This window comes from Thioalkalivibrio sp. ALE16 (assembly GCF_000381305.1).
GTDB lineage: Bacteria > Pseudomonadota > Gammaproteobacteria > Ectothiorhodospirales > Ectothiorhodospiraceae > Thioalkalivibrio.
This window is the reverse complement of record NZ_KB906354.1, coordinates 358,968-403,734: the sequence shown is the minus strand read 5'-3', so window position 1 is coordinate 403,734 and position 44,767 is coordinate 358,968. Positions and strand designations below refer to the sequence as shown.

The 44,767-nt window shown below is 68.2% G+C and carries 45 protein-coding genes and 1 tRNA gene (2 of these 46 only partly in view); 14 read left to right on the top strand and 32 right to left on the bottom strand.

Annotated elements, in window-relative coordinates:
• Positions 1 to 442, bottom strand: partial view of a tyrosine--tRNA ligase gene (gene tyrS / locus F627_RS0101965; RefSeq protein ID WP_018876067.1) — the 5' portion only. The gene continues 773 nt to the left of window position 1, outside the view; the window shows 442 of its 1,215 coding nt (coding positions 1–442); its start codon is at positions 440 to 442; its stop codon lies off the left edge, out of view.
• 131 nt (positions 443 to 573) lie between these two features.
• Between tyrS and F627_RS0101960 the strand changes: the two genes are divergently transcribed.
• Positions 574 to 1,722 (top strand): anhydro-N-acetylmuramic acid kinase, encoded by a 1,149-nt coding sequence (locus tag F627_RS0101960; protein ID WP_019583108.1) that lies wholly within the window; start codon positions 574 to 576, stop codon positions 1,720 to 1,722.
• Positions 1,723 to 1,778: 56 nt separating this feature from the next.
• Here F627_RS0101960 and erpA read toward each other — a convergent pair whose 3' ends face one another.
• From erpA to argC, 4 genes are read right to left on the bottom strand one after another with little or no spacing between them, the layout of a single operon-like run.
• Positions 1,779 to 2,153, bottom strand: coding sequence for an iron-sulfur cluster insertion protein ErpA (gene erpA / locus F627_RS0101955; protein WP_018865815.1), 375 nt, complete (start codon positions 2,151 to 2,153; stop codon positions 1,779 to 1,781).
• A 57-nt stretch (positions 2,154 to 2,210) separates the two neighbouring features.
• Positions 2,211 to 2,645, bottom strand: a complete 435-nt coding sequence (locus F627_RS0101950) for a polymer-forming cytoskeletal protein (RefSeq protein WP_018876065.1) — start codon at positions 2,643 to 2,645, stop codon at positions 2,211 to 2,213.
• Positions 2,642 to 3,397, bottom strand: coding sequence for a DUF6776 family protein (locus F627_RS0101945; protein WP_019583107.1), 756 nt, complete (start codon positions 3,395 to 3,397; stop codon positions 2,642 to 2,644). Before F627_RS0101945 ends, F627_RS0101950 begins: the two co-directional genes overlap by 4 nt.
• Positions 3,398 to 3,425: 28 nt before the next feature.
• A complete protein-coding gene (gene argC, locus F627_RS0101940; protein WP_019583106.1) occupies positions 3,426 to 4,481 on the bottom strand; it encodes an N-acetyl-gamma-glutamyl-phosphate reductase in 1,056 nt (351 codons plus the stop codon).
• A gap of 95 nt (positions 4,482 to 4,576) precedes the next feature.
• Here argC and F627_RS0101935 point away from each other — a divergent pair, with 95 nt between their 5' ends.
• Entirely contained in the window at positions 4,577 to 5,092 is a 516-nt protein-coding gene (locus F627_RS0101935; protein WP_018865819.1) for a peroxiredoxin, read from the top strand.
• Positions 5,093 to 5,122: 30 nt separating this feature from the next.
• Positions 5,123 to 5,638, top strand: coding sequence for a CopD family protein (locus tag F627_RS0101930; RefSeq protein WP_019583105.1), 516 nt, complete (start codon positions 5,123 to 5,125; stop codon positions 5,636 to 5,638).
• A 46-nt stretch (positions 5,639 to 5,684) separates the two neighbouring features.
• On the opposite strand, the gene ptsP is transcribed toward F627_RS0101930, so the two are convergent.
• Together ptsP and F627_RS0101920 are read right to left on the bottom strand one after the other, a co-directional pair.
• Positions 5,685 to 7,952, bottom strand: coding sequence for a phosphoenolpyruvate--protein phosphotransferase (gene ptsP, locus F627_RS0101925; RefSeq protein WP_018865821.1), 2,268 nt, complete (start codon positions 7,950 to 7,952; stop codon positions 5,685 to 5,687).
• Positions 7,953 to 7,972: 20 nt separating this feature from the next.
• Positions 7,973 to 8,533, bottom strand: a complete 561-nt coding sequence (locus F627_RS0101920) for an RNA pyrophosphohydrolase (RefSeq protein ID WP_018865822.1) — start codon at positions 8,531 to 8,533, stop codon at positions 7,973 to 7,975.
• Positions 8,534 to 8,697: 164 nt separating this feature from the next.
• On the opposite strand from F627_RS0101920, the gene F627_RS0101915 reads away from it, so the two are divergent.
• Complete coding sequence (locus F627_RS0101915) at positions 8,698 to 9,381, top strand: HAD family phosphatase (RefSeq protein ID WP_019583104.1); 684 nt, start codon at positions 8,698 to 8,700, stop codon at positions 9,379 to 9,381.
• Positions 9,382 to 9,716: 335 nt separating this feature from the next.
• On the opposite strand, the gene F627_RS0101910 is transcribed toward F627_RS0101915, so the two are convergent.
• Entirely contained in the window at positions 9,717 to 10,163 is a 447-nt protein-coding gene (locus F627_RS0101910; protein ID WP_018876059.1) for a hypothetical protein, read from the bottom strand.
• Positions 10,164 to 10,246: 83 nt separating this feature from the next.
• Between F627_RS0101910 and thiD the strand changes: the two genes are divergently transcribed.
• The 5 genes from thiD (at position 10,247) to F627_RS17190 (ending at position 14,583) form a co-directional block, all read left to right on the top strand.
• The gene (gene thiD, locus F627_RS0101905; protein ID WP_018876058.1) at positions 10,247 to 11,035 is read left to right on the top strand and encodes a bifunctional hydroxymethylpyrimidine kinase/phosphomethylpyrimidine kinase; all 789 of its coding nucleotides are present in this window, start codon (positions 10,247 to 10,249) and stop codon (positions 11,033 to 11,035) included.
• Positions 11,025 to 11,669, top strand: coding sequence for a thiamine phosphate synthase (gene thiE, locus F627_RS0101900; RefSeq protein WP_018880822.1), 645 nt, complete (start codon positions 11,025 to 11,027; stop codon positions 11,667 to 11,669). The genes thiD and thiE overlap by 11 nt, the downstream gene beginning before the upstream one ends.
• A 75-nt stretch (positions 11,670 to 11,744) precedes the next feature.
• Complete coding sequence (gene hemL / locus F627_RS0101895; RefSeq protein WP_019583103.1) at positions 11,745 to 13,022, top strand: glutamate-1-semialdehyde 2,1-aminomutase; 1,278 nt, start codon at positions 11,745 to 11,747, stop codon at positions 13,020 to 13,022.
• A 91-nt stretch (positions 13,023 to 13,113) separates the two neighbouring features.
• On the top strand, positions 13,114 to 13,932 hold the full coding sequence (locus F627_RS0101890) for a sulfite exporter TauE/SafE family protein (protein ID WP_018880824.1): 819 nt from the start codon (positions 13,114 to 13,116) through the stop codon (positions 13,930 to 13,932).
• 444 nt (positions 13,933 to 14,376) lie between these two features.
• Positions 14,377 to 14,583 (top strand): hypothetical protein, encoded by a 207-nt coding sequence (locus F627_RS17190; protein ID WP_026280736.1) that lies wholly within the window; start codon positions 14,377 to 14,379, stop codon positions 14,581 to 14,583.
• Positions 14,584 to 14,857: 274 nt separating this feature from the next.
• Here the strand turns inward: F627_RS17190 and F627_RS0101880 are convergent, their stop codons facing one another.
• The 13 genes from F627_RS0101880 to aceE form a co-directional block, all read right to left on the bottom strand.
• Entirely contained in the window at positions 14,858 to 15,799 is a 942-nt protein-coding gene (locus F627_RS0101880) for an AEC family transporter (RefSeq protein ID WP_018876054.1), read from the bottom strand.
• A gap of 193 nt (positions 15,800 to 15,992) precedes the next feature.
• Positions 15,993 to 16,379: a thioredoxin gene (trxA, locus tag F627_RS0101875; RefSeq protein WP_018865831.1), complete on the bottom strand. Its 387-nt coding sequence runs from the start codon at positions 16,377 to 16,379 to the stop codon at positions 15,993 to 15,995.
• Between the two features lie 56 nt (positions 16,380 to 16,435).
• Entirely contained in the window at positions 16,436 to 17,038 is a 603-nt protein-coding gene (locus tag F627_RS0101870) for an LON peptidase substrate-binding domain-containing protein (protein WP_018865832.1), read from the bottom strand.
• Positions 17,035 to 17,670, bottom strand: coding sequence for a flavin prenyltransferase UbiX (locus F627_RS0101865; RefSeq protein ID WP_019583101.1), 636 nt, complete (start codon positions 17,668 to 17,670; stop codon positions 17,035 to 17,037). Before F627_RS0101865 ends, F627_RS0101870 begins: the two co-directional genes overlap by 4 nt.
• Positions 17,667 to 19,055, bottom strand: coding sequence for a UDP-N-acetylmuramate:L-alanyl-gamma-D-glutamyl-meso-diaminopimelate ligase (mpl, locus tag F627_RS0101860; protein ID WP_019583100.1), 1,389 nt, complete (start codon positions 19,053 to 19,055; stop codon positions 17,667 to 17,669). Before mpl ends, F627_RS0101865 begins: the two co-directional genes overlap by 4 nt.
• Positions 19,052 to 19,576: a hypothetical protein gene (locus F627_RS0101855; RefSeq protein WP_018876050.1), complete on the bottom strand. Its 525-nt coding sequence runs from the start codon at positions 19,574 to 19,576 to the stop codon at positions 19,052 to 19,054. The genes mpl and F627_RS0101855 overlap by 4 nt, the downstream gene beginning before the upstream one ends.
• Positions 19,573 to 20,361: a VacJ family lipoprotein gene (locus F627_RS0101850; protein ID WP_018876049.1), complete on the bottom strand. Its 789-nt coding sequence runs from the start codon at positions 20,359 to 20,361 to the stop codon at positions 19,573 to 19,575. Before F627_RS0101850 ends, F627_RS0101855 begins: the two co-directional genes overlap by 4 nt.
• Positions 20,362 to 20,453: 92 nt before the next feature.
• Entirely contained in the window at positions 20,454 to 22,370 is a 1,917-nt protein-coding gene (locus tag F627_RS0101845) for a diguanylate cyclase (protein WP_042835144.1), read from the bottom strand.
• 118 nt (positions 22,371 to 22,488) lie between these two features.
• Positions 22,489 to 23,712 (bottom strand): argininosuccinate synthase, encoded by a 1,224-nt coding sequence (locus F627_RS0101840; protein ID WP_019583098.1) that lies wholly within the window; start codon positions 23,710 to 23,712, stop codon positions 22,489 to 22,491.
• A gap of 57 nt (positions 23,713 to 23,769) precedes the next feature.
• Positions 23,770 to 24,741 (bottom strand): OmpA family protein, encoded by a 972-nt coding sequence (locus F627_RS0101835; RefSeq protein WP_019558456.1) that lies wholly within the window; start codon positions 24,739 to 24,741, stop codon positions 23,770 to 23,772.
• A gap of 6 nt (positions 24,742 to 24,747) precedes the next feature.
• Positions 24,748 to 26,532 (bottom strand): dihydrolipoyl dehydrogenase, encoded by a 1,785-nt coding sequence (lpdA, locus tag F627_RS0101830; protein ID WP_019583097.1) that lies wholly within the window; start codon positions 26,530 to 26,532, stop codon positions 24,748 to 24,750.
• Between the two features lie 19 nt (positions 26,533 to 26,551).
• On the bottom strand, positions 26,552 to 27,988 hold the full coding sequence (aceF, locus tag F627_RS0101825) for a dihydrolipoyllysine-residue acetyltransferase (protein WP_081630702.1): 1,437 nt from the start codon (positions 27,986 to 27,988) through the stop codon (positions 26,552 to 26,554).
• On the bottom strand, positions 27,900 to 30,563 hold the full coding sequence (aceE, locus tag F627_RS0101820) for a pyruvate dehydrogenase (acetyl-transferring), homodimeric type (protein WP_019583095.1): 2,664 nt from the start codon (positions 30,561 to 30,563) through the stop codon (positions 27,900 to 27,902). The genes aceF and aceE overlap by 89 nt, the downstream gene beginning before the upstream one ends.
• A gap of 272 nt (positions 30,564 to 30,835) precedes the next feature.
• On the opposite strand from aceE, the gene rnt reads away from it, so the two are divergent.
• The gene (gene rnt, locus F627_RS0101815) at positions 30,836 to 31,522 is read left to right on the top strand and encodes a ribonuclease T (protein ID WP_017940668.1); all 687 of its coding nucleotides are present in this window, start codon (positions 30,836 to 30,838) and stop codon (positions 31,520 to 31,522) included.
• 356 nt (positions 31,523 to 31,878) lie between these two features.
• On the opposite strand, the gene grxD is transcribed toward rnt, so the two are convergent.
• The 9 genes from grxD to F627_RS0101765 form a co-directional block, all read right to left on the bottom strand.
• The gene (gene grxD / locus F627_RS0101810; protein WP_017940669.1) at positions 31,879 to 32,208 is read right to left on the bottom strand and encodes a Grx4 family monothiol glutaredoxin; all 330 of its coding nucleotides are present in this window, start codon (positions 32,206 to 32,208) and stop codon (positions 31,879 to 31,881) included.
• A gap of 81 nt (positions 32,209 to 32,289) precedes the next feature.
• Complete coding sequence (ychF, locus tag F627_RS0101805) at positions 32,290 to 33,384, bottom strand: redox-regulated ATPase YchF (RefSeq protein ID WP_019592956.1); 1,095 nt, start codon at positions 33,382 to 33,384, stop codon at positions 32,290 to 32,292.
• Positions 33,381 to 34,004, bottom strand: a complete 624-nt coding sequence (gene pth / locus F627_RS0101800) for an aminoacyl-tRNA hydrolase (protein ID WP_018879471.1) — start codon at positions 34,002 to 34,004, stop codon at positions 33,381 to 33,383. The genes ychF and pth overlap by 4 nt, the downstream gene beginning before the upstream one ends.
• A gap of 25 nt (positions 34,005 to 34,029) precedes the next feature.
• Positions 34,030 to 34,731, bottom strand: coding sequence for a 50S ribosomal protein L25/general stress protein Ctc (locus F627_RS0101795; protein WP_018877276.1), 702 nt, complete (start codon positions 34,729 to 34,731; stop codon positions 34,030 to 34,032).
• 123 nt (positions 34,732 to 34,854) lie between these two features.
• A complete protein-coding gene (locus F627_RS0101790; RefSeq protein ID WP_196799341.1) occupies positions 34,855 to 35,793 on the bottom strand; it encodes a ribose-phosphate diphosphokinase in 939 nt (312 codons plus the stop codon).
• A gap of 298 nt (positions 35,794 to 36,091) precedes the next feature.
• A tRNA-Gln gene (locus F627_RS0101785) sits at positions 36,092 to 36,166 on the bottom strand.
• A gap of 229 nt (positions 36,167 to 36,395) precedes the next feature.
• Entirely contained in the window at positions 36,396 to 37,277 is an 882-nt protein-coding gene (ispE, locus tag F627_RS0101775; protein ID WP_019583093.1) for a 4-(cytidine 5'-diphospho)-2-C-methyl-D-erythritol kinase, read from the bottom strand.
• A complete protein-coding gene (lolB, locus tag F627_RS0101770) occupies positions 37,274 to 37,918 on the bottom strand; it encodes a lipoprotein insertase outer membrane protein LolB (RefSeq protein ID WP_018877275.1) in 645 nt (214 codons plus the stop codon). Before lolB ends, ispE begins: the two co-directional genes overlap by 4 nt.
• A 14-nt stretch (positions 37,919 to 37,932) precedes the next feature.
• The gene (locus F627_RS0101765; protein ID WP_369771468.1) at positions 37,933 to 39,648 is read right to left on the bottom strand and encodes a tetratricopeptide repeat protein; all 1,716 of its coding nucleotides are present in this window, start codon (positions 39,646 to 39,648) and stop codon (positions 37,933 to 37,935) included.
• A gap of 158 nt (positions 39,649 to 39,806) precedes the next feature.
• On the opposite strand from F627_RS0101765, the gene hemA reads away from it, so the two are divergent.
• Genes hemA through prmC form a run of 3 tightly spaced genes read left to right on the top strand, consistent with a single transcriptional unit; the run spans position 39,807 to position 43,041 of the window.
• Positions 39,807 to 41,105, top strand: a complete 1,299-nt coding sequence (gene hemA, locus F627_RS0101760) for a glutamyl-tRNA reductase (RefSeq protein WP_017940677.1) — start codon at positions 39,807 to 39,809, stop codon at positions 41,103 to 41,105.
• Entirely contained in the window at positions 41,102 to 42,187 is a 1,086-nt protein-coding gene (prfA, locus tag F627_RS0101755) for a peptide chain release factor 1 (RefSeq protein ID WP_019583091.1), read from the top strand. Before hemA ends, prfA begins: the two co-directional genes overlap by 4 nt.
• On the top strand, positions 42,187 to 43,041 hold the full coding sequence (prmC, locus tag F627_RS0101750; RefSeq protein ID WP_019583090.1) for a peptide chain release factor N(5)-glutamine methyltransferase: 855 nt from the start codon (positions 42,187 to 42,189) through the stop codon (positions 43,039 to 43,041). The genes prfA and prmC overlap by 1 nt, the downstream gene beginning before the upstream one ends.
• A 96-nt stretch (positions 43,042 to 43,137) precedes the next feature.
• On the opposite strand, the gene F627_RS0101745 is transcribed toward prmC, so the two are convergent.
• A complete protein-coding gene (locus F627_RS0101745; RefSeq protein WP_019583089.1) occupies positions 43,138 to 43,500 on the bottom strand; it encodes a hypothetical protein in 363 nt (120 codons plus the stop codon).
• A gap of 180 nt (positions 43,501 to 43,680) precedes the next feature.
• Here F627_RS0101745 and F627_RS0101740 point away from each other — a divergent pair, with 180 nt between their 5' ends.
• On the top strand, positions 43,681 to 44,436 hold the full coding sequence (locus tag F627_RS0101740) for a molybdopterin-synthase adenylyltransferase MoeB (protein ID WP_019558448.1): 756 nt from the start codon (positions 43,681 to 43,683) through the stop codon (positions 44,434 to 44,436).
• Between the two features lie 18 nt (positions 44,437 to 44,454).
• Here F627_RS0101740 and F627_RS0101735 read toward each other — a convergent pair whose 3' ends face one another.
• On the bottom strand, positions 44,455 to 44,767 hold the 3' portion of the coding sequence (locus tag F627_RS0101735; RefSeq protein WP_018865856.1) for a hypothetical protein. It continues 104 nt past the right edge of the window; the window shows 313 of its 417 coding nt (coding positions 105–417); the start codon falls outside the window, past its right edge; the stop codon is at positions 44,455 to 44,457.

Genomic DNA, 44,767 nt, shown 5'->3' with positions numbered 1-44,767 from the left:
GCTCGAGCATGCGCGCCACGGTCTGGCGCGAGGCAAGCTGGACCATGCCTGCGGCGCCCAGCGGTTCCATCCAGGTGGAATTGAATACGACCTCCGTACGCTCGGGATCGAGGATGCGGAACACCTGCTCGCGATAGGTCGCGGCATTGCGCTCGATATCCTCGCTGGACAGCGGCGGGCGCGTGGCGTTCTTGCCCGAGGGATCGCCAATGCGGCCGGTGAAATCGCCGATCAGGAACAGGATATGGTGCCCCAGATCCTGCAGCTGGCGCAGCTTGTTGATCAGCACCGTATGGCCCAGGTGCAAGTCCGGGGCGGTGGGGTCGAATCCCGCCTTGATCCGCAAGGGGCGGCCCGTCTTGAGACGCTCGACGAGGTCGTCCTCGAGCAGGATTTCATCGGCGCCGCGACGAATCACGGCCAGCTGGTCTTCGAGTTCCATGTCGCCCCTTGTTCGAGATCGGAGAACCGGCCGGGCGGGCCGGACGCGCGCAAGGATACCGCGAGGCCCGGACAGACGCGAAACACGGCCGTGGTCCAGAATGGGTCCAACACGGCCTGAGGAACACGCGCATGACACAACGCTTTATCGGATTGATGTCCGGCACCAGCCGGGACGGCGTGGACGCCGTCCTCACCGAGATCCGCGAGGACGGGGCCGTCACCGTCGTGGATCACTGCCAGCTGGACTACCCCGACGATCTGGCCCTGGAACTGGCGACCGCCGCCACCAGCGAGGCCCTGCAATACCGGCACCTCGGGATGCTGGACGCACGTCTGGGGATGCTGTTCGCCCGCGCGGTCCAGACCCTGCTCGAGCAGACCGGCCTGGCACCCGGCGCTATTCGCGCGATCGGCAGTCACGGACAGACCGTTCACCACGCCCCGGACGCCGAACCGCCCTTCACCTGGCAGATCGGAGATCCGTTCCGTATTGCGGAGGCCACAGGGATCGACACCGTGGCCCAGTTTCGCCCGCGCGACATCGCCGCCGGGGGCGAGGGTGCCCCGCTGGCCTGCGGCTTTCATGCGATGCAGTTCGGCGCACCGGACGAGACGCGCGCGGTGCTGAACCTCGGAGGCATCGCCAACGTCACCTGGCTGCCACCCGGGGCACCCGTGATCGGCTTCGACTGCGGACCCGCCAATACCCTGATGGACGACTGGAACCGGCGCCACCACTCGACCTCGTTCGACCGGGATGGTGACTGGGCACGCAGCGGAACACCCGACCCCGAGCTACTGGCCCGACTGCTGGAGGACCCGTTCTTCCGGCGCCCCCCGCCCAAGAGCACGGGACCCGAGTACTTTTCCCCCGCGTGGCTGCGCCATGTCGCGGGTGACCGCCTCGACCAGCTCCGGCCCGAGGACCTCCAGGCCACCCTGGCCGAACTGACGGTGGAAGGCGTACGCCGCGCCCTGACGCATCTGGATCCGCAGCCGCCCGCCCGCCTGCTGGTGTGTGGCGGCGGCGCGCACAACCGCTACCTGATGCAGCGCCTGGCGCAGGCTCTGCCCGATACCCGCGTGGAGTCCACCGAACGCCATGGCATCCCTCCGCAACAGGTGGAAGGCGCCGCATTTGCGTGGCTGGCGGCCCGCACCCTTGCGGGGGAGCCCGGCAACCTTCCCGAGGTAACCGGTGCACGTGGGCCGCGGGTACTCGGCTGCATCATCCCCGGCCACGCCCGCCCCACCGATCCCGCGGACCAGGGCCGGTAACAAAAAAGGCCCGATCCACCGGATCGGGCCTTCGCCTGAGTCGCTTGCGGTCGGCTTCAGACCGAGAAGCTGGAGCCGCAGCCGCAGGTCGTGGTGGCGTTCGGGTTGCGGATGACGAACTGCGCGCCCTCCAGGCCCTCGGTGTAGTCGATCTCGGCGCCGGCCAGATACTGGAAGCTCATCGGATCGATCAGCAGGGTCACCCCGCCATTCTCGACCACGGTGTCGCCATCACCCACGGTTTCGTCAAAGGTGAAGCCGTACTGGAAGCCGGAGCAACCGCCGCCGCTGACGAACACGCGCAGCTTCAGGTTGTCGTTGTTCTCTTCCTCGATCAGCCCCTTCACCTTGGTGGCCGCGGCATCGGTAAAGATCAGCGGGCTGGGGATTTCGATGTCCATCTCCGCTTCGGACGTCATGGGCTCGGACATTCGGGGCCTCCTGTAATAATCATTTTCATTCACGCTACGGAAGACTGAGCCCCAGAGTCAAGAATGCCCACCTTCCGTGGGATTGGTCAGGGCCTGGGTCTCGCCGGGCCCCTCCAGTTCACCCTGGAGCGGGTGATCCACCCGCTTGAGCAGGCCGTCGATCTGCGCGCCTTCCGCCATCTGCAGCATGGTGTAGTAGAGATTGCCCACCAGACGGGCCGTCTCGCCGAGTTCCACATGCTCGCCAACATGGACATCGCCCTGCACCTCTCCGTTCATCAGCAGGTGCGGGACCGCGATATGGCCCTCGACCACGCCCCCGTCCGCCACCACCAGAACGGCGGAAGGATCGGTGGTGGCCCGGATATCGCCGATCACGCGACCCTCGATGTGCAACCCGCCCCCGAACTCGACATCGCCATGGATCACGGTATTGCGCCCAACCAGCGTGTCCACCTTACCCGCCCGGCGGCCCTTCTTGCGTCCCATCATTGCATGCCCTCCAGCAGGCGATCCCAGTCGGCCCGTTCGGAAACCGGATCCAGTTCCTCGTCATCTTCGGCGCTCGCGCGCAACGTCAGGTGCTGCGGCTCGAAGCCCTCCGGCAGCCGGATCCGGACGCGCTGATGCCGCAGCAACCGCAGCTCTTCCAGCGTACGCCCGGAATCCAGCCCCAGCGCCTCGGCATCCAGGGTGCTCGGCTCTTCCGCGTCCGCCGCGAGGCCGTCCACCTCCAGCGACCAGCGCAGATCCACCGAGCGGCCCAGCCCCGGACGGTAAAGCTGAAAGCTGACATCGAACACACCGGACTGCCCGGTCGGCTGCAACCGGAGGGCCCGGATGCCCAGACCGTCCTCGCCCGAGCCTTCCGCGAGACGCTGATAAAACGCCAGTTCGTCGCGCAACGTCTGCAGTTCTTTCTCCTGGCGCTCGATGTCACCGGCATAGGCCGCCAGCTCGGCCTCCTTGATTGCCAGGTGCTGCTCGGCGCGGCGCAGCGCCTCCTCGGCGGTCTGGCGCGCGGCGACCTCCCGCTCCAGGTCCGCCCGCAGGGCGTCGATCCCTGCCTGCGGTTCCACACCCGCCGTCCCGTCGTCTCGCTCGCTGGCCAGCCAGCCCAGTCCCCCGGCGACCGCAGCCAGGACCAGCGCGATTGTCAGCAGGCCGGCCCACCACGTTCCGCGGCGCCGTCCGGACGCCCGCCGCCGAGCCGGGATCCGCGGCCGCCGGGGCAGACGCGGCACCGGAATACTCATGCGGCCAGACCCGGCATCAGGGGAAGACCGGCAGCGCGTCCAGGCCTGCGGTTTCCGGCTGGCCAAACATCAGGTTCATGTTCTGCACGGCCTGCCCGGCCGCGCCCTTCACCAGGTTGTCAATCACCGAAAGCACCATCAGCCGACCGGAATGCGGCGGCTGCGCCAGCGCCACCCGACAGACATTGGTGCCGCGCACACTGGAAGTCTGCGGATGCTCCCCGGGCGACAGCACGTCGACAAACGGCTCGTCGCGGTAGCGCTGCTCGAAACAGGCCTGCCAGTCCGCGTCCGCCGCCAGCGGGCGCAGATAGAGGGTCGCGTGAATCCCGCGCGTCATGGGCACCAGATGCGGCTGGAAGATCAGCCCCACGGACTGCCCGGCCACCCCGCTCAGCGTCTGATGGATCTCCGGCCAGTGCCGGTGCCCGCCGCTGGCGTAGGCACGAAAGTCCTCCTGCACCTCGGCGAACAGCCCGCCGATCTGCGCCTTGCGCCCAGCCCCGCTGACACCGCTCTTGGCATCCGCGATCACGTCCGCCGGATCGATCAGGCCGGCCTCCAGCAGGGGCAGAACCGCAAGCGTCACGGCCGTCGGATAACAGCCCGGCACCGCGATCAGGCGGGCATCGCGGATGAGCGTCCGGTTCAGCTCGGGCAGGCCGTACACGGCCTCGCCCAGATACTCGGGCGCGCCATGGGCCTGCCCGTACCACTGCGCCCACAGATCGGGATCGCGGATGCGGAAATCCGCCGACAGATCGATGATGCGCGTGCCCCGCTCCAGCAGGGGCGCGGCCAGCGCGTGGGCCACCCCGTGCGGGGTCGCGAAAAAGACCACGTCGCACTCGCCCAGGGTAGCCTCATCCGGCGCCTGAAACACCGCGTCGACCGCGCCACGCAGGCTCGGGAACAGTTCGGCCACGGGCGTGCCCGCCTCGCCCCGCGAGGTCACCACCTGCAGATCGGCCGCCGGGTGCCGCGCCAGCAGGCGCAGCAATTCCACACCGGTATAGCCGGTGGCACCGACAACCCCGATGCGGATGGGTTTGCTGTTGGTTGCATTCGTCATGCTGCGGCATGATACCGCCTTGGCCGGGGCCACGGAACGCACGCCCGCCCTGCCAGTCCACATTTGCAGGCTATTCGATCAACGGATCACACCTCATGAGCAAAGTCAGGATCGACCGCAAGGCCATCTTCGGAGGCATCTTCATCATCGCGCTGGTCGCCATTGCCGCGACCATCTGGCTGACCGACGACGGCATGCGCCCGGCGCCCGCCTTCGCCGCCACCACACTGGATGGCGAACAGGTGTCGCTGGAGGACTACGAGGGACGGCCGGTGATGATCTCGTTCTGGGCCACCAACTGTCCCTCCTGCATTCGCGAGATCCCGGAACTGATCCACCTGCACGAGACCTACGCGGACAAGGGATTCGAGCTGCTCGCGGTCGCGCTGTCCTACGACCCGATCAACCGCGTGGAGGCCATGCGCGAGGATCGCGGGATGCCCTACAAGGTCATCCACGACAGCGACGATGCCTTTTCCCAGGCCTACGGCGGCGTACGCCTTACGCCGACCACCTTCCTGATCTCGCCGAATGGCCGCATCGTCTATCAGAAGCTGGGCGACCCGGACTTCGAACAGATCGAACGCCACCTGGAACGCTGGCTCTCGTAAGCCCGGCACCGCCCGACGAGAAGGACCTCCATGCAAGCGTACAACTGGTTCCTAAGCCTGCACGTGATCTTCATGGTCACCTGGTTCGCCGGGCTGTTCTATCTGCCCCGCCTGTTCGTCTATCACGCGATGACCGAGGACGCCCTGGGCCACGAGCGCTTCAAGATCATGGAGCGCAAGCTGTTCTACGGGATCATGACCCCCGGCGCCCTGATCACCATTGCCTTCGGCGTGGCCATGCTGGTGGATCGCTCGTTCTACCTGGCCGAGCCGTGGATGCACTTCAAGCTGACCCTGATCGCGATCCTGGTCGCTTATCACGTCTGGTGCGGCAAGATCGTGCGCGACTTCCGCGAGGACCTGAACCGTCGCGATCACACCTGGTATCGCTGGTTCAACGAGGTGCCGGTCCCCATCCTGGTGGGCGCGGTGGTGTTGGTGATCAACCGCTCGATCCCCGACGCCCTGATCGCCATCGGGGTGGTGCTCGGGATCTTCCTGCTGAGCGCGCTGATCGCGCTGTGGCGGACCAGCCGCAACGGATAGCGGGCCCCCCGGACAACCGCGGGCGCCGGAACACGGACTCCCGGCGTCAGGTCTTGCCGGCGCGCACCAGGCCGCCCAACCCCGCCTGGACCAGGGCGTTATTGAGCAGCGAGCGGATCTGGTCGGCGTTCTCCAGCAGCCGGCATTGCGCCAGCAGCGCCTCGGCGCGGTCGGTGGAGAAGCTGCGGATCACCCATTTCACCCGCGGGATCGAGGAAACGCTGACGCTCAGGCTGTCGATCCCCATCCCCAGCAGCAGGATCACTGCGGCCGGGTCGGCCGCCATCTCCCCGCACACGCTGACCGGCTTGCCGGCCCGGTGGGAGCCCTCGGTGATCGTCTCCAGCGCGTGGATACAGGCCGGGTGCAGGGTGTCGTAGAGGTGCGCCACGCGGGCGTTGTTGCGATCCACCGCCAGCAGGTACTGGACCAGGTCATTGGTGCCCACCGAAAGAAAATCCACCCGCCGGGCGAGCATCTCCGACATGTAGACCGCCGCCGGCACCTCCACCATGACGCCGATCCGCGGCATCGGGATGCGGAAGCCCTCGTCCAGGAGTTCCTCACGCGCCCGGTTGAGCAGGCTCATCGAACCCTTCAGTTCATCCAGCGCCGAGATCATCGGGAACAGGATCTGCAGGTTGTCGTGTGACCGGCTCGCCTTGAGCATCGCCCGCAGCTGGGTCAGGAAGATCTCCGGGTGGTCCAGCGAGATGCGGATGCCGCGCCAGCCGAGGAACGGGTTGTCCTCCTTGACCGGGAAGTACGGCAGGGCCTTGTCGCCGCCGATATCCAGGGTCCGCAGGGTCACCGGCATGGGATCGAAGGAGGCGAGCACCTGCTCGTACAGCTGGACCTGCTCCTCCTCGCCGGGGAAGCGGTCGCGGATCATGAACGGGACCTCGGTGCGGTACAGCCCCACCCCCTCGGCCCCGGATTCCAGCGACGGCTTGATATCCGCCAGCAGCCCGGAATTCGCCAGCACCGGCACGGCGACCCCGTCCCGGGTCTCGGCCGCGTCCTTGGCCAGCGCACGCAGGTCCTCCGCCAGCTCGCGCTCCTCGCGCACCAGACGCTCGAACTCCGCGCGCAGCTCGGCGTTGGGGTTCACGAACAGCCGGCCGCGATAGCCGTCGACCAGGATCTCGCGCCCCTCCAGGCGGCCCACCGGGAGCTCGGACACCCCCATGACCGCCGGGATGTTCAGCGCGCGCGCGAGGATCGCGATATGCGAGGAGCCGGTCCCCTTGGCCGAGACCATCGCCCCCAGCCGTTCGATCGGCACCTCCGCCAGGTGTGACGCGGTCAGGTCGTCCCCGACCAGGATGCCGCCCTCGGGAAACTCGTCCTGGCTGCGATCCGCCGGCAGCAGATGCGACAGCACGCGCCGACCGAGGTCCCGCACGTCGGCCGCGCGCTCACGCAGGTACGGGTCCTCCATGTCCTCGAACACCCGCACGCTCTCGCGCACCGTGTCGCGCAGCGCGGCGGGCGCCCACTGGCCGTTGCGGATGCGCGCCTCGGTCTTGTGCACCAGCGAGTCGGACCCCAGCAGCATCAGGTAGGCATCGAACAGCACCTGCTCGTCCGGGCCCAGGGCCTCGCCCATACGCTGCTTCAGGTCCTCGATCTCGGTGCGCGTCTCCGCGACCGCCTGCTTGAAGTGCTCCAGCTCGCCGTCCACCCCGGCACTCTCGCGATCCGGGATGGAATCGAGATCGGCCAGCCGGTAGGCCACCACGGCGCGCCCGATGGCTACGCCGGGCGAGCCGGCGATGCCGGTGGCCTCGACGTTCACATGACCGATCAGCGGGGTCTCGGAGGAGATCTCGTCGTTGAACTCGGCGTAGGCGATCGCCCCGGCCAGCTGCGCGGCCAGGGTGATCAGGAAGGAGACGTGTTCGTCATCGAACTTGCGCGCCTGGTGCTGCTGCACCACCAGCACGCCCAGCAGGCTGCGCTGATGGATGATCGGCACGCCCAGGAACGCGAGGAAGTGCTCCTCGCCGGTCTCCGGGAAGTAGCGAAAGCGCGGGTGATCCTGGGCGCTGTCGAGGTTGACCGGCTCGGCGCGCGAGGCGACCAGACCGACCAGGCCTTCCGACGGGTCCATCTCGACCTGCCCCACCGATTCCGAACGCAGACCTTCCGAGGCCATCAGCACCAGGCGCCCGGACTGTGGCGACTTCAGGTAAATCGAGCAGACATCGATCTCCAGCGCCGCCTTCACCCGCGTGACGATGATGTGCAGTGCTTCGAAGAAATCGGCCGCACCATTGACCTCCTGCACCACGCGGCGCAGGACCTCGAGCATCGAGGGCTGCTTCGGGACCGTCAACGCGACGACACCGACGGGCGGTTCAGCGAGGGTTCCGGGGTGCGGCTATCGGAACCGCGGGCGCGCCCCTGATCCAGCTCGGGGAACATCAGCGGCACCAGTTCACACAGCGCCCGGCGGTAGACCTGGCGCTTGAAGTGCACGACCTCGCGCGCCGGGCGCCAGTAGTCGATCCAGCGCCAGTCATCGAATTCCGGGGTTTCCATCGCATCCAGCACCACGTCGTTCTCGTCTCCGACCATGCGCAACAGGAACCAGCGCTGCTTCTGGCCGATACAGACCGGGCGCTGATGACGCCGGACCATGCGCTCCGGCAGGCGATAGCGCAGCCAATGGCGGGTAGCGCCCAGCACCTCGACGTGCCGGGGGAACAGGCCGGTCTCCTCGCGCAACTCGCGGTACATCGCCTCTTCCGGCGTTTCTTCCGCGTGCACGCCCCCCTGGGGGAATTGCCAGGCCTCCTGACCGACCCGCTTGCCCCAGAACAGCTGTCTTTCCGCGTTGCACAGGATGATGCCTACGTTTGCGCGATACCCGTCACAATCAATCACTTGCATCAGCCAGACGCTTTTCTATTACTGGCATTGTTCCACAGCCGACGCCCTGGCGGCAAAGCCCCTACCCGGCCTCCGGTGCCGGCCCGACAGGGGATGCGAGGCTGCAGGCTGCCACGCCCGCCGGTACACTTTCGCCCGACTCATGCCAACCCGAGAATCACCTCATGGCCCTGGCCCTGTTCGACCTCGACAACACCCTTCTTGCCGGCGACAGCGATCACGCCTGGAACCAGTTCCTGGCCGAGGTAGGCGCCGTGCACCCGACCTGCCACGCCGAGACCAATGACCGCTTCTACCAGGAGTATGTCGCGGGCGTGCTCGATATCCACGAGTTCTGCCGCTTCGCGTTCAGCCCGCTGGCCGAGCACCCGCGCGCGCAGCTGGAACAATGGCGCGAGCAGTTCATCGAAACGTTGATCCGGCCGATGATCGCCCCCGGCGCCCAGCGTCTGCTGGACAAGCACCGCGAGGCCGGAGACGAGCTGGTCATCATCACCGCGACCAACCAGTTCGTGACCCAGCCGATTGCCGACCTCCTCGGCGTGGACCACCTGATCGCCACCCTGGCGGAAGAACGCGAGGACGGGGAGTTCACCGGTGAACTGACGGGCGTGCCCTGCTTTCAGGAAGGCAAGATCGAGCGCCTGCGCCAGCACCTCGCCGATCACCCGGATCCCGAGGGCACCATCACGCAGGCCAGCTTCTACAGCGACTCGCGCAACGACATCCCCCTACTGGAGCAGGTCGGCCGCCCGGTGGCCGTGGATCCGGACCCCACCCTCGCGGAACATGCCCGCAACAAGGGCTGGCCGGTCATCTCGCTGCGCGACTCCGACAGCGCAGCTTAAGGCAATACCAGACGCTTCGCGCCCTTGGCACGGCGAGCTGATTTCACCACGAAGCACACGAAGACACGAAGAAAATCAAAGGAAGGCTCGACGGATCGAATTGATTGGACCGAGCGAAGGGTACAAGCCGCGCCCTGGGCCACGTTACCTGCACACACCCCCAGAAACCATCAGCCGCCAGCCCCCAGCGAAAACGCTCAATCTTCGTCGTGGCCTCGGTGCACTCTGTGGTACAAACGCCCTGCGCCCTTTCTTCGTGTCTTCGTGCGCTTCGTGGTGCAACCGCCCTTGACCTTTACAGTGCTGACGCCGCCTGGCGCGTAGAGCGATCCACGTTACTCAAAGACCGCCGCGATCTGCGCCAGGCGCTGGCCGGCCGGGGTATCACCCTTGCCGGCGGCCACGACCGCATCGCGGTAGCCGGTCACCAGCTCCGGCACCACGGCCGTCACCTGCTTGCGGCGCAGACGCCCGGCGCCGGTGACCGGCCAGGTCGCGCGGAAGTCGCAGTTGTCGAGCGCATCGCAGACCCACAGGCTCCACTCATGCCGCGTCACGTCGATCTCGTGCTGGCGGATCACCAGGCGATAGACATGCTGGGCATTCATGTCCGCCATGCCCACCCCGGGACCCACGTGCTCCACCTGCAGCTCGGCGGCGATCCGGTTGATCTCCTGCTCCAGCGCGGCCAGGGCCTGGTCGACCTCCGCATTCAGCGTACCGCCGGCCTTGGCGGCGGCGACCAGGGGACGGATAGTCTCGACTTCGAACTCGTGGCTCATGCTGCGTACACTCCCGGGATTCGGAACAGGAACGCCCCGGGGGTGCCGGGGCGCGCGCAACCTTAGCACGGGAGCCCCCATTCATGAATCATCCCCCGATCGCGCTGACCATTGCCGGCTCCGACCCCGGTGGCGGCGCGGGTCTGCAGGCCGACCTGACCACCTTCACCCGCCTCGGCGTACACGGGGCCACGGCGGTGACCGCGATCACCGTGCAGGACACCCGCAACGTGGTGGACTTCACCGTGCTCCCGCCGGAGCAGCTGCGCGGCCAGATCGAGGTCACGCTCGCCGATCTCGAGGTCGCGGCGATCAAGATCGGCATGCTGGGCTCGGTGGAGAACGTGACCGTCGTCTCTGCGCTGCTCGGCGCTCATCCGCACATCCCGGTGGTACTGGACCCCGTGATGGTCGCCGGCGGTGGCGGGGCGCTGGCCACCGAGGCGGTGGTCGACGCCACGCGCGAGGCCCTGCTGCCGCGGGCCACGCTGATCACCCCGAACGGCCCGGAGGCCGCGCGCCTGGCCCGCAGCGAGGACCCCGCGCAGTGGGGCCACCAGCTGCGCCAACTGGGCGCGCGCAACGTGCTGGTCACCGGCGGGCACGAGGGCACCGAACAAGACCCGATCATCAATCGCCTCTACCGCGAGGACGACCACGTGCGCCCGTTCGAGCTGCCACGCCACCCGGCCGGCTTCCACGGCTCCGGCTGCACCCTGGCCGCGGCGATCGCCGCCTTCCTCGCCCGTGGCCGCGATATCGAGCCAGCCGTAATCGAGGCCCAGGCCTTCATGAACGATGCCATCGCCCGTGGCTACGCCCCCGGTCACGGCCAGCACATCCCCAACCGCCTGTGCCCGCATGACGACTGACAGCCGAGCGCCCCTGCGCGGGCTTTACTTCATCACCCCTGCGGTACCGGAGGGCGCGGACCCGCGCGCGACCCACCTCGCCCATGCCACAGCCGCGCTGCGCGGCGGCGCCAGCCTGATCCAGTTCCGCGACAAGCAACTCGCGGGCGACGCGCGCGAGGCGATCGCCCGCGAGCTGGTCGCCCTTGCCCACACGCACGGTGCGCGCTGCATCATCAACGACGACACCGAGCTGGCCGCGCGTATTCAGGCCGATGGCGTGCATCTGGGCCGCGACGATCCGGACCCGACCGCGGCCCGCACGCTCCTGGGGCCGGACGCAGTCATCGGGGTCTCCTGCTACAACGAACTGGCACGCGCCGAAGCTGCCGCCCGGGCCGGTGCGAGCTATGTCGCCTTCGGCACCATGTTCGCCTCCCCGACCAAGCCAGAGGCCGCCTTCGCCGGGCCGGAGCTGATCCGCCAGGCGCGCGCGGCCCTGGACCTCCCGATCTGTGGCATCGGCGGCATCACCCCGGACAACGCGGCGGAAGTGGTCGCGGCTGGAGCAGACCTGGTCGCCGTGATCCAGGGCATCAGCGCCGCACCCAACCCGGAAGCCGCCGCCCGACGCATCAGCACACTGTTCGACTGACCACTTTGCACCGCCCGGCGGCCGCCGCTATGGTTGCCGGGCCTACCGATTTCATTGAACTACAGGGACACCGTCATGCAGGAAACCGAGCGTCTGTTCGAGGCCGCCAAGCAGCACATCCCCGGGGGCGTGAACTCCCCGGTCCGCGCGTTCAAGGGCGTGGGCGGCACCCCGATCTTCATGGACCGCGCCAACGGCGCCTACATGTGGGACGCCGACGGCCAGCGCTATATCGACTACATCGGCTCCTGGGGCCCGATGGTCGCCGGCCACGCCCACCCCGAGGTGATCGAGGCGGTGCGCGAGGCCTGCAACAACGGCCTGTCCTTCGGCTGCCCGACCCGGCTGGAGAACGACATGGCCGCGAAGGTCTGCGAACTGGTGCCGTCGATGGACCTGGTGCGCATGACCAACTCGGGCTCCGAGGCCACCATGAGCGCGATCCGGCTGGCACGCGGCTACACCGGGCGCGACCGCATCGTGAAGTTCGAGGGCAACTACCACGGCCATGGCGACTCCCTGCTGGTGAAGGCCGGCTCCGGTGCCCTGACCCTCGGCCAGCCGAGCTCCCCCGGCGTGCCGAAGGAGCTGGCCGCCCTGACCAGCACCCTCACCTATAACGACGCCGACGGCGTGCGTGCCTTCTTTGCGGAGAAGGGCGACGAGGTCGCCTGCATCATCGTCGAGCCGATTGCGGGCAACATGAACTGCATCCCGCCGGAACCGGGCTTTCTCGAGACCCTGCGCGAGGTCTGCGACCAGCACGGCGCGGTGCTGATCTTCGACGAGGTGATGACCGGCTTCCGCGTCTCGAAGAACTGCGCCCAGGGCTATCTCGGCGTCACCCCGGACCTGACCACGCTGGGCAAGATTATCGGCGGCGGCATGCCGGTGGGGGCCTTCGGCGGCAAGCGCGCGATCATGGAACACCTCTCGCCGCTGGGCCCGGTCTATCAGGCCGGCACCCTGTCCGGGAACCCGATCGCGATGACCGCCGGGCTCAAGACCCTGGAAATCCTGTCCCGTCCGGGCTTCCACGACGAACTGGAGCAGCGCACGAAGAAGGTCGTGGCGGGTTTCGAGGAGGCCGCACGCGAGGCCGGGGTCGCCCTGACCACCAACCAGGTGCCGGGCATGTTCGGCCTGTTCTTCTCGGACCAGAAGGTCACCGACTTCGCCGGCGCCACGGCCTGCGATACCGCCGCCTTCGGCCGCTTCTTCCACGCGATGCTGGGCGAGGGCATCTACCTGGCCCCCAGTGCCTTCGAGGCCGGCTTCATGTCCAACGCCCACTCGGACGCGGACCTCGACGCCACCATCGAGGCCGCCCGCAAGTGCTTCAAGGCGCTCTGAGCGCGCTTTCTCCTCCCTGAACAGTGGGCCGGCAACCCCAGCGGCTTGCCGGCCCACTGTGTCCTGACTCACGACCCGGCACCACGCACGAATGATCGACACGCTCATCCAGTCACCGTTGGCGCTGGGGTTGCTATTTGTGCTTCTGGGACTGGTCGCCGGTATCCCGGCCGGGATGTTCGGCATCGGCGGCGGGCTGATCCTGGTGCCGGTATTTGTCGCCATCTTCAGCCTGCTGGCCTTCGACTCGGCCAGCTTGGTGCAGCTCGCGGTCGGCTCCTCGCTGGGCGCGATCATCCCCACCGCGATCCTGTCGGCCCGCGCCCATCACCGCCGCGGCGGGGTGGACGGCACGGCCGTGCGGCGCCTGCTGCCCGGCATCATCGTCGGGGCCCTGCTCGGGGCCTGGCTGGCCACGCGCATCGACTCCGACCACCTGGGGCGCATCTTCGGCGCCTTCGAGGTCGCGATCGGCATCTGGATGCTGCTGAACGTTCAGCCGCCGAAGGCGCCCGTGCCGAGGCGCAGCGTCTGGCTGGGCGGCGGCACCGTGATCGGGGCCGTCTCCTCGCTGATCGGCATCGGCGGCGGCACGCTGACCACGCCGTTCCTGGTCAGCCAGGGGCTGGAACTGCGCCGGGCGATCGGCTCGGCCGCGGCCCTCGGCGTGCCGATCTCCATCGGCGCGAGCCTGGTGTTCGCCCTGCCGCAGTGGACCGATCCAACCTACCAGGCGCCGGAGTGGGCGCTGGGCTATCTCTATCTGCCGGCCATCCTCGGCGTGGTGATCGGCACAGCCATCAGCGTACGCGCAGGCGTCTGGCTGACCCACCACCTCCCGGTGGCCATCCTCCGCCGCGGCTTCGCCGGCGTGCTGATCCTCGCCGGCATCCTGATGCTCCTGCGCTAGCCCCCACGGGTCAGCGCTCCCCTGTGCGTGAACGGCCGGTTGCGCCATGGCGGTGGCAGCGACTGTTTCGCCATTCGGTGTTTACGGCGCCTTCGGTCCACCGCCTGCCTGATGGTGGCTGGCCCTGGTTTAGCATCAGGCGTTTCCGGTGGCTCCGGTCCACATACTGCCCGGCGCTGACTCGCCAGCGCGCCCCGAGTGACTTCTTTGCTCGTGCAAAGAAGTCACCAAGAAACACGCCCGACTGCCGCGACCCCGGCCCGCTGTGCGGGCCGGGGTTTCCCTCGCTCCGAGGCTTTTCGCGGGCGGCGCTGAACTCGCTACGCCTTCGGCTCCGCTCAGACATCCAGCGCCTTTTCTCCCGCGAAAACCCTCTCCACTCGGCGCGACGACAACGGGGGGTCAAGGTCAAGACACCGGCCATCCCGACGGTCTTGCCAGTGGATGAAGGCTGGGTTTTCGAACACCCTGGGCACGCTCGGCCCTCGGCCGTTGCGTGCCGCGCCCGCAGGGCGGGCGCCAGGGGCTTTCGAGCGGCGTTGCCTTTGGTTAGGCGCAAACATGGGGATGCGTTCGGTTTTGACCTTCGCTTCCCGTATGGAGCCCCTCGTGGAGGGCGTGATGGGCCGGGAGAAGGCGCTGGATGTCTGAGCGAAGCCGAAGGCGCAGCGAGTTCAGCGCCGCCGGCCCAGCGCGTCCGGAGCGAGGTTCCCGGGCGAAATCCGGGTGCCCTTCTTTGGGTCCTTTCTTGGGCAAGCAAGAAAGGACCTCGCGGCGCGCTGGCGAGTCAGCGCACGGCAGTACGTGGACCGGAGGCATCGTAAACACCGGATGACGAACCAGGACCAGCCACCACGAGGCGGGCGCCGGACCGGAGGCACCGTAAACACCGGGAGACGAACCGGGACCAGCCACAAACCGAAGATCAGGCGATGAGATGGGTGGCGAGGGCAAACCACAGCGGCAGGGTGATCAGCGACAGCGCCGTCGTCAGCGTCACCGCCGCCGCATAGAGCCCGGTATCCAGCCGGAACCGATCACAGAACACCAGCCCCAGCACCATCGCCGGCATCGCCGCCTCCAGTACCGACCCGACACCGGGCACCCCCTCGAGCCCCGTCCACAACACCAGCCCGAGGGCAAAGACGGGAGCCAGGACCAGCTGGACCACGGCCACCACCGCCAGCGGCCGGGCATCGTGCCCGCGAAAGCGGTTGAACACCAGCGCCAGCCCCAGCGAGAACAGCATCAAGGGCGCCACACTGTCGGCCAGAAACCCGAGAAAGACATCCAGCCAGTCGACCAGCGGGACACCGGCAAGATTCAGCACCACGCCGACCACCGCCGCCCAAATGGACGGCACCGCCGCCAGGGCCCGGAGCGGGCTGCCGCCCCCGTACAGGCGCACGGCCTCGGGATCCCCGTAGCGCCGCGCCAGCAGCACCCCCAGGGTCAGTACCAGCGGCAGACAGGCGAACAGGTCGTACTGGATCGCCACCGCGCGCCCAGGGTCGCCAAACAGGCTGTCGAGTACCGGCAGGCCCAGATAGGTCGCGTTGGGCCAGGCTGCCGCCAGCAGCATCGCGCCAATGGCAGCCCGTTCGGCCATGCACACGCGGCAGGCCAGCAACGTGACCCCGACCATCGCCAGGACCGTAAGGCCCGCCACCAGCGCGATCCGCAGGGAGTCGAGGCCCAGCGGCGCGACCCACAGCACCTGCAGGACGAGCGCCGGCAGCAGCAAGTAGTAAACCAGGGTGGTCAGGACCCGGCGGGTGTTGTCGGCGTCCAGGCCGCCGGGCTGCAGTGCGCGCCATACCACGCCGGCGACGATCAGCGCCCCCATCTGGGTCATCACGCTCAGCATGACGGGCCGGCATCCTGGGGAGAGGAGGGCATGGTGAAGGCATCCTTTCGCGCCTAGAGGCGGGGTCGGGGCGGTCAGCGCCCATTCTACGGCGCCGGCACACGCCCCACACGAAAAAACCCGGCGGGGCGGGCACCCGGCCGGGTTCGGTCCTGCGGGCCAGGGCCCGCAGACGGCAGTCGTCCGGGGCGGTTTACGCGCCGCCGGCCTGCTGCTGTTCCTGCTGCTGGCGCTCGACGTCGGCGCGCACCTGTTCCATGTCCAGCTCGCGGACCTTGCCCAGAACCTCGTCCAGCTGGCCGGCGGAGAGCACGCCCGGCTGCGAGAACACGATGATCTGCTCGCGGAAGATCATCAGGGTCGGGATGGAACGGATCTGGAAGGCGCCGGCGATGCCCTGCTCCTCGTCGGTGTTCACCTTGGCGAAGACGACGTCGGAATGCTTGCCGGAGGCCTCTTCGAAGGTCGGGGCGAACTGCTGGCACGGGCCGCACCACGGGGCCCAGAAGTCCAGGATGACGATGTCGTTCCCGGTGATGGTGGATTCGAAGTTGTCCTGCGTGAGTTCCTGAACGGCCATGATGGCGGGCTCCGATTAAAAATGTACGGGAACCTTACCAGCCTCGCCGCCGGCTTTCAGGATTTCGATGCTGCGAGCATGGCCGCTCGCAGGCGCTCCAGGCGTTCGATCGGGTCGTCCGCCTCCAGCAACTGCTGCTTGATCTCGAGATCGATCGGCAGCAGCTCGGTCAGGCGGGCGGCGACCCAGGTCGAGTCGTCAAAGCGTCGTTCCAGGTGGGACCAGGGCGTCCCCAGCTGGTCCAGCAGGCGCTCCAGCAGGTCCGCCAGCGAGGCATAATCGACCGGGAGGCTCACCTCGGGGTATTCCGGCAGCGACTCCACCTCGCCCAGCCACAGGCCGTCGTCGGCGCGGCGGGGGTTGTGGATCACACGGCGACCCTCGCCCTTCACCAGGATGCCCAGCAGGCCATCCGGCCGCTGATCCCAGTCCACGATGGCCGCCTCGGTCCCCACGCCGTAGAAACCCGCGGAGGGATCGGTCTCGGCCGGGAGCGCCCCGGATTCCGGGGCGGGCTCCGTCGCGACGATCACGAAGCGGCCATCGTCGCGCAGGCAGCGGCGCACCATGTCGAGATAGCGGGTCTCGAAGATGCGCAGCGGCAGCAACCCCTCGGGGAACAGCACCGTGTTCAGCGGAAACAGCGGCAGCGTGGTCATGCATCCTCTCCCGGCAGGACGGCGGCGCCCCAGCGCGGCACCAGGGCATGTTCGACAGCAAGATGATCGAGCACGCGGGCCACCATGAAGTCGATCAGGTCGTCGATGGACTGGGGCCGGTGATAGAAGGCCGGGTTGGCCGGCATCACCACCGCGCCCATGCGCGCCAGACGCAGCATGTTTTCCAGATGGATCTCGGAGAACGGGGTCTCGCGCACCACCAGCAGCAGCCGGCGCCGCTCCTTGAGGACCACGTCGGCGGCGCGCTCGATCAGGCCGCGCGAGGCCCCGGTCGCGATCGCCGATACGGTCGCCGTGGTACAGGGGCAGACCACCATCGCCTCCGGGACGGCGGAGCCGCTGGCCACCGGTGCGGTCCACTGCTCGGCCCCGTAGCAGTGGATCTGGTCCGGGGCCGCGCCGTAGAGCTCGGTGAAGTAGCGCGCGATCTCCACCGGACGGCCCGGCACGTCCAGGTCCGTCTCCAGACCGAGGACGACCTGGGCCGGCTTCGACAGCATCAGATGCACCTGAACCCCGGACTCCACCAGACACCGCAGCAGGCGCAGGCCGTACGGGGCCCCGGAGGCACCGGTCAGGGCCAGAGAGATGCTGCGCGGGCGTTCACTCATGCGGGCGTTCCCTGCAGGGCTTCGATCAGGCGCAGGTGCAGCCCGTCGAAGCCTCCGTTGCTCATGATGACCAGCGTATCGCCGGCGCGCGCCGTGGCAAGAATCCCCTGCAGCAGGGACTCGATATCGCGCGCCACGGACAGCCGCTCGCCGAGTTGCCGCTGCAGCCCCTCGGTGGACCAGTCGATCTCCGGGGCATGGTACAGGTGCACCGCATCGGCCTTTTCCAGCGCGGTGCCCAGGGCCTCCGCGTGCACCCCCATGCGCATGGTATTGGAGCGCGGCTCGAGGATCGCCACCAGGCGCCCACCCGGGGCCACCTGTCCGCGCAGCCCCTCAAGGGTCAGGCGGATCGCGGTGGGGTGATGGGCGAAGTCGTCGATCACCCGGATGCCGTCGATCTCGGCGCGGACTTCCTGGCGCCGCCGCACCCCCCGAAACTCCGGAAGCGCTTCAATCCCTGCGGCCAGGGGCACACCGGCATGGCGCGCCGCGCCCAGGGCGGCCAGGGCATTGGCCAGGTTGTGCCGGCCGCTCATGGACCAGGCGACCCGCCCGATCACGGCGCCATCCGCCAGCACCTCGAACTCCGAGGCATCGGCCTTCAGCGGGCGCGCGGCCAGCGCGGCGGACGCCCCCGAATCGGGATGGGTGCTCAGGTACTCCACCGGGGTCCAGCAGCCCATCTCCAGCACCCGTTCCAGCGCGGCATCGCCGGCCGGCAGCAGGATGCGCCCCTGGCCCGGCACGGTGCGCACCAGATGATGGAACTGCCGCTCGATCGCAGCCAGATCCGGATAGATGTCGGCGTGATCGAATTCGAGATTGTTCAGCACCAGGGTCCGCGGGCGGTAGTGGACAAACTTGGCGCGCTTGTCGAAGAAGGCGCTGTCGTACTCGTCCGCCTCGATCACGAAGAACGGCGCATCCCCCAGGCGCGCGCTGACCCCGAAATTGCCCGGCACCCCGCCGATCAGAAAACCCGGGGCCATGCCGGCGTATTCCAGAATCCAGGCCAGCAGGCTGGCGGTGGTGGTCTTGCCGTGGGTACCGGCCACCGCCAGCACCCAGCGGTCGCGCAGCAGGTGTTCGGCCAGCCACTGCGGCCCCGAGGTGTAGTCCATCCCGCGCTCCAGCAGCGCCTCGACCACGGGCATGCCCCGCCGCATCACATTGCCGACCACCACCGGGCCGCGGTCGGGCAGCGTGTCCGGATCATGGCCCTCGTGCCAGGTGATCCCCGCCTGCGCCAGCTGGTCACTCATGGGCGGATACAGCTTCTGGTCGGAGCCGGTGACGGTGTAGCCACGGGCCCGGGCGAGCTGGGCGAGCCCGCCCATGAAGGTCCCGCCGATGCCCAGGATGTGCAGGTGCCCGGCGCTCACTGGAACAGCCCGATCGCGGTCTGGGTGAGCACACTGGAGATCACGATGTAGCCCAGCGCAATGAGCATACCCACCAGTCGCATGCCCAGCCCCAGCGCCTGCTGCAGGATGTGGCCGAACACCAGCAGCAGCCAGGCGAAGAGCACCAGCATCCCGAGCACGACGCCGGTGGCCACGTCCTCGGGTTCGCGCGCCGGATCGGGGCCGCCCGCCAGCAGCATCAGCAGCGCCATCAACAGCCCCAGCACCGCGCCCGTGCCTGCCATGGCGGTAAAGGTCTGGCGCCAGCGGTCCGGCACCCCGCGCAGATTGAGCACGATGACGACAAAGGCGTACAGGACCACCAGGTCCATCACGTTCAGCGCCAGCGCCTGGCCGAAGCCGTACAGCGGGATGCCGATCACCATCCCGGCGATCAGCGCGATGCCGACCCAGAAGATCAGCGTGCCGTTGTCCGCCGGCAGGTCCTGCGGCCCGCTGTGCAGGCGCAGGATGTTCAGCATCGGGGTCAGACCGTTCAACGCCCCTGCTCCTCGGCCTCCATGGCCTCCAGCGCCTCGAGTTCTTCCAGCTCGTCCAGCATGGCACCGGCCTCTTCGTCCCCCATGCCGCCGCGCACCAGGAAGTCGCGGCGCTGCAGGTAGCCCTGGCGCATCGCGATATAGGGGTCATCGGACAACTGCGCCAGCATGCGCTCGGTGGAGATCAGACCGGCGCGCATGTCGACCACGTCCAGCGCGATCAGGCCGATCCACCACCCCGTGTGATCGTCGCGCAGGTTAGTGTGATAGAGCGGGCTGGTGTAGCCATCCACCAGCCGCGCCGGGGCATCCCGCGCCGTGCTCGGTCCGAGGAAGGGCAGTTGCAGGTAGGGGCCACGGGCCACGCCCCAGGCGCCCAGAGTCTGGCCGAAGTCCTCGTTGTTCTTGTCCAGCCCCATCGGCGACGCCACGTCGATTAGTCCGAACAGCCCGAAGGTCGTGTTGAACATGATGCGCCCGGTGTCCGACGCGGCATTCTCCAGGTTGCCCTGCAACAGGTTGTTGAACAGGACCGTGAAGTCGTTGAGATTGGAAAAGAAGTTGCCAACCCCGGTCTGCACCGGCTGCGGCAGACGCCGGTACTGCACCGCCGCGGGCCGCAGCAGGGACTCGTCGAAGTCCTGGTTGAACTCGAACACGGCGCGGTTGTAGGACTCCCAGGGATCATCCGGGTGACGGTCCTCGCTGGGCACCGTGGCGCAGCCGGTCAGGCCAAGAAACATCAGGGCCAGCAGGCCCGGTCGCAAGCGGGAGACAATGGACATGTAATTCCTTTCTTTCGAACCGGCGCCGCACCGGTGTCGCAGGGACCGCGCCGGCACGAAGCCGTTCCGCGCAGGCCGGTACCGGATCGCCCTCAGGATCCGGCAATCGGATGGATATCCGCCTTGCGCGCGAGCCCGACCTGGCCGCGACCCTGATCCTTGGCGTGGTAGCAGGCCCGGTCGGCGGCGACGAACGCCTCGTCCACCCCGGGGATATCGGGCCCCAGCTCGACCACGCCCACCGATGCGCCAATGGTGACGTCACGTGCTTCCACCTGCAACGGCCGGTCACCGAGGGCCGAGCAGATGCGCTGACCAAGAATACGCCCATACTCGGCGTTGGTGTCACGGGCAATGATCGCAAATTCGTCGCCCCCGATCCGCGCCACGGCATCATGGCCGCGGGTCAACTGGCGCAGGACATGGGCCACCTGACGCAGCAGGTCGTCGCCCACGCGGTGTCCATGACGGTCGTTGACCTCCTTGAAGTAGTCGAGGTCCACCAGCAACAGGCTGGCCACCGCGCGATTCTCGCGGGCCGCGTGCATCGCGATCTCCAGTTCGCGCTCGAAGGCGCGCCGGTTCAGCAGGCCGGTCAGGCCATCGTGGCTGGCCTCGTGCACCAGGCGGTCGACCAGCCGGCGCTCCTCGGACACGTCCGTCAGCACCAGCAAGGTACGGACCGAACTGCCGGCGACCGGATCCAGGGCCGTGCGGGCGATGCGCACGATCAGTTCATGCCCGTCGCGCCGGACCAGGCGCGCATCCGAGCGTTCTCCCAGGGCCTGGTCGAGCCGTTCGCCCCGGGCATTGTCCGGTAACAGCGGGCGGCCCGTCCCGAGCTCGCGCAGGTCGAGGAGCTGGTCCAGCGAGCAGCCCAGGACCTGATCGCGGGTCAGTCCGGCCAGATCCCGGGCCGCCGGGTTCACGTAGGAGATGCCGCCATGCGCATCGAGGGTGATCACTGCATCGGGGATCGCGTCCATGCTGCGTTCCAGGTTGTGCCCGGAGCGCCGCACCCGGGCATGGACCCGGGACACATACAGCAGTGCCACCAGCGCAACCGCCGCCAGCACCGACACCAGCCACAGGAGATGGCCGCGCAGCCAGGCCAGGACATCAAACGGCTGCGGGGCGTACAGACCCACCCCCAGTTCGTACATCAGGCCGTGCACGTCCTCGTAGGAACGCGGCGCGGCCCAGCCCCCGATACCGGCCGCCCGACTGGCCGGATGCCCCTCGTCCAGCGAGAGGGTCGCCAGCAGGATCGCGTGGGCGAGCCCGGCGTCCAGGTCACCGCGCATGGCCAGCGGCCACTCGGGATACAGTCGCGTGCTGGCGCGGTAGGTGAACGAGGGAAAGGCGCGTTCGCCGACCACACGGACCTGGTCCACCCGCGGATCCCCGCGGGCTGCGAGATCTTCCAGGATGCCGGTGCGAAAGGTCGCGGCATCGACCTCGCCCTGCAGCACCCAGTCGAGCCCGCGACCGACCGGGAAGCCGGTGAACACCAGCGCCGCCAGGTCGCTTTCGACATCCAGACCGGCCGCCTGCAGCTCGCGCCAGGTCATCCACCAGCCCCCGAAGGCATCGGGGTGCACGGCCGACAGTCGCTGCCCCCGCAGGTCGTCCAGCTCTACCAGGTCCTCACGATCGGCCCGCGTGATCACCACCGCGCCGAAACGATCCTCGTCACGGCCGACCTGGCGCGGCTGCATGGTGGCGATGCGGGAGATGCCGTGCTGCTGCTCCAGCATCACGTAGGAGCCGCTGTTGGTCAGAACCAGGTCAAAGCGACCTTCCGCTACCGCCGCCTGCAGCCCATCGTTGTCCACGGGTTCAAGTTCGAAGGACGCGCCGTCCACCTGCTCCGACAGGTACTCGGCGAACGGGGTCCAGCGGCTGCGCGCGACCTCGTCCCCGCGGTGCGCGAGGATCCCCAGCACCAGCCGCTGTTCGGCGGGGGCGTCGGCGTCGCCCGCTCCCGCGGCCGGCAGCGCACCGGGCATCCACCACCCGAGCAGCACAAGAAGCAGCAGGCCCGCCCCTCCCAGCCCCCACGCCACGCCGGTGCGCCCTGCCAGGGTACATCGGGACCGCGGAGGCTGGTGGTCGTGGTCCGTCATCTCATGTGGGCTTCCGGTTGCGGCTGGCGGCGATGCGCAGGCGCAGTGAGTTCAGGCGAATGAAGCCCTCGGCGTCCTTCTGGTCGTAGGCGCCGGCATCGTCCTCGAAGGTGGCGATGGCGTCGTCGAACAGGGTGTCCTCGGAGCGGCGGCCGGCGACGATCACGTTGCCCTTGTACAGGCGCAGGCGCACCTCGCCGTTGACCACGCCCTGGGTGTCGTCGATCGCGGCCTGCAGCATGCGCCGCTCGGGGCTCCACCAGTAGCCGTTGTAGATCAGGCTGGCGTAGCGCGGCATCAGCTCGTCCTTCAGGTGCGCGGCCTCGCGGTCCAGGGTGATCGACTCCAGCGCACGGCGCGCCTTGAGCAGGATGGTGCCGCCCGGGGTCTCGTAGCAGCCACGCGACTTCATGCCGACATAGCGATTCTCGACAATATCCAGACGGCCAACACCGTGGGCCCCGCCACGCTCGTTCAGCTTCGCGAGCAGTTCCGCCGCACTCAGGCGCTCGCCATTGATCGAGACCGGGTCGCCCTTCTCGAAGCCGATGGTCAGCGTCTCGGATGCATCCGGCGCCGCCTCCGGGGAGACCGACCAGCGCCACATGTCCTCCTCGGCCTCGGTCCACGGGTCTTCCAGCGGCCCGCCCTCGTAGGAGATGTGCAGCAGGTTGGCATCCATCGAGTACGGCGACTTCGTGCCCTTCTTGGCATAGTCCACAGGGATACTGTGCTGCTCGGCATAGGCCATCAGGCGCTCGCGCGAATTCAGGTCCCACTCGCGCCAGGGGGCGATCACCTGGATGCCCGGCTTCAGCGCATAGGCCCCGAGTTCGAAGCGGACCTGGTCGTTGCCCTTGCCGGTGGCGCCGTGGGCGATGGCGTCGGCCCCGGTCTCCTCGGCGATCTCCACCATCCGGCGCGCGATCAGCGGCCGCGCAATCGAGGTGCCCAGCAGATACTCGCCCTCGTAGATGGTGTTCGCGCGGAACATCGGGAACACGTAGTCGCGCACGAAGGTCTCGCGCAGGTCCTCGATGTAGATCTGCTTGACCCCCAGGGCCTCGGCCTTGGCGCGGGCCGGCTCGACCTCCTCGCCCTGGCCCAGGTCGGCGGTGAAGGTGATCACCTCGCAGCCATAGGTCTCTTCCAGCCACTTGAGGATGACCGAGGTATCCAGACCGCCGGAATAGGCGAGGACGACGCGATTGATCGAGGAGCTCATAAAAATGCCAATCCTTGTCTTAACGTGAAGATATAGTCGTTTTGGTGAACGGCGTCACTACCAAGCCGGGGTACCGGAGGGCGCCGACGGCGCGGATACCGGGCGTTCGACCGGTGCTGGGGCCGCCTCCGCCGACGGCCCCTCCAGGCCCTGGCCCGGCTCCTGGGGCGCGCGATCTCGATCCAGCCACCAGATATCGCTGCGCCGCGACGCCGGGCGGGCACCCTCGGCGGCCGGATCCACACCGGCCGCTTCGATCTCGATTCCCCGGGCCGGCACACCCGCTTCCACCAGGGCGTCCCGCACGGCCTCGGCCCGGCTGCGGCTAAGGCGACGGTTGAGCGCCAGCGGCCCCGTGGCATCGGCCCAGCCCACGACCCGAACCCGGGGATCCTCTTCCGCCGCCAGGGCACGCGCGGCCGCCTCCAGCTCCGCGCGTGCCTCGGCATCCAGACGATCACTGGCGGTCTCGAAGTAGACGCGCCAGCGATCCAGCGCAGCCATTTCGGGGGCGGCGGCCGGGTCGGCCTGCCCCGCGCGGCAGGCGCGAAAGTCCTGTGCGCGCAGGGCAAACCGGATGCCGCGGAAGTGGACCGAGCCGTCACCATCGGGAAAATCGATACGGACGTCGTGCCCCGCCAGCAAGCGTGCCTTCAGGGGCTGGACCATGCCCTGGGGGACCCGGAACAGCCGGGCCCCCCGGGCCTGCAGACGCAGATCCAGCGGGGCATGTGTGGCCGGCCGCAGCCATTCCGGAGCACCCGTGCGCAGACGCGGCGCGGCATCCTCCGGCATCGCATACGGGGCCTGCCAGAAGGCCGCGGTCACCAGCCCGGGGCGCTGATCGAGACGCAGCACCCCTCCGTGGCGCACGGTCTGCTCGATACGACAGGTGGCATCGTCCTCGACGAGTTGCCAGTCACTGCGCTCCAGCGGATCGCTGTAGGGTTCGGCGCCGGCCGTCGCCACGCCGACACCCAGCACCAGGATCGGGAGTGCGCGACGCAGCCACTGGCTCGGGCCGGCCATGAAGGTCTAGCGCTTCTTCGGCGGCAGGATGTCGGTGATCGAGCCGTGCGCGACCTCGGCGGCAAAGGCCACGGTCTCGCTGAGCGTCGGGTGCGGGTGCACGGTCAGGCCGATGTCCTCGGCCTCGGCGCCCATCTCCAGCGCCAGCATCGCTTCGCCGATCAGGTCGCCGGCGGACGGGCCCACGATGCCGGCTCCGATCACGCGGCCATCCGCGTCGAACAGCAGTTTGGTCAGGCCGTCCTCGGCGCCCAGCGCGATCGCGCGACCGGAGGCGGCCCAGGGGAACACGCCCTTGGTGTATTCGATGCCGTCGGCCTTCGCCTGTTCCTCGGTCACGCCCATCCAGGCGACCTCGGGGTGGGTATAGGCAACGGACGGGATCGCGCGCGCGTCGAAGTGCACCTTGTGCCCGGCGATCACCTCGGCCGCGACCTTGCCCTCGTGGGTGGCCTTGTGCGCCAGCATCGGCTGGCCGACCACGTCACCGATGGCGAAGATGTGCTCGACATTGGTGCGCTGCTGGCTGTCGACCTCGATAAAGCCGCGGTCGGTTACCTGCACGCCCGCCGCCTCGGCCTTGATCTTCGCACCGTTCGGGCTGCGCCCCACGGCGACCAGCACGCGGTCGAAGGTATCCTCTTCCGGCAGGCCCTTGGCCTCGCCCTCGAACTGGCAGACGATGCCGGCCTTGGTGGCCTTGGCCTCGGTCACCTTGCTCTTGAGGAAGATGTTCTCGAAACGCTTCTTCGCGCGCTTCTCGAACGGACGCACGATGTCGCGATCCGCCCCCGGCATCAGGGTGTCGGACAGCTCGACCACAGTCACCTTGGTTCCCAGCGCCTCGTACACGCAGGCCATCTCCAGACCAATGATGCCGCCGCCGACCACCAGCATGCGTTTGGGGATCTCCGCGAGATCGAGGGCATCGGTGGAGTCCATCACCCGCTCGTCGTCCCAGGGGAAGCCGGGCAGCTTGATCGCCTGTGAACCGACCGCGATGATCGCGTGCTCGAAGCCGATCACCTCGCGGCCGTCATCGCCCTCCACGGCGATGCTGTTGGCGCCGACAAACTCGCCCGTGCCCTGCACCACGCGCACCTTGCGCTGCTTGCACAGCTGCTTGAGCCCGCCGGTCAGCTTCTTGACCGCGTTGCCCTTGTAGCCACGCAGCCCGTCGAGGTCGATCTCCGGTTCGCCGAACTTGATGCCCAGCGCGGCAAAGCGCTCGGCCTCGTGCAGCACCTCGCCGGCATGCAGCAGCGCCTTGGACGGGATACAGCCAACGTTCAGGCAGACCCCACCGATCTGCGGGTAGCGCTCGACCATGACCACGTCCAGCCCCAGATCCGCCGCGCGGAAGGCGGCGGTGTAACCGCCGGGGCCGGAGCCCAGCACCAGCACCTGGCACTGGCTGTCGGTGTTCGGGTCAGCGGCCGCCTTGGGTGCGGCCTTCTGCGACTCGCTCGCGGCGCCCGATTCCGCCTTGGCGGATTCGGCCTTGTCGCCACCGGCTGCGGGGGCGTCCTCGCTTCCGCTCGCGGCCTCGCCACTGGCCTCAAGATCCAGGAGCTTGCTGCCCTTGGAGACCTTGTCGCCGACCTTCACATGCATCTTCTTGACCGTACCGGCCTCGGGGGCGGGTACGTCGATGGTCGCCTTGTCGGACTCCAGCGTGATCAGCGGGTCCTCCGGTGCGATCTCGCTGCCCGGCTGTACCAGGACCTCGATGATCTCGACGTCCTTGAAATCCCCGATATCCGGGACCTCGATGGTCTTGGTCTGGCTCATCCAGTCACTCCGGTTGCGATTACAGAAGCATGCGGCGCATGTCGGACAGCAATGCGCTCAGCGTGGTGGCGAAGCGGGCGCCCAGGGCGCCGTCGATCACCCGGTGATCGTACGACAGCGCCAGCGGCAGGATCAGGCGCGGCTCGAACTCCTTGCCATTCCACACCGGCTTCATGCTGGAGCGCGACACACCGAGGATCGCCACCTCGGGGGCGTTCACGATCGGAGTGAACTGGGTGCCGCCGATCCCGCCGAGGCTGGAGATGGTCAGGCAGCCGCCCTGCATGTCCGCGGGCTTGAGCTTCTTGTCGCGGGCGCGCTGGGACAGGTCCATCAGCTCAGCGGCGATGTCGACCAGGCTCTTGCGGTCGACGTCGCGCACCACCGGGACGACCAGGCCGTCCGGCGTATCCACCGCGATGCCGAGGTTGTAGTACTGCTTCAGGATCAGGTTCTCGCCGGTCGCATCCAGCGAGGCATTGAAGCGCGGGTACTGCTTGAGCGCGGAGACCACCGCCTTCATCAAAAACGGCAGGAAGGTGACCTTCACGCCCTTCTTCTCGTACTCCGCCTTCAGCGACTTGCGGAAGTCCTCGAGCTCGGTGATGTCGGCCTCGTCGAACTGGGTCACGTGCGGGACGGTGACCCAGTTGCGGTGCAGGTTCTTGCCGGTGAGCTTGTTGATCTTCGACAGCGGCTGGGTCTCGATCGGGCCGAACTCGGAGAAGTCGATCTCCGGCATCGGCTCGACCCCCAGGCCGCCGCCGGCACCCTGACTCAGCGCGCGCTTGACGAAGCCCTGCACGTCCTCGCGCAGGATGCGCCCCTTGCGCCCGGAACCCTCGACCTTGCTCAGGTCCACGCCCAGCTCGCGCGCGAACTTGCGCACCACCGGCGAGGCATGGGCCTTGCGGAAGGCCGACTCGTCACGGATGTGTTCGGTCGGCGACGGCCGCGGATCGGCCCGGTCGGCGGCCTTCGGGGCAGGCTGCGGCTTCTCGGCCTCGGGGGCCGGCTCGGCCGGGGCCTCCGCGGAAGACGGCGCTTCCTGCTTCGGTGCCTCGTCCTTGGCGGAGGTGTCCTCGGCGGCACCCTCGTCGGAGGGCTCCAGTTCCAGGATCGGGTCGCCCTGGTTCACGCGGTCGCCGGCCTTTACCTTCAGCGCCTTCACGGTGCCGCCCTGCGGGGCGGGGATCTCGATGGAGGCCTTGTCGGATTCCAGCGTGATCAGCGGGTCCTCGGGGGAAACGGTGTCCCCCGGGCTGACGATGACCTCGATGATCTCGACGTCCTTGAAGTCGCCGATATCCGGGACGTGCACAGTAGTCGTGTTGCTCATGTCTGCTCCTGCCTCGGGTCCGGCGGCCTCAGGCCTGCAACGGGTTGGGCCGTTCGACGTCGATCTTGTACTTCTTGATCGCGTCGGCCACGGTCTTGACCTCGACGGTCCCGGCATCGGCCAGGGCCTTCAGGGCCGTGACCGCGATGTGGTAGCGATCCACCTCGAAGTGGCGGCGCAGCGCGGCGCGGGTATCCGAACGGCCGAAGCCGTCGGTCCCCAGCACACGGTAGTCGGCCGGCACAAAGGCACGGATCTGGTCGGCATAGGCCTGCACGTAGTCGGTCGCGGCGACCACCGGCGCATCCGAATCACCCAGGCATTCCTCCACCCAGGATGTGCGCGGTTTGGCGTCAGGGTGCAGGCGCGCATGGCGCTCGGCATCGCGGCCGTCGCGGGCCAGTTCGTTGAAGCTGGTCGCGCTCCAGACCTCGGCGGCCACGCCGAAGTCCTGGTCCAGCAGTTCGGCGGCGGCAATGGCCTCGCGCAGGATGGTACCGGAGCCCAGCAGGCGCACCTTCTTTTTCTTGCGCCCGCCGGCCTGCAGCCGGTACAGGCCGCGGCGGATGCCTTCCTCGGCGCCCTTCGGCATGGCCGGCTGCGGGTAGTTCTCGTTCATCACGGTGATGTAGTAGAAGACGCTTTGCTGCTCCGCGTACATACGGCGCATGCCGTCCTGAACGATCACCGCCAGCTCAAAGGCGAAGGTCGGGTCGTAGGCGATGCAGTTGGGCACGTTGGCGGCCATCATCAGGCTGTGGCCGTCGTCATGCTGCAGGCCCTCGCCGGCCAGCGTGGTGCGCCCGGCGGTCGCCCCCATCAGGAAGCCGCGGGCACGCATGTCGCCGGCGGCCCAGATCAGGTCGCCAACGCGCTGGAAGCCGAACATCGAATAGAAGATGTAGAACGGCACCATCGCCACGCCATGCGTGGAATAGGACGTGGCCGCCGCGATCCAGGAGGACATGGAGCCGGCCTCGTTGATCCCCTCTTCCAGGATCTGGCCCTTCTTGTCCTCCTTGTAATACATCACCTGGTCCTTGTCCTGCGGCTCGTAGAGCTGGCCGACCGAGGAGTAGATCCCCAGCTGACGGAACAGCCCTTCCATGCCGAAGGTGCGCGCCTCGTCGGGCACGATCGGGACGATGTTCTTGCCGATCTTCTTGTCGCGCGCGAGCAGGGTCAGCAGACGCACGAAGGCCATGGTGGTGGACATCTCGCGCTCGCCGGAGGCCTCCAGCAGACCATTGAAGGCATCCAGCCCCGGGATCTCCAGCGGGGTGGCCAGCGGGCGGCGCACCGGCAGGTAGCCGCCGAGGTCCTTGCGCCGCTCGTGCATGTACTTCATCTCGTCGGAGTCGGGGTCCGGCTTGATGTACTCGGCCTTCTCCACCTGCTCGTCCGACAGCGGGATATTGAAGCGGTCGCGGAACTGCTTCATGTCGTCCGCGTCCATCTTCTTCTGGCTGTGGGTGCGGTTCTGCGCCTCGCCCGCCGCGCCCATGCCGTAACCCTTCACCGTGTGCGCGAGGATCACGGTCGGCTGGCCCTTGTGCTCGGCCGCCGCCTTGTAGGCCGCATAGACCTTGACCGGGTCATGGCCACCGCGATTCAGGCGCCAGATGTCCTCGTCGGACATGTTGGCCACCATGCGCTTGAGCTCGGGGTACTTGCCGAAGAAGTGCTCGCGCACGTAGGCGCCGTCGCGCGACTTGTAGTTCTGGTAGTCGCCGTCGACCGCCTCCATCATGCGTTTCTGCAGCAACCCGTCGGTATCCTTGGCCAGCAGCGGGTCCCAGTAGCGACCCCACAGCACCTTGACCACGTTCCAGCCGGCACCGCGGAAGATCGCCTCCAGCTCCTGCACGATCTTGCCATTGCCACGCACCGGGCCGTCCAGACGTTGCAGGTTGCAGTTCACCACCCAGGTCAGGTTGTCCAGCTTCTCGCGCGAGGCCAGCGTGATCGCGCCCAGGGTCTCCGGCTCGTCCACCTCGCCGTCGCCGACAAAGCTCCAGACGCGACGGTTCTCGGTCTGCGCCAGGCCGCGATCCTGCAGATAGCGCATGAAACGCGCCTGGTAGATGCTCATGATCGGGCCCAGGCCCATGGACACGGTCGGGAACTGCCAGAAGTCCGGCATCAGCCACGGATGCGGGTAGGAGGACAGGCCCTTGCCATCGACCTCGCGACGGAAGTGGTCCAGCTGCTCCTCGCTCAGGCGGCCCTCCATGAACGCGCGGGCGTAGATCCCCGGCGAGGAATGCCCCTGGGCAAACAGCAGGTCGCCACCATGATCGTGCGACGGGGCATGCCAGAAGTGGTTGAAGCCGACGTCGTACAGCGTCGCGGCGGAGGCGAAGGTCGCGATATGCCCACCCAGTTCGGACGATGCACGATTGGCCTTGACCACCATCGCCATCGCGTTCCAGCGGATATAGGAACGGATGCGATGCTCCACCGCGCCATCCCCCGGATACTCGGGTTCCAGGTGCGTGGGGATGGTGTTCACATAGGCGGTATTGGCGGAGTACGGCAGGTAGGCCCCGCTGCGGCGCGCCTTGTCGACCAGGCGCTCGAGGAGGGCATGCGCCCGCTCGGGGCCATCCGTCTCCAGCACGGAGGCCAGAGCGTCGATCCACTCTTGGGTCTCTTGCGGGTCGATATCGTGTTCGGTCGCGTTCGGGTCCATGCTCTACCCCTGAAAACGGGTTGGGAATCGGGTTGCCACGACGGGGCCGGACCACCGGGCGGTCGGGCATTTGCTACCATGCGCCGGTGTCGGGCGGGCATAAAAGGCGCAAGTATCCCGACTGTGCCACCAACAGGTCAAGCGAAAGCCTTCTATGGCGCCGAACGTCGGCAAAATATGCGGAAAAATCCGCAAACACCGCGAAAGCCTTCCGATGCGCCCGTAACGACTCCAAAACCCGCGAAACACCCCCATCGAGATCGAGCAAAACCATGGCCGAACCCGTCCAGCTGGACCCGCAGCACCGCCCAATGGCGAACCGTTTCCGCGGCTTTTTGCCGGTGGTGGTGGACGTGGAGACGGGGGGCTTCGACTGCCGCCGCCATGCGCTCCTGCAAGTGGCCGCGGTGTTTCTGCGCCGGGACGAGCAGGACCACCTGGTGCGCGATCGCACGGTGAGTCTGCATGTGCGTCCCTATGAAGGCTCGGAGATGGACCCGAAGTCCCTGGAAGTGAACGGCATCGACCCGTACCACCCGCTGCGGGCCGCCTGGCCGGAGGATCAGGCGATGGGGAAGCTGTTCAGCGAGGTCCGCCGTGAAGTGAAGGTCAACCACTGCAAGCGCGCGATCCTGGTCGGACACAATGCGCACTTCGACCTTGGCTTCGTGCATACCGCGGCCGAACGCTGCGGGATCAAGCGTAACCCGTTCCACCCGTTCAGCAGCCTGGACACGGTGTCGCTCTCGGCACTGGCCTTTGGGCAGACGGTGCTGGCACGTGCGGCCGACGCCGCGGGGATTGGTTGGGATACCGAGTCCGCCCACAGCGCCGCGTTCGACGCGGAAAAGACGGCGGACATCTTCTGCCAGATCGCCAACCGCTGGCAGGACGGGATCGGCGTGCCGCAGCCAGCACTACGCCTGCCCGACCCGGAAGAACTTCCGCCCGGGAGCTGACACACAACACACGCCCTGCGACCCCTCGCAGATCGCCACGGCGCTGCGCGCCTCGCGATGACCCAACCCTCAGCCCCGTCATTGCGAACCCCGCAGGGGTGAAGCAATCTCCCACCGTCGGCACCGCTCGGGGCGCGTCGATGCTTCGGGAGATCGCCACGCCCCTGCGGGGCTCGCGATGACCAACCCTCTCCAGTCATTGCGAACTCCGCAGGGGTGACGCAATCTCCCGGACACGGCCACGACGGCGGGAATCCGGGGGCACATCAGGAGATCACCACGATCCCTTGCTGGGCCTCGCGGATGACGGTTTTGGTTGGGCGGCAGCCCCTAGGGCTGCCGCCCACCTCCATGCTTTAACTCGCGGCGCGCTTGGCGTGGGCCTCGTCGACCATCTTCTTCAGCTCGCCACTCTCGAACATCTCGAGGGTGATATCGCAGCCGCCGATCAGCTCGCCGTCGATGTAGACCTGCGGGAAGGTCGGCCAGTCGGCGAAGCGCGGCAGATTCTGCATGACCTCCTGGTCCGCGATCACGTTCACGTAGCCGAATTCCTGGTCGCAGCGCTTCAGCGCCTCCACTGCACGGCTGGAGAAGCCGCACATGGGGAACTGCGGGGTGCCCTTCATGAAGATCACCACCGGGTTGTCTTCCACCTGCTGGCGGATACGATCCATTACGTCCATTACTGTACTCCGAGATTGGGTGCCGAACGGGGCGCCAGGCGGCAGGGCCCGGCGCCCCCGGGTCAATTCCTAGTATAACGCTCAGACATTGAAGCGGAAATGTACCACGTCGCCTTCCTTGAGCACGTATTCCTTGCCCTCGAGGCGCCATTTCCCCGCGTCCTTCGCGCCCTGCTCGCCGTTGTGGGCCACGAAGTCGTCGTAACCGACCACCTCGGCACGGATGAAACCGCGCTCGAAATCGGTGTGGATCACCCCGGCCCCCTGCGGCGCGCTGGAGCCCTGGCGCACGGTCCAGGCGCGGACCTCCTTCTCGCCGGCGGTGAAAAATGTCTGCAGGCTCAGCAGGCGATAGGCGGTGCGGATCACCCGGTCCAGCCCCGGCTCTTCCAGCCCCAGATCGGCCAGAAATTCCGCGCGCTCCTCCGGGTCGAGCACCGCGATCTCCGCCTCGATGGCAGCGCAGACACTGACTACCTCGGCACCCTCCTCGGCCGCGCGGGCCTGCACTGCCTCCACCATCGCGTTACCCCCGGCAAGCGAGGCCTCGTCGACATTGGCGATGTACATCAGCGGCTTGAGGGTCAACAGATGCAGGTCGTACAGTGCCCGGCGCTCGTCCTCGTCCAGATCCTGGGCCCGCGCAGGAATCCCCTGATCCAGGCCGGCCCCGACCTTCTCGGCGGCCTTGAGCTGGGCGATCGCGGTCTTGTCCTGCGACTTGGCCGCCCGTTCCAGACGCTTCAGCGCCTTGTTCACGGTCTCCAGATCCGCCAGCATCAACTCGGTGCTGATGGTCTCGATGTCGGCGATCGGATCGACCTTGCCGGCGACATGCACAATGTCGTCGTCCTCGAAGCAGCGCACCACCTGCGCGATGGCGTCGGTCTCGCGGATATGCGCCAGGAACTGGTTGCCCAGCCCCTCGCCCTGGGCCGCCCCGGCTACCAGCCCGGCAATGTCCACGAACTCGACCGTGGTGGGCAGCGTGCGCTGGGGTTTCACGATCTCGCTCAGCCGGGTCAGGCGCGGATCCGGGACCTCCACCACGCCCACGTTCGGGTCGATGGTGCAGAAGGGATAGTTCTCCGCGGCGATCTCCGCACGCGTGAGGGCATTGAATAGGGTGGACTTGCCGACGTTCGGCAAACCCACGATCCCGCATTTAAGACTCATCGGGTTTCCTCGGAATTCGTGGCCGGCTTCGAGTTGCCGCCATGCAGATTGCGCACCGCCTCGTCCCAGCGTCCGGCCACCAGCGCAGGCACCTGATCCAGCGCCTTGTCGATGGCCTCCTCGATCGCCTGCGTGTCGGCCTTGCCGGGACGATCCAGCACGAAGGGCACCACATCATCGCGATGCCCCGGGTGGCCGATGCCGACCCGCAGCCGAGCGTAGTTCGGGCCGCCCAGGTGTCGATGCAGATCCCGCAGGCCATTGTGGCCGCCATGCCCGCCACCCATCTTCAGCCGCACCACGCCCGGATCGAGGTCCAGTTCGTCGTGGACGATCAGGATAGCCTCGGGGGGTATACGGTAGAAATCGGCGCACTTGCGCACCGGCAGGCCGCTCTTGTTCATGAAGCTCATGGGCTTGAGCAGCCAGCAGTCGCCCGCGGGCAGATTGAGGCGGGCCGCCTCGCCATCGAAGCGGCTCTCGGGGCGAAAGTCCGCGCCATGCCGGCGGGCCAGGGTGTCCACAAACCAGAAACCCGCGTTATGCCGGGTTTCGGCATAACGCGGGCCCGGGTTGCCCAGCCCGACCACCAGACGAATCGGTTCGGGTTGGATCGCCATCGTTCAGGCGGCAAGCCGCAGGGGCTTACTCCTTGTCCCCGGACTCCGACTCGTCGCCGGAGGCCTCTTCGCCACCCGCGGCTTCCTCGCCACCTTCGGCCTCGGCAGCCTCGCCTTCCCCGACCTCTTCTTCCTCGGTCTTGGCGGCGCGCGGCAGCAGGACGCTGACCACGGCGTAGTCGTATTCCTCGCCATGCATCAGCGCGACACTCTGCACGCCTTCCGGCAGCTTCAGCTCGGAGATATGCAGGGTGTCGCCGACATCCATCTCGACGACATCGATATCGATGGACTCGGGCAGATCGCCCGGCAGGCACTCGACCTCGAGCTCGTTGATCATGCGGCTGACCATGCCGCCGCCCAGCTTCACGCCCTTGGCCTCTTCCTCGTTATGGAAGTGCAGCGGCACGCTGACGCGGATCGGCTGGTTGGCGCTCACGCGCATCAGGTCGACGTGGTAGATGGTCGGCTTGAACGGATGGCGCTGCACGTCGCGCAGGATCGCCTTCTCGGTCTTGCCGTCCAGCTTCACGCTGAGGATGTGCGAGTAGAACGCGTCTTCCTTCAGGTTATGGACCATCGCGTTGTGATCCAGCGTGATGGCCACGGCGTCCTTGTCCGCCCCGTACAGGATGGCGGGCAGCTTGCCGGCGCGACGCAGGCGGCGGCTCGCACTCGAACCCTGTTCGTCACGCTTCTCGGCTTCAATGGTAAAGCTCATGCTCATTGCTACGGTCTCCAAAATGAAAGGCGCTTCACCCGAAGCGCCCTGAACACACCCCGCCCGCGACCAGGCGGGGCGCTGAAGGGAGGCGAACCTCCCGAAATCGTTTTCGGCCCGACGCTCTCGCTAGTCCATGAACAGCGAACTGACGGATTCCTCGCGGTTGATGCGGCGGATGGTCTCGGCCAGCATCTCCGCCACCGACAACTGCCGGATCTTGTCGCAGCTCTGCGCGTTGGGCTGCAGGGCCAGCGTGTCGGTCACCACAAGCTCGTCAAGCGCCGAACCGTTTATGTTATCAATTGCCGCGCCAGAAAGCACGGGGTGCGTGGCGTAGGCCATCACCGAGTGCGCCCCGTGTTCTTTCAGGGCCTTTGCGGCCTGGCACAGCGTGCCGGCGGTATCCACCAGGTCATCGATGATGATGCAGGACTTGCCGCGCACGTCACCGATGATGTGCATCACCTCCGACTCGTTCGCGCGCGGGCGGCGCTTGTCGATGATCGCCAGGTCGGCGTCGTCCAGCCGCTTGGCGATCGCGCGGGCGCGCACCACCCCGCCGACATCCGGCGACACCACGGTCAGATCGCCCGAGACATGCCGCCAGACATCGCCCAGCAGGACCGGCGAGGCATAGATGTTGTCTACCGGGACGTTGAAGAAGCCCTGCACCTGGTCGGCGTGCACGTCAATCGTCAGCACGCGGTCCGCGCCGACCGCCTCGATCATGTTCGCGACCACCTTGGCCGAGATCGGCACCCGCGCCGAGCGCACGCGCCGATCCTGGCGCGCGTACCCGAAATACGGGATCACCGTGGTAATGCGGCCGGCCGAGGCGCGGCGCAGCGCATCCACCATGATCACCAGCTCCATGATGTTCTCGTTGGTTGGCTGGCCGGTCGGCTGGATCAGGAACACGTCGCGACCGCGGACGTTCTCCAGCAGCTCGACCTGCACCTCGCCATCACTGAAACGTCCGACGATGGCCTTGCCCATGGGCAGCCCCAGGTGCTCGGCAACGGCCTGGGCGAGACGCGGGTTCGCATTGCCCGCGAAGATCATCATGCGATTCTTGTCGACCACGGTTCGTCCCGGTCTGGATGGAGTGGGGCGGGCTGCGATATCGCCCGGGCCCCAGTATAGACCCCGGTGCTGGGCCGGGGTCTTGATGGTTGTGCCTCGCGCCTTTCTGGCGCGAGGCGGGAAATGGCTGGGCCGGCAGGATGATGGCGCTACGCGCCACCCTTCGGGCGCCACCTGCGGTGGCGTGCGCTCGCGGCTACGCCGCTCGAGTCGAACCCGGTTCTCACCCTGTCGGCCCTTTGGCCGGCGCCGCGGCGCCATGCGCCGCGGTTTCGTTGTATGGCTGGGCCGGCAGGATTCGAACCTGCGCATGGCGGGATCAAAACCCGCTGCCTTACCGCTTGGCTACGGCCCAATAACTCACTGGACTCTATTGTACTGCCCGGCCGGCGTCGTGCCCGGCACATCCCGCGGATCGGCGGCGCCGATCCGGGCCGGCAGGATGATGGCGCTGCGCGCCACCCTTACGGGCCGTCACCTTCGGCGACGGTCGGTCGCGGCTGCGCCGCTCGCGTCGAACCTGGCGCTTAGCGGGATCAAAACCCGCTGCCTTACCGCTTGGCTACGGCCCAATAACTCTGGACTTACTCTGTCTCGACACCGCCTGGCGGCAGCCAGGCCCGCAGGGGCGACACGTTTACCAGCGGTGTCACCCAGCTGCGCCACGGAGCCGGCTGCGCGGACTGCGCCGCCCCAGCTGCCGCTTCGTCGGGGAACACCCCGAACACGCAACCGCCACTCCCACTCAGGCGCGCCCGCGGCGTCTGCTCCGCCAGCCAGTGCAGCGCCCGATCCACCTCGGGATAACGAGCCCGCACCACCGGTTCGAACACGTTGACGAACCGGCTGGCGTCGACGGCGGACGAAATTGTCTCGGTGGGGCAGTCGCGTGTCAATTCCGCACACCCGAACATCGCCCCGGTGGCGACCGAAACCCCAGGGTCGATCAGCAGGATCCAGCCGGTATCCGGGGCCACGGCCGTGAGCCGCTCGCCCACACCCTCGGCCCAGGCTGCCTGGCCGACCACGAACACCGGTACGTCGGCACCCAGCTCCAGGCCGATCCCCACCAGCTGCTCGACATCACACCCCAGCTCGAACAGGGCATTCAAGGCCACCAGCGTGGTGGCGGCATCGGAACTGCCGCCCCCCAGGCCACCGCCCACCGGGATCCGCTTGTCGAGATGGATACGCACGCCAAATGGGGTCTTCGCCACCCGGGCCAGGCGCCGGGCCGCGCGCAGGCACAGGTTGTCGGCCCCGTCGATGGCCGCGCCCGCCATCTCGAAGCGCCCCGCCGGCAGGGGCTCGAAGCGCAGGCGATCCTCCAGCCCGAGGAACTGGAACACCGTCTGCAGCTCGTGATAGCCGTCCGCCCGCCGGCCGGTGATATGCAGGAATCGATTGATCTTGGCGGGCGCGGGAAAAGTGGTGTCGAAGCCCCCGCCCGCGACGGCAGCGGTCATGACGGATCACCACCAAGCTGCCAGCGACCGATGCGGGCCCGCAATTCCACCCCTTCGCGCTCCAGCACCATGGTGACCGGCATCGCCAGGCCGTCGATTTCCTCGAACTCGTTGTACTCGATGGTCCAGCCGGACTGGTGGATCTCCAGTGGCCGCCCGTCCGCGTCGATATCCAGCTGGTACGAGGCCTCGGGGTGGAGCAGGCCACGCACCCAGTAGACCATGCCGCTGACCGGGATCGACTCGCCCAGGACCCGCGCGACGAGCGCATCCGGGTCCTGCGCCTGGAAACGCTCGCCGGACCGGGTCACCAGCAGCGCGCGGCCGTTCTCCGACAGCGTCAGCCGACCACCGCCGCGCCCCATCGGGCCGGACAGGTCCAGCACGTGCTGACCTTCCTGCACCCGCCAGTTGAGCTGGGCGGACCAGTATTCCTCGCCGGAGGCCAGCCCCAGGCGCGCGACCAGTCGCCAGCTGTCCAGCGCCTCCAGCTGTGCGGTGCGGGCCTCGAAGGCGGCCTCGGCGGCCGGCGAGGTATCCGCCTCCGGCAGGGGCGCGGCACAGCCACCCAGCAGAAGACCCAGGCCGACCAGCAGACCGGCCAGCCTCGCCCCGCCCGCAAGATCCCCGGGCTTCCGCATCCCCGCAGCCCGACTCATTCGATCAGGTCGTTGCGTACGCGCTGCAGGCGTTCATGATCGGGCTCGCGCTCCAGCGCAGCCTCGAGGATCTCCCGCGCCTCGTCGCGCGCACCTCGCTCCCAGAGGACGACGGCCAGATTGCTGGCGATCTCGCCGTCGTCCGACAGCGAGTACGCGCGGCGAAGCTGCGTCTCGGCCTCCTCCAGCCGGCCCAGGCGATACAGCACCCAGCCGTAGCTGTCGATGATGGCGGCATCGTCCGGCTCCTGCTCGTAGGCACGCAGGATCAGGTCATAGGCCTCGTCATACCGCTCGGTGCGATCCGCCAGGGTGTACCCCAGCGCGTTCAGGGCCGCGACGTTCTCGGGATCGGACTCGAGGATCGTGCGGAAATCGGCCTCGGCGGCCGCGATGTCGTCTTCGCGCTCGTGGACCAGACCCCGCAGGTACAGCAGCCGGGTATCCCCGGGGAACTGCACCAGCCCGCGATTCAGCCGGGCGCGTGCCTCGGCATAGTCGCCGATCTCGCGCAGTGCGTTCGCCTCCGCCAGATAGGCGCGCCGGGCCAGATCGTCGTCCACGCCCTGCTGCATCGGCGCAAACAAGTCGCGCGCCGCTTCCTGGCCCTCGTGCCGCAGCGTCAGGCGCGCACTGCGCAGGCGTGCATCATCGGCGTGATCGCCCTCCTCTACGCGACCATAGGCGGCCAGGGCGGCCTCCGGCTCGTCGGCCATCTCGTGCAGCCGACCGAGGTAGTACGCGACATCGTTCTCGCGCTCCCCCAGTGCGTCCAGGCGCTCCAGGTAATCCCGGGCCGGCCCCAACTGCTCCGCCTCCAGATTCATCAGGGCCAGCGCCAGCAGGAGCTGGGTATCCTCCGGCGCCAGCTCCACCAGGCGATCCATCTCCTCGCGGGCGAAGGCGTCATCCTCCATTTCGGTCAGGACGCGCCCATAGCCCAGCCGGGCCTCGCGGCTCTCCGGGTGCGCCTCCACCGTCGCGCGCAGGGTCTCGATCGCGGCGTCCTCCTGCCCGGCCTCGCTCTGGGCTCGCGCATGCAACAGCTGCAGCGGCACCGAATCCGGGAAGCGCTCGCTGGCCGGCCCGGTCACCGCCAGTACCTCCTCGCCCGGCTCGCCGAAGCGCAGCGCGGCCTCGGCCAGTACGCGGTGGACACCGACATCGTCGCTGCGCCGCTCGGCGAGCAGCCGCATGGTCTCCAGGGCGGCGGCCTGATCCTGGGCCTGGCCGATCACGCCGCCCAGCGTGGCGTTGGGGTCGCCACCCTGTACCACCACCCGATTCATCAGCGAATCCAGCTGCTCGGCCGCCTGTTCGGCATCCCCCGCATTAATCCGCAGCACCGTCGAGACCTGGCTGGCCTCCATGCTCTCCGGCGCGAGCCGCAGCCAGCGGTCGGCCGACCGCTGGGCCTGCTCGTGATCGCGCGCGAAGAGCGCGATGCGCGTGGCGCGTTCGGCAATGGCGGGGTCGTCACTCAGCAGGGCCGCCGCCCCGTAGTAACGCGCGGCCTCGGCATGCTCGCCGGAACGCACCGCGATCTCGGCGGCCAGCACGCTGAACATCAGCGCGGCCTCCGGATCCTCGGTCTGCATCAGCGGGAGCACCTCGGGGCGATCCGACTCCGGCGGTTCCGAGGCATCCAGTTGGGTGTGCGCGCAGCCCGCCAGGGAAAACACGGCGGTCAGCGCGAGCAGGCTTCGAATCATCTTGTATCCAGTCGGCATCAGCACAGGCATACCGGGTGGGACGGGCCAGGCAGCTGCGGGGTTCCATCCCCGCCGCAATCCACCGCAAGCCTACAGCACAGTACACTATCGGGAAATTCGGCCACGCGCCCGCGTTTTCCGGCACAATACGCGCCAGCATGCTGTTCACTCTCGGGATCAATCACAAGACGGCACCGGTCGCCATTCGCGAACGGCTTTCCGTCAACGAGCACGAGCTCGGCGAGGCCCTGCACTCGCTGCGCTCCGGCGTGCTGCTGCCGGAAACCGCGATCCTGTCCACCTGCAACCGTACCGAGGTGTACTTCCGCGAGGGCGACCCGCACAGCGAGCAACGCGTGCTCGACTGGATCGGCGGCTACCACGGCATCGATCGCGACGAACTGAAGCCCTACCTCTACCTGCACCACGACGGCTCCGCCGTGCGCCACACCCTGCGCGTGGCCAGCGGGCTGGACTCCATGGTCCTCGGCGAGCCGCAGATCCTCGGGCAGATGAAGACGGCCTACCAGCACGCCCATGACGCCGGCACGCTGGGGCGCTCGCTGGAACGACTTTTCCAGCACGCCTTCGCCACGGCCAAGGACGTGCGCACCCAGACCGCCATCGGCCAGAGCGCCGTCTCGGTGGCCTTTGCGGCCGTCTCGCTGGCGCGCCAGATCTTCGGTGACCTGAAGCCCCTGACGGCCATGGTCATTGGCGCCGGCGAGACCATCGAACTGGCCCTGCAGCACCTCTCGGGGGGCGGCATCGGCAACGTGATCGTCGCCAACCGTACGGTCGATCGCGCCCGCGCGGTGGCCGGACGCTTCGACGCCGAGGCCATCAGCCTCGACCAGCTCCCCGACCGCATGGCCGACGCCGACATCGTGATCTCCTCTACCGCCGCGCCGCTGCCCATCCTCGGCAAGGGGGCGGTGGAACGCGCCCTGCGCAAGCGGCGCCACAAGCCGATGTTCATGGTGGATATCGCCGTGCCGCGCGACATCGAGCCCGAGGTCGGCCAGCTCGAGGACGTCTACCTCTACACCGTCGATGACCTGCAGGAGGTCATCGACGAGAACATGGCCTCGCGCCAGGCCGCCGCCGAGCAGGCCGAGGAGATCATCACCCAGCGCGCCGGGGAATTCATGCGCTGGCTGCGTGCCCGCGACTCGGTGGACAGCATCCGCCAGCTGCGCCAGCGCGCCGACAGCGTGAAGGCCGAGGCCCTGGCCAAGGCCGAAGCGATGCTTCGCGCCGGCAAGTCGCCGGAAGAGGCCATGCAGCTGCTGGCGCACAGCCTGACCAACAAGCTGATGCACGCCCCCTGCAAGTCGCTGAATACCGCGGCGCACGAGGGCGATGCCCGCCTGCTGGAGGCGGCCCATCGCCTGTTCCAGCTGCCCGCCCCGGAAGACGACCCCGGCGACGATTCCGAATCCGGCGCCCGTTCGTGAAGGCCTCGTTCCGCACCAAGCTCGAGGGCCTGGCCGAGCGCCACGCCGAGATCGCGCACCTGCTCGCCACCCCGGATGCCGACGAGGACCCGGACCAGCTGCGCCGCCTGTCCCAGGAATACAGCCAGCTGGAGCCGATCGCCGAGGCCTGGAAGGCCTGGCACGACAACCACGCCGCACTGGAGGAGGCGCGCGCGATGCTCGAGGAGGACGACCCCGAGCTGCGCGCGATGGCGGAGGCCGAGGTCGAGACCCTGACCGAGCAGACCGAGGCCCTGGAGGCCGAGCTCTACCGCCACCTGATCCCGAAGGACCCGCACGACAACGCCAACGTGTTCCTGGAGATCCGCGCCGGGACCGGCGGCGACGAGGCCGCAATCTTCGCCGGCGACCTGCTGCGAATGTACACCCGCTACGCCGAGCAGAAGAACTGGAAGCTGGAGATCCTCAGCGCCAGCGAGGGCGAGCACGGCGGCTACCGCGAGGTCATCGCGCGCTTGGCAGGGCAAGGCGCCTACTCGCGGCTCAAGTTCGAGTCCGGCGCCCATCGCGTGCAGCGCGTGCCCGAAACCGAGTCCCAGGGCCGCATCCACACCTCCGCCGCGACCGTCGCCATCCTGCCGGAGCTGGAAGAGGTCGAGATGCCGGAGATCAACCCGGCCGACCTGCGCGTGGACACCTTTCGCGCCTCCGGTGCCGGCGGCCAGCACATCAACAAGACCGACTCCGCGGTGCGCCTGACCCACCTGCCCACCGGCATCGTGGTCGAATGCCAGGAAGAGCGCTCGCAGCACAAGAACCGCGCCAAAGCCATGACCTACCTGGCCGCGCGGATGTTCGAGGCCGAGCGCGAGGCCCAGGCCGCCGCGCAGAGCGCCGAACGCAAGGGCCTGGTCGGCAGCGGCGACCGATCCGAACGCATCCGCACCTACAACTTCCCGCAGGGCCGGGTAACCGACCACCGCATCAACCTGACCCTGTACAAGCTGGAACAGGTGATGGCCGGCGACCTGGACCCGGTCATCGACCCGCTGATCCACGAATACCAGGCCGAGCAGCTCGCCACCCTCGCCGAAGCCTGATGCCCGCGACTTCGACCCTGGACGCGTTGCTGCAGGAACTGCGCGCCCGCCTGCAGGCCGCCGGGATCGAGGCGCCCGGACTGGAGGCCCGCATGCTGCTGGGCGCAGCCACCGGCCTGGACACCGCGCAACTGATCGCCCACGGCACCGACCCCGCCACGGCCGAACAGGCCGCCCGCGCCGACACACTCTGCCAGCGCCGCTGCGCCGGCGAACCGATGGCCCACATCCTCGGCCGGCGCAGCTTCTGGACACTGGAACTGGGGGTCTCCCCCGCCTGCCTGATCCCGCGCCCCGAAACCGAGCTGCTGGTGGAACAGGCCCTCCTGGCCATCGACACGCTCGCAACCGACACCCCCTGGGTGCTGGACCTCGGCACCGGCCCCGGTACCATCATCCTGGCACTGAAAAGCGAACGCCCGCGCATCCGGGCCTTCGCCAGCGACCGCAGTCATGCGGCGCTGCAACAGGCGCAGACCAACGCGCGCGACCTGGGGCTGCCGGTCGGGCTGTGGCAGGGCGACTGGCTGGACGCGCTGACGCCAACGGCAGGGCTGGACATCATCACCTGCAACCCGCCGTACATCGACCCGGATGATCCGCACCTGACCCGTGGCGACCTGCGCTTCGAACCGCGCTCGGCCCTGGCGGCGGACGCCCATGGCCTGGCCGACCTGTACCGGGTGATCGATACCGCCCGGCCCCACCTGAATCGCGGCGGATGGCTGCTGCTGGAACACGGCTTCGATCAGGGCCCGGCCGTGCGGGACCGCCTGCAACAGGCGGGCTACCGGGCGATCCGGACCTTGAGGGACCCCGCCGGCCACGAACGGACCACGCTGGGGATACACTGACCCGGGGCGACCGCTGAATCAGTTGGCGCTTGCAACCATCACAAAAAAGCCCCGGCCATAAGCCGGGGCTCGCAGTGCGTCGGGGGCGCGTCCGGATCAGAGCGGCAGGCGCAGGTGCAGGTTGACCGAGCCGCTGGGCGAAGAACGGTGGCGGTAGCGGCTCGAGCGGTTGTCATAGTAGTGGTAGTGATGATGCTCGTAGCTGCGCGAGCGCTTGTGATGGCCGCGGCCGCGCTGTTTCGCGCGCTTGGCCTGCTTGTGGCCGTGGGCACCCGGGTGGCCGCGGTAGTGCTTGTGCCCCCGAGAATGTCCATGCCGCACAGGCTGCAGCGCGGCGGCATCGAAGCTGGCGCCGGTCACCGTCGGCAGCGCGCCGGTGACCGGCTGGGCCGCATGGGTGGGGGCGGACAGGGCGAGCGCCAGCAGGGCCGCCGGCGCAAGTATCGCGAGTCGTTTCATGGGGTGTTCCCTCCTTCCATTCGGGTCCTGCGGGGCAACGCCTGAAGCGTCCGCCGGCCCCGGTTGTGGCAGGATTGCCAGGGTCTCAGCGTAGGCCGCGTTCCTGAACGTTAGCTAACTGGGGCCGCCGGCGAGCGTGACGCCGGTTACAATTTCGGCCTTTCTCCGGAGACCTGCTCCATGGATGACGACCAGCTCCTGCGGTACAGCCGCCAGATCATGCTCCCCGGCGTGGGGGTGGAGGGTCAGGAGGCCCTGCGGCAGGCGCATGCGGTGATCATGGGACTGGGCGGACTGGGCTCTCCGGTCGCCGCCTACCTGGCCGCAGCCGGCGTGGGCCGCCTGACCCTGGTGGACCCGGACCACGTCGAGGTGACCAACCTGCAGCGCCAGATCCTGCATACCGATGCCGACATCGGCCGCGACAAGGTCGCCTCGGCGACCGACCGCATCGCCGCGATGAACCCCGCCTGCCGGGTGGAGGCGCGCGCCGAACGTCTCGACGACGCGGCCATGCGCCGGCTGTTCGCCGACGCCGACGCGGTCCTGGACGGCACGGACAACTTCGCCGCCCGCGGGGCCATCAGCCGGGCCGCGCTGGCGGCCGGCACGCCACTGGTCTCCGGCGCCGTGATCCGTTTCGAGGGGCAGCTGACCACCTTCGACTACCGCGATCCCGGGGCGGCCTGCTACCACTGTCTCTACGGCGAAGGGGGCGGCGACGAGGACACCTGCGCCGCCAACGGGGTGCTGGCCAGTCTGCCCGGCGTGGTCGGCAGCCTGCAGGCCACCGAGGCGCTGAAGCTGCTGATGGGCCTGCCGACCCTGAGCGGCCGGCTGCTGATCCTCGACGGACTGGCCATGCAGTTCCGGGAGATTCGCCTGCGGCGCGACCCCGGCTGCCCCGCGTGTGGCCACCGCCACGCCCCGTCCTGAACCCGGGGCAACCCCGATTCAGGCGCAGGAGCGCGGATTAAATGGCAGGACCTTGCCGGAGGCCGCCGGCGGCCCGGCCTCGGCCAGTGCGGCCGCGAGCTCCGGCTCCATCGCCGACAGGGTGCGGTTCATCACCATGCTGGCCATGGCGTGGAACAGCAGCAGTTCGCAGGCCACTGGACGATGCAGGCTGCGCCGCCCCCGGGAGTGAAAGGCGGTCCAGGCGACCACCGGCATATCGTTCAGCACCCGGTCGACCACAATCCACGCATCGCGCTGGAGGATCAGGTCGAGATGCTTCAGCCCGGGCGGCGACAGGCGCACCTCCGGC

Excerpts from the sequence above, each read along its gene's own strand:
- F627_RS0101960 (WP_019583108.1), top strand. The coding sequence starts at position 574 with ATGACACAACGCTTTATCGGATTGATGTCCGGCACCAGCCGGGACGGC.
- erpA (WP_018865815.1), bottom strand. The coding sequence starts at position 2,153 with ATGTCCGAGCCCATGACGTCCGAAGCGGAGATGGACATCGAAATCCCC.
- F627_RS0101950 (WP_018876065.1), bottom strand. The coding sequence starts at position 2,645 with ATGATGGGACGCAAGAAGGGCCGCCGGGCGGGTAAGGTGGACACGCTG.
- argC (WP_019583106.1), bottom strand. The coding sequence starts at position 4,481 with ATGACGAATGCAACCAACAGCAAACCCATCCGCATCGGGGTTGTCGGT.
- F627_RS0101935 (WP_018865819.1), top strand. The coding sequence starts at position 4,577 with ATGAGCAAAGTCAGGATCGACCGCAAGGCCATCTTCGGAGGCATCTTC.
- F627_RS0101930 (WP_019583105.1), top strand. The coding sequence starts at position 5,123 with ATGCAAGCGTACAACTGGTTCCTAAGCCTGCACGTGATCTTCATGGTC.
- ptsP (WP_018865821.1), bottom strand. The coding sequence starts at position 7,952 with ATGCTCGAGGTCCTGCGCCGCGTGGTGCAGGAGGTCAATGGTGCGGCC.
- F627_RS0101920 (WP_018865822.1), bottom strand. The coding sequence starts at position 8,533 with ATGCAAGTGATTGATTGTGACGGGTATCGCGCAAACGTAGGCATCATC.
- F627_RS0101915 (WP_019583104.1), top strand. The coding sequence starts at position 8,698 with ATGGCCCTGGCCCTGTTCGACCTCGACAACACCCTTCTTGCCGGCGAC.
- F627_RS0101910 (WP_018876059.1), bottom strand. The coding sequence starts at position 10,163 with ATGAGCCACGAGTTCGAAGTCGAGACTATCCGTCCCCTGGTCGCCGCC.
- thiD (WP_018876058.1), top strand. The coding sequence starts at position 10,247 with ATGAATCATCCCCCGATCGCGCTGACCATTGCCGGCTCCGACCCCGGT.
- thiE (WP_018880822.1), top strand. The coding sequence starts at position 11,025 with ATGACGACTGACAGCCGAGCGCCCCTGCGCGGGCTTTACTTCATCACC.
- hemL (WP_019583103.1), top strand. The coding sequence starts at position 11,745 with ATGCAGGAAACCGAGCGTCTGTTCGAGGCCGCCAAGCAGCACATCCCC.
- F627_RS0101890 (WP_018880824.1), top strand. The coding sequence starts at position 13,114 with ATGATCGACACGCTCATCCAGTCACCGTTGGCGCTGGGGTTGCTATTT.
- F627_RS17190 (WP_026280736.1), top strand. The coding sequence starts at position 14,377 with ATGAAGGCTGGGTTTTCGAACACCCTGGGCACGCTCGGCCCTCGGCCG.
- F627_RS0101880 (WP_018876054.1), bottom strand. The coding sequence starts at position 15,799 with ATGCTGAGCGTGATGACCCAGATGGGGGCGCTGATCGTCGCCGGCGTG.
- trxA (WP_018865831.1), bottom strand. The coding sequence starts at position 16,379 with ATGGCCGTTCAGGAACTCACGCAGGACAACTTCGAATCCACCATCACC.
- F627_RS0101870 (WP_018865832.1), bottom strand. The coding sequence starts at position 17,038 with ATGACCACGCTGCCGCTGTTTCCGCTGAACACGGTGCTGTTCCCCGAG.
- F627_RS0101865 (WP_019583101.1), bottom strand. The coding sequence starts at position 17,670 with ATGAGTGAACGCCCGCGCAGCATCTCTCTGGCCCTGACCGGTGCCTCC.
- F627_RS0101850 (WP_018876049.1), bottom strand. The coding sequence starts at position 20,361 with ATGTCCATTGTCTCCCGCTTGCGACCGGGCCTGCTGGCCCTGATGTTT.
- F627_RS0101845 (WP_042835144.1), bottom strand. The coding sequence starts at position 22,370 with ATGCCCGGTGCGCTGCCGGCCGCGGGAGCGGGCGACGCCGACGCCCCC.
- F627_RS0101840 (WP_019583098.1), bottom strand. The coding sequence starts at position 23,712 with ATGAGCTCCTCGATCAATCGCGTCGTCCTCGCCTATTCCGGCGGTCTG.
- F627_RS0101835 (WP_019558456.1), bottom strand. The coding sequence starts at position 24,741 with ATGGCCGGCCCGAGCCAGTGGCTGCGTCGCGCACTCCCGATCCTGGTG.
- lpdA (WP_019583097.1), bottom strand. The coding sequence starts at position 26,532 with ATGAGCCAGACCAAGACCATCGAGGTCCCGGATATCGGGGATTTCAAG.
- aceF (WP_081630702.1), bottom strand. The coding sequence starts at position 27,988 with ATGCCGGGACCGTCGAGGTCAAGACCGTGGCCGACGCGATCAAGAAGT.
- aceE (WP_019583095.1), bottom strand. The coding sequence starts at position 30,563 with ATGGACCCGAACGCGACCGAACACGATATCGACCCGCAAGAGACCCAA.
- rnt (WP_017940668.1), top strand. The coding sequence starts at position 30,836 with ATGGCCGAACCCGTCCAGCTGGACCCGCAGCACCGCCCAATGGCGAAC.
- grxD (WP_017940669.1), bottom strand. The coding sequence starts at position 32,208 with ATGGACGTAATGGATCGTATCCGCCAGCAGGTGGAAGACAACCCGGTG.
- ychF (WP_019592956.1), bottom strand. The coding sequence starts at position 33,384 with ATGAGTCTTAAATGCGGGATCGTGGGTTTGCCGAACGTCGGCAAGTCC.
- pth (WP_018879471.1), bottom strand. The coding sequence starts at position 34,004 with ATGGCGATCCAACCCGAACCGATTCGTCTGGTGGTCGGGCTGGGCAAC.
- F627_RS0101795 (WP_018877276.1), bottom strand. The coding sequence starts at position 34,731 with ATGAGCATGAGCTTTACCATTGAAGCCGAGAAGCGTGACGAACAGGGT.
- F627_RS0101790 (WP_196799341.1), bottom strand. The coding sequence starts at position 35,793 with ATGATGATCTTCGCGGGCAATGCGAACCCGCGTCTCGCCCAGGCCGTT.
- ispE (WP_019583093.1), bottom strand. The coding sequence starts at position 37,277 with ATGACCGCTGCCGTCGCGGGCGGGGGCTTCGACACCACTTTTCCCGCG.
- lolB (WP_018877275.1), bottom strand. The coding sequence starts at position 37,918 with ATGCGGAAGCCCGGGGATCTTGCGGGCGGGGCGAGGCTGGCCGGTCTG.
- F627_RS0101765 (WP_369771468.1), bottom strand. The coding sequence starts at position 39,648 with ATGATTCGAAGCCTGCTCGCGCTGACCGCCGTGTTTTCCCTGGCGGGC.
- hemA (WP_017940677.1), top strand. The coding sequence starts at position 39,807 with ATGCTGTTCACTCTCGGGATCAATCACAAGACGGCACCGGTCGCCATT.
- prmC (WP_019583090.1), top strand. The coding sequence starts at position 42,187 with ATGCCCGCGACTTCGACCCTGGACGCGTTGCTGCAGGAACTGCGCGCC.
- F627_RS0101745 (WP_019583089.1), bottom strand. The coding sequence starts at position 43,500 with ATGAAACGACTCGCGATACTTGCGCCGGCGGCCCTGCTGGCGCTCGCC.
- F627_RS0101740 (WP_019558448.1), top strand. The coding sequence starts at position 43,681 with ATGGATGACGACCAGCTCCTGCGGTACAGCCGCCAGATCATGCTCCCC.